We start from the raw sequence: 52,900 nt of genomic DNA, 5'->3' as shown, positions 1-52,900 counted from the left end.
GGCCGTCTGAAAATTTTCAGACGGCCTTTTCATCTAACTCACATTATTTAGCCAGTTCGGCACGCAGTTTGTGGGTTACATTCATCATCACTTGGAGTTGTTCCAGAGTTTCTTTCCAGCCACGTGTTTTCAGGCCGCAGTCTGGGTTAACCCACAGACGTTCAACCGGTACAACCTCGATGGCTTTGCGCAACAGATGCTCAACTTCAGCTTCAGTCGGTACGCGTGGGCTGTGGATGTCGTAAACACCTGGGCCGATGTCGTTCGGGTATTTGAATTCGCCGAATGCAGTCAAGAGCTCCATGTCGGAACGTGAAGTTTCGATGGTGATGACGTCAGCGTCCATAGCGGCGATGGCTGGCAGGATGTCGTTGAACTCAGAGTAGCACATATGAGTGTGGATTTGGGTGCTGTCTTCGCAACCGGTAGAGGACAGGCGGAAAGATTCACCGGCCCAGTTCAGGTAGGCATCCCAATCGGCACGTTTCAAAGGCAGACCTTCGCGGATGGCAGGTTCATCAATTTGGATGACTTTTATGCCGGCTTTTTCCAGATCCAATACTTCGTCATTCAGAGCCAGTGCGATTTGTTTGCACACGGTAGAGCGAGGAATATCGTTGCGGACGAAAGACCATTGCAGAATGGTTACAGGACCGGTCAACATACCTTTCATCGGGCGTTTGGTCAGGCTTTGAGCGTAAGTAGACCAAGCCACGGTCATGGCTTCAGGACGGCTTACGTCACCGAAGATGATAGGTGGTTTCACGCAGCGTGAGCCGTAGCTTTGTACCCAGCCGTATTGGGTGAATGCAAAACCGCTCAACAATTCGCCGAAGTATTCAACCATGTCGTTACGCTCGGCTTCGCCGTGTACCAGTACGTCCAAGTCCAGTTTTTCTTGCTCTTCAACCACCAAGGCGATTTCTTTTTTCATCGCGGCTTCGTAATCAGCGGCAGACAGTTCGCCTTTTTTGAAGGCTGCACGTGCTTGGCGGATTTCGGTAGTTTGAGGGAAAGAACCGATGTTGGTAGTCGGCAGTAGAGGCAGGTTCAACCATGCTTGTTGCGCTTTGATACGGTCGGCAAATGGAGATTTGCGTTGGTCTGCGTTGGCAGGCAAATCGGCCAGGCGTTTGGCAACGTCTGCACGGTGGATTTCGCTGCTGTTGGCACGGGAGTCGGCAGCAGCTTGGCTGGCAGCCAGTTCTTCGGCAACGGAATCACGACCTTCGTTTAATGCGGCTTTCAGAACGCGCAATTCTTGGGTTTTTTGCAGGGTGAATGCCAACCAAGAGTACAGGTCAGGTTTGTTGGCTTTCAGTTTTTCTTCAACTGACAAGTCAAATGGAGTGTGCAGCAGAGAGCAAGAGCTGGAGATCCACAAACGGTCGCCCAGTTTGGCTTGCAGAGGCTCGACAGTTTCCAAAACTTTGTTCAGGTTGGCGCGCCAAATGTTGCGGCCGTCGATAACGCCGGCAGACAGAACTTTGTCGTAGTCAGCAAATGCGTCCAGCTGCTCAGGAGCGCGTACCAGGTCGATGTGCAGGCCGTCAACAGGCAGGGATTTCAGCAAAGCAGCGTGTTCGGCAACAGAACCGAAGTAAGTGCTCAACAGGATTTTGGCGCTTACTTTGCTCAAAGTAGCGTAAACGTCTTTGTATGCTTCTACCCATTCTTTAGGCAGGTCAACAGTCAAAGCAGGCTCGTCGATTTGAATCCACTCGGCACCGGCTTCAACCAAAGCAGTCAGGATTTCAACGTAAACAGGCAACAGTTTAGGCAACAGGCTTAGACGGTCGAATTCAACAGCGCCTTTTTCTTTACCAACCCACAGGAAAGTCAACGGACCCACAACGGTCGGTTTTGCTTTCAGACCCAAAGCTTGAGCTTCTTGCAGTTGTTGAACGTAGTGTTTGGCGTTGGCTTTGAATTCGGTATCGGCGTGGAATTCAGGCACCAAGTAGTGGTAGTTGGTGTCGAACCATTTGGTCATTTCGATAGCGAATTGGTCTTTGTTACCACGGGCCAGTTGGAAGAATTGTTCCAAAGACAGGTTTTGGCTGTCGAAGCCGAAACGGGCAGGGATGGCACCGGTGGCAACTTGCAGGTCGAGGATGTGGTCGTAGAAAGTGAAATCGCCTACGGCAACGTAATCAGCGTTGGCCGCGGCTTGGTGTTTCCAGTTTTTCTCGCGCAAGTCTTTAGCAACAGCCAGCAATTCTTGCTCGCTGATTTCTTTGCGCCAGTATTTTTCTTGTGCGAATTTCAATTCGCGGAAGGCACCGACGCGCGGGAAGCCTGAAAAATGCAATGTTGTCATGTTAACTCTCCTAGTTGGAATTTTGAATCAGGCCGGTATGGCCTGAATGTTCGATATTGTAAATCAGAATGGGGAGGCCGTCTGTTTTATTAACGCGGACGCACGCCCAAAATATGGCAGATGGCGTAAGTCAGTTCGCTGCGGTTGAGGGTGTAGAAGTGGAAGTCTTTGACACCTTCGCGCGAGAGGACTTTGACCATGTCGATGGCGATGCTGGCGGCAACAAGGTTGCGCGTGCCTTGGTCATCATCCAAACCTTCGTACATTTTAGACAGCCAGCTTGGGATTTTGACGTTGGTCACTTGGGCCATTTTGGTCAATTGTTTGAAATTGGTTACGGGCAGGATGCCGGGAACGATTTCAACGTCAATGCCCATCATCACGCAACGGTCGCGGAAGCGCAGATAGCTTTCCACGTCGAAAAAGAATTGGGTAATAACGTGGTTTGCGCCCGCATCGATTTTGCGTTTCAGATTGATTAAGTCGGCTTGTGCGGATTTGGCTTCCGGGTGCACTTCTGGATAGGCTGCTACGGAAATATCAAAGTCGGCAACGGAGCGCAACAGCTTGACCAAATCTTCGGCATAGAAAGGTTTTTTCTCGTAGCCGGGCGGCTCGTCGCCACGCAGGGCGACAATGCGGCGGATACCGCTGTCCCAATAATCTTTGGCGATTTGGCGTAACTCGTCAGGGCTGGCATCGATACCAGTCAAGTGAGGGGCGGCTTCAAGGCCGGTTTCTTGTTTGATGCGTTTAACGATACTGTGTGTGCGGTCGCGTTCGCCGGAGTTTGCACCGTAGGTTACGGAAACGAATTTCGGATGCAAGGTTTGCAGACGATGGATGGAATCCCACAGCATGGTTTCCATTTGTTCGTTTTTCGGCGGGAAAAATTCGAATGAAACATTGATGTCGCCTTTCAAATCGGAAAGGCTGTTGTTTAAGGCGGCGATTTCTCGAGCGTGATTCATGGTTATGCACCTTCTGCATATCTTTTATTTGTTGTCAGGTTGCATAATAAATTTGAGGTTGGTATGAGTCAATTTCGAAATTTTCCGAAATTGTATGAATAGATTTAATAAAGACCTCAGGCCGTCTGAAAAAACAGCCTGAGGTCTTGTTTGATAGGGAAGGGAGAAAGATTATTCTGCTTCATCTATCCATGCTTGTTGCACGGCTTCGAGAATACGCTCGCCGCAACGCGCAGGATCATCGTCAAATTCAGGCAAAGCCATAATTAAATCACGCAGTTGGGTAAAACGTACGGTTTTCGGATCGATGCTGTCGCCGTGTAAGTCGTAGAGTTCTTCGGCGATGCGTTGGGTATCTGTCCATTTCATGATGTGTTCCTTTATTGGGTTTGGGCTATTAGTAATTATTTTAATCAAGAAGAAGTCAGACTGCCAGATTGTTTTACGGAAGATGGGCAGATAAATAATGATGTTGTTTTTTAACAAAATAGCATATTTGCGTTAAAATACGGCACGACACTTAAAAACTACGGCACATTCGCTTTGAATTTGCCGTTTTATATATTTTATTCCGTTTTGAATGATGGTTTGCGGATGAATAATTTACATTATCCCAATGCAACCAAATCATCTGGAACGGCTCTTAATACGAAATCCATCGCTTAAAAATAAAAGGAAAAAAGATGAATAACGCACTCAACGCCAAGCTGTCCAAACTGATTTACGCGCTTGCTTCAGATGATCCGGAGTATCTGTCTAATAAAGCAGGCGCATTTGACCGTTTGCTGTTGTTGGTTCGCGAACTTTATCGGATGCTGGACGAAACAGAAGGTTTGAAGCAGCTGGTGTTCCGTCTGTATTACGGCAAGCACTATGGCTTAATTAAACTGGATGCCGCTTCGCCCAATGACGATGCAGGCGCATTGAGGTTGAAACGTTGGATGGTTTATTCGCGTATCGCCGAGCGTATCGAAAAGTGCGGCAAGCATTTGTCGGTCGTACTTGAGGATGTGGTGTTGGAAAATGGCGCGGACAAATCTCATTATATAGATAAAGCCAATGTCATTATCGAGCGTTTCGGTTTGGTAAGGGATGAGGCTGCACTTTCGGCCATCGAGGCAGAGGAAGTGTTGAAAACAGAGCAAGAGTTGCAGGCGACAAGCGAGCCTCAAAAATCTGCTCCTAAGCATCACGGCAATATGCATCAAATCAGAATGCAAGAAAAAATTGAAAATTATTCCGCTATGCAGAAAGTGGCCTCCATGCAGATTTCGCGTATGCGTTTTATTTTCCCTCATATCAAATAATTTGCTGCATAACCCAAAGGCCGTCTGAAAACCATGAATTTGTGGTTTCAGACGGCCTTTTTCATTAAGCCTTGTTCTAGTGGTCTTCACGCGCATGGTTGATCGTATATTTAGGAATTTCTACGACCAAATCTTCATCGGCAACGACTGCCTGACAGCTCAAGCGTGAATCGGCTTCCAAGCCCCATGCTTGGTCGAGCAGGTCTTCTTCCAATTCGGTTGGTTCTTCCAAGCTGTCAAAACCTTTGCGGATAATCACGTGGCAGGTTGTGCAGGCACAGGATTTTTCACAGGCGTGATCGACTTCGATGTCATGGTCGAGCAGTACGTCAAGGACGGTTTGGCCTTCCGGTGCGTCTTCGATAACCGCGCCTTCGGGGCATAATGTCGCGTGTGGGAGTACGGTAATTTTTGGCATTTTTATTGTCTCAGTTGTTTAAGAGTGGTTGTGGTTAAAGCGGCTTCAGACGGCCTTGGGTATTCAATATTCAGGCCGTCTGAAAAATGGGTTTATAACATGATGCCTTTACTTTTTAAATTTTCCAGGCATTCGTCTAAGTAGGCATCATCATGTTCGGTGTAAATCGGCGAAGTAGCTGTTTCAGCAGTGTGTGCGTGGTATGGGGCAACGGCTTTGCCGCGATACAACGGGTCTTTCCATAAAACGTCAGGCTTGTAGCCGCATTTTTCCATTTCTTCCATAATCAGCGCGTGATACAGATAGAGCTTGTAAGGCGAATGGGTGAAGACGTAATTCACCGTCGCATGCGGCCTGCCCCAGCCTGCTCCACGTAAGGCGGCGCATTCGCGGTGTTGCCCTAAAAGTTGGGCGCGGGGGAGCAGGGGAATGAGGGTTTGGTGCCAGAGTCTCATTTTGATTCGAATAATGTCAGGTACTCGGAATAGGCTTGTTTTAAACCTTTTTTGGAGTAGGTGGTATAAATAATGTGCTGCCTTGGACGGTAATGTTGCCCTCGCGGCTGCGGATATTGATGTCGCCGCCAGCTTTCAGGCTGCTTTCGCGGCTTTGGCGGTAGTTTTGGTTTTGTTCCTTGCCGGCGGTTTTAAAGCCGAAGCCGGCTTCGACGGACAAGAGGACGGCGCCTTGCTGTCCGGTTTGGTTTTTGACGGCATCGGCCACTTTGCCGACGCCATCGGCCAGTTGGTAGGCTTGGGCACCGGCGTCATCTGATTATTTTGAAATTGCCATTTCAATGACTTGCTCAACATAGTTGTTTTCCAAATCAATTACGTCTCCTTTTCTTTGTTTTGATATTTTTAATTCGTCATACGCGTAAAAAATAGCAATTTTTTTCCCTTCACAAAATAAATGTCTGTCGGATTTATTCATCATATACATACTTTCATTCCTTACGATGCCTTCACCATCTATAAAACTAAAACTATTCGGTATGTTTCTTCTTTCCATTCCTGCCTCATATATTGACGATATTACTCCGGAAACGCTTCTGGTGATAATCTGTCCGGAATCAATATTAGCCCACCATTCATCCGACGCAAACAATCCTTTGTCTTTTTTGATGCCAAAGATACTTTCGTCATTCAATGACAGTAATCTTGTATCTTCAATATGCTCCTTCTTTTTTCTATTTTTCATATCTTTTTTAAAATCATAAACCAAATACATATCATCATCTAAATTTAAATAGCTCATTTTATATCTCCAATTTTTTCAAATGGAGTCCGTCTTCGATTTCAGTGGTTAATTTTGTTCCGCTTTTGCCGAAATATTCATCAGACAGACAATGCCGGATTTTTCCATCTTGATTCTTTATTTCGTTTTTACAGACGCTATCTTCAGACGGCCTATTTCGTTGTATAGGCCGTCTGAAACCTTTTACTGTCAAATGTTATCAACATTCTGCCCTGTCAGGGCGCGCTGTATGTTGCGGTTCATGCGCTTGGCGGCGAAGTTGTCGGTGCTGTGGCTGAGTTTGGCGACAGCGGCACGGATATCTTCGGCTTTGCCGTCTTTCAGACGGCCTTGCAAGTTGGCGATGTCTTGTTGAATCTGTTGCAATTCTTCGGCTTCCAACAAATCGCTGTCTAACTCAAGGGCTGCGTTAACGGCGTCGGTTAGGCTTTCGGCTTCGACTACGGCTTCGGCACGTGCGCGTGCGGCCATGTCTTCGGCGGCGTTGCTCATGCTGTCTTTGAGCATTTGGGTGATGGTGCTATCGTCCAAACCGTAGGAAGGTTTGACTTCGATTTGCGCCTGTACGCCGGTGCTTTGTTCTTGTGCGGAAACAGACAGCAAACCGTCAGCGTCAACTTGGAAGGTCACGCGGATACGCGCTGCGCCTGCAGCCATGGGCGGAATGCCGCGCAGGGTAAATTTGGCAAGGCTGCGGCAGTCGGAAACGAGTTCGCGCTCGCCTTGTACAACGTGTATCGTCATGGCGGTTTGACCGTCTTTGAAAGTGGTGAAGTCCTGAGCGCGTGCAGTAGGAATGGTGGAGTTGCGCGGGATGATTTTCTCGGCAAGACCACCGTAGGTTTCCAGGCCGAGTGATAAAGGCGTAACGTCCAGCAGCAGCCATTCGCCGTCGGTTTTGTTGCCGGCAAGGACGTTCGCCTGTATGGCGGCACCGAGTGCAACCACTTCATCAGGATTGAGGTTATTCAGCGGGGTTTGGCCAAAGAATGTGGCAACTGCTTGTTGAACGTGCAACATGCGGGTAGAGCCGCCGACCATAATCACGCCTTTAACATCTGCCTTGGTTACGCCGGCATCTTTCAAAGCCTGTTTGACGGGTTCGATGGTTTTTTGTACCAGATTTTGGGTCAGATTGTGAAACTCTTGGCGGGTAATGACGGTATGAATTTTATGGCCGTCTGAAAGTGTGGTTTCAATGACGGCTTCGGTTTGTGTGGTCAGTTTTTCTTTGGCGGTACGAACAAGGGAAAGCAGAAGCTGGCTGTCTTGTTCGTTGAGTTTGGAGAGGTCGTTTTGTTCGAGCAGGTAGCAGAACAAACGATGATCGAAGTCGTCGCCGCCCAATGCGCTGTTGCCGCCGGTGGCTTTCACTTCAAACAGGCCTTTGGTCAGTTGCAATACGGATACGTCGAATGTGCCGCCGCCTAAGTCGTAAACGACAAACGTGCCTTCTGAGGCGTTGTCCAGTCCGTAGGCGATTGCGGCGGCAGTCGGTTCGTTAAGGAGGCGCAAGACATTCAAGCCTGCCAAGCGCGCGGCATCTTTGGTAGCTTGACGTTGGGCATCGTCAAAATAAGCGGGTACGGTGATGACGGCACCAACCAAATCGCCGCCCAATGTTTCTTCGGCGCGCAATTTGAGGGCTTTGAGGATTTCTGCCGATACTTCAATAGGCGTTTTCGCGCCTTGACGGGTGTTTAATTCGACCACGCGCTCATTGGGTGTAAATCGATAGGGCAGGTATTGCGCCTCTTGTGCGAGGTCGGTAAGGGTGCGGCCGATTAAGCGTTTGGCGGAGCTGATTGTATTTAGCGGATCGGTTTTTTGGGCAGAAAGGGCGTTTTTGCCGACTTCAACTTCGCCATCCAAATAACGGACAACCGAAGGCAGGGTGGCGCGGCCGTCTGAATCAGGTAGGCAGACTGCGCTGCCGCTGCGGACGGTGGCAACCAAGCTGTTGGTTGTGCCTAAATCAATGCCTACGGCGAGGCGGTGTTGATGGGGGGCGGCGGACATGCCGGGTTCTGAAATCTGCAAAAGAGCCATGATTGTGTGCCTTCTGATGCTGTATTTATTAGGATGGGGCAGATTTTAGCAGATTTTTGGCAGATAGTTGAGTGGTTTGCTAGGAAATAACCATAAGGCCTAATGTTGTTTTTTTAATTGAAAAGAAAGTGGATTTTGAATTCAGACTTGTATTTTTTAAGAAATGCGGATAAAATTCAGCCTCTTTGCCTTGCCTTTTACTTCGCATGGTGAAAGGCTGTTTTTAATCATCCATAAGGAGATAACATGCGTCATTACGAGATCGTGTTTATCGTTCATCCTGATCAAAGCGAGCAAGTGCCTGCTATGGTTGAGCGTTACAAAACCATGATTACTGAAGCCAGCGGTAAAATCCACCGTTTGGAAGACTGGGGCCGTCGTCAATTGGCTTACCCAATCAATAAAATCCACAAAGCACACTATGTTTTGATGAATATCGAAACTACTCCTGAAGTGGTTGAAGAGCTGGAAACTGCTTTCCGCTTCAATGATGCCGTACTGCGTCACCTGACCATCAAAACAAAACACGCTGTAACTGAAGCTTCCCCAATGTTGGGCGGCGAAAAAGCAAAAAACTTGCTGAACGGTGCAGCTGAAGAAGTTGCAGCAGCCGAATAAGATTGAATAATCTGATTAAGCTTACCGCCCGTATCTTGCAGGTTCAGCCTTTGAGATATACGCCGGCAGGAATTCCTGTTTTAGATGTTGTGTTACAACATGAGTCTTGGCAGGAAGAAAACGGACAGAAATGTCTGGTCAAATTTGAAATTCCCGCACGGATTTTAGGTAAGCAGGCTGAGGAATGGCAGTATCGGCAAGATGCCGTCATCGAGTCGGAAGGTTTTTTGGCGCAACGCAGCCAACACTTCCCCAAGCCGGTACTACGCATACAGAACATTAAAGAATATAAAGGTTAAACGACAATGGCTCGTCAATCATTCAAACGTAGAAAATTCTGCCGCTTTACGGCTGAAAAAATCCAAGAAGTTGATTACAAACAAGTTGATTTGTTGAAAGACTTCATCTCTGAAAACGGCAAAATCATCCCTGCCCGCATTACTGGTACTAAAGCACACTACCAACGTCAGTTGGCTACTGCTGTGAAACGTGCCCGTTTCCTGGCTCTGTTGCCTTACACCGATCAACACAAATAATTTTGGAGTTTAAATCATGCAAATTATTCTGTTAGAAAAAATCGGCGGTCTGGGTAACTTGGGTGACATCGTTACCGTTAAAAACGGTTACGCACGCAACTTCCTGATCCCTGCCGGTAAAGCAAAACGTGCAACTGAAGCCAACATGAAAGAATTCGAAGCACGCCGCGCTGAATTGGAAGCCAAACAAGCTGAAATCTTGGCTGATGCTAAAGCACGTCAAGAAAAACTGGAAGGCCAAACCATTACTGTTGCTCAAAAAGCCGGTGTTGATGGTCGTCTGTTCGGTTCTGTTACCAATGCTGACATCGCTGAAGCGATTGTTGCTGCCGGTATCCAAGCTGCTAAAGCAAACGTACGTCTGCCTAACGGCCCATTGAAAGCTGTTGGTGAGTACGAAGTTGAAGTAGCTCTGCACACTGACGCTGTTGCTAAAATTACCGTTGCTGTTGTTGCAGCCGCTGAGTAATTGATTCATTCAAGGCCGTCTGAAAATCAAGGGTTTCCTTGGATTTCAGACGGCCTTGTCTATGTGCTTAAGCCGAAGCAAATCAGTGCCGAGTTGTTTATATTTTTGGCTGGTTAAAAAGTATGGCAGTTGGCATAGAGAGATAATGTGTTGGACGAATATTCTTTCGTATTCGGATTTGTCATAGTATTTAATAAAGAGATTATTTATGAATAAAATCAAAATCTTTGGGATGAGTCTGGCTGCTTTGACTCTGGCTTCATGTAGTACTCCGCAAAAGCCTGCTGTTGATACGGCAAAACCGGTTGAGTCTGTTTCCTCTGCAAAACGCCCTGTATTTGATGCTGCGGCTGAATCTGTTGCCAGCAGCGGTTTTAATGAGAACGTCAATGTTCAGCAATTTATCCAATATGAAGTGAAAAACCGCCGTTTCAGTGTGGAAGAGTTGCGCAATTTCTTTAATGGCGTGGTGTATAAAGGCAACATTATTACCATTATGTACCGCCCAAGCACTTCGCGTCCTTGGTATGAATTCCGCACCGGTAACTCTGGTGAGGCCAAATTTAATGGCGGCAGACAATTCTATGCGGCAAACCGTGCCGTAATCGATGATGTGGCACGCAAATACGGCGTACCTGCCGAATTGATTGTGGCGATTCTCGGTATCGAAACCAATTACGGCAAAAATACGGGCAGCTTCCGCGTTGCCGATGCCTTGAGTACATTGGCCTTTGATTATCCTCGCCGTGCCGAGTTTTTCCAAAACGAGTTGAGCGAACTTCTGCAGATGGCAAAAGAAGAAAAAGAAAATATCTTTGACTTCAAAGGCAGCTATGCCGGTGCAATGGGTATGCCGCAATTTATGCCTTCAAGCTACCGTAAATGGGCGGTAGACTATGATGGTGATGGTCATCGCGATATTTGGAATAATGTCGGCGATGTGGCGGCTTCTGTCGCCAATTATATGAAGCAGCATGGCTGGCAGACAGGCGGTAAGATGGTTGTGCCGGTAAGTCTGACGATTACCCCGCACTTGCAGGCGATTATCGATGAGAAGACTGCTTTGACACGCACTGTTGCAGATTTCAAAGCTTTGGGTGTGGTGTCTCAAGCTGCTGTTGCGGATAATGAAAAGGCTGTGTTGTATGCTTTGGAAACCAGTCCGGGCGTATTTGAATACTATTTGGGCCTGAATAACTTCTACACGGTATGGCAATACAACCACAGCCGTATGTATGTAACAGCGGTACGCGATATTGCGAATGCAATCAATAACAATGGCCTGTAAGCCATAAGAAAACCACCCTTTTGGGTGGTTTTTAAGTATTTATGACTTTGCAGAACAATTTAAGCCATCAGTCTGATTTTCATGGCGTAACGTTTTTTGCTGTGCCCTGAAACAAACTGTCCGCCTCGTGCAGGGGATAAAAATGCATTGCCTTCTGCGGTTGGCTCTGCACAAGTATATTGGCCGTTTCGATCGCTCCAGAGGGCATACACAGGCAGATTGTGGGTGCGGATATCCAGTTTCAAGCCGTCAAATGCAACGTGTGCATCTTGATTGGAGGAAACAAATTCGGTATGGGAGATATAGTCGGCATCGTATGGGGCGCCGTTGAAATCAAATTGTGTACCGACGGCGGTAAAGTAGGGGTGGAATCCCGGGGATGTGCGGACGGGCGATTCGCCGTAATTGCAGACAGTTAGGATGGCGATAGCTTCATCTTCGTTAGGCAGGCTGTAATCAAGCAACCATTCGACGTGTTCATAGCCTTTTTCTGTGCTGATTAATTTCAAACCGATATCCGATTCATTTTGATGGCGGATTTCCCAGTCTGAAGTTCTGCCGAAACCATGTTGGGCCAGATGATTTTTGCTGTCCGGTCCGAATTGGGGTAAGCAAACGTGCATACCGCCGCGTAATTTTGTGTCATTGGCGACTTGAACGCTGGTTTTCGGAAATAAGACTTCCCGTCCTTTTAGAGTCAGGGAGTCAATATATCCGCCCATCGTATTGACTCGCATAGTGGCTGATTGATTGCGTAGTATGATTTCAGACATAATGATTTGAGCTTCAAATTGTTTATCATTTGTGTAGCATTCTAACATTGCGATGACATGCTGTCGCCGTCGGCTTGATAGAAAATCCTTAATAAAAATCAAAAAAATGCTAGAATATATACCATTTTCTGAGGCCGTCTGAAGAGCGGATAATTCTTTTCAGACGGCCTTCCGATTTATTTCCCGTAGAGAAACAACATGGCTTATCAAGTTCTTGCACGAAAATGGCGTCCGAAAACCTTTGCCGATTTGGTCGGTCAGGAACACGTCGTCAAAGCCCTGCGCAACGCGCTGGACGAAGGCCGTCTGCACCATGCCTATCTGCTGACAGGGACGCGCGGTGTGGGTAAGACCACGATTGCCAGAATTTTGGCCAAGAGCTTGAACTGCGAAAATGCCGTGCATGGCGAGCCATGCGGTCAGTGTGAAAGCTGTACGCAAATCGACAGCGGCCGTTATGTGGATTTATTGGAAATCGATGCGGCATCGAATACCGGTATCGACAATATCCGCGAAGTGTTGGAAAACGCACAATACGCGCCGACTGCGGGTAAATACAAAGTCTATATCATTGACGAAGTGCATATGCTTTCCAAAAGCGCGTTCAATGCCATGCTGAAGACTTTGGAAGAACCGCCTGAACACGTTAAATTCATTTTGGCGACCACCGATCCGCACAAAGTCCCCATTACCGTATTGAGCCGCTGTTTGCAGTTTGTTTTACGCAACATGACAACCCAACAGGTTGCCGAGCATTTGGCACATGTCCTGGACCGTGAAAACGTTCCTTATCAGCCGCAGGCCTTGCAGCTTTTGGGACGTGCCGCCGCCGGTTCGATGCGTGATGCGTTGAGCCTTTTGGATCAGGCGATTGCCATGGGTTCGGGTAAAGTTGCCGAACAAGATGTCCGCCAGATGATCGGAGCGGTCGATAAACAATACTTGTTTGAGTTGCTTGAAGGAATCATTAATCAAAACGGTGAGGCCTTGCTGGAAAAAGCTCAGGAAATGTCTGCCAGAGCGATTGGTTTTGACAGCGCATTGGCAGAATTGGCCATGCTGTTGCAACGTTTGGCTTTGATTCAAACCATTCCTTCTGCCTTGGCAAATGACGACCCTGAACGTGAAACTTTGCTGCGATTAAGTCAGGCTTTGAGTGGCGAGCAGATTCAGCTTTATTATCAATGTGCTATTCATGGAAAACAGGATTTGCCGCTGGCTCCGGACGAGTATGCCGGTTTTGTCATGACGCTTTTGCGCATGCTTGCATTTGCGCCGTTGGCTGCTTCGGGTTGCGATACGCAAAGCCAAATTGAACACACGGATTTGCATTCCGACCATCAGAAAGCTGAGGCCGAAAAAAAGCCTTTTCAGCTGCCGAAATCTGAGCCGATAGCAGCAACGGCGGTTGAGAAAGAGGCTGCTTCTGCCAAACAGGATGCCGTTGAAAGGCCGTCTGAAGAAACCGTTCAGCCTGTTCTGCAACAACAGGCGGATGTACCGCCTTGGGAGGAAATGCCGAGCCAAGTATCGGCTGAGCCGCCTAAAACACAAACGGTGCAGATGCAAGAAGCGGAGGCGCCATTGCCTGTTGCAAAAGTTCAGACGGCCCCTGAGCCGGAAGAATATCCGCACATGGATGAGGAAATTCCACCTCCGTATTTTGATGAAGCATATGCATTTGAAGATTCACATCGTGCTGATGTGATGGAAGTACCGCAGCCGGTTGTGTCTGCTGAGCCTGAAGAAGAGGAGGGAGATGAAGAAGAGCTTCAGTTCGCTCCTTTGCCTGAGTTTAAAACTGAGAATTGGCACAGCATTATCGAACGTTTCGCCCGTAAATTAGGTGCGGCGCAGATGTTGGCACAAAATGCGGCATGGACGAGTTATGATGCGGAAGCAGGATTAATCATGCTGTCGTTGACGGATGAGGCCAAAGCCACTGCCAATAAAGAGCGCTTGGATAAAATCTGCCAGACGTTGAGCGAGGCATACCATCTTGGCAATTTAAGGCTGCAAACCGAGCCTTGGCAGGATGATAAAGGCTGGGAAACGCCGGTTATGCGCCGCAAACGTATTCAAGAAGAAGGGCGGCAGCAGGCGCAAGATTTGCTGGAAGCGGATACAACGGCGCAGAAAATCTTGCAAACCTTTGAAGCGCAATGGCTGCCGGATTCTTTAGAATTGGCAGGACATTCTTAAAATACTGATATACAAGGCCGTCTGAAAGGCAAGAGCGTTTTTCAGACGGCATGAGTGAACCCATTTATTTCAAACCCATAGGAGTAAAATATGTTCGGAAAAGCCGGATTAGGCGGCCTGATGAAACAGGCTCAACAAATGCAGGAAAACATGAAAAAGGCACAAGCCAAGCTGGCTGAAACCGAAGTTGAAGGTGAAGCAGGCAATGGTTTGGTGAAAGTTGTGATGACGTGTTCGCATGTTGTCCGCAAACTTGAAATCAGCCCTGATTTGATTCAAGAAGCCGCTGACGACAAAGAAATGTTGGAAGATTTGGTATTGGCCGCTATCAATGCCGCTTCTGAAAAAGCCGAAGAAACCACCAACAAAACCATGGGTGCATTCACCCAAGGCCTGCCTGCAGGTATGGGCGATTTCTTCCGTTGATTTAAAAATAAATAAAAGGCCGTCTGAAGCCAGATTTGGGTTTCAGACGGCCTTTTTTATTATGAGGATTCATGGGCTTTCTTTGGGAAAGAACAAGCGTTCCTTATTGATGTAAGGAAGCCTGAACAGCAGTTCAGGCTTTTGAAATTTGGCTCCCCGACCTGGGCTCGAACCAGGGACCTGCGGATTAACAGTCCGTCGCTCTACCGACTGAGCTATCGGGGAATGGGGCGTATTATAATGGCTGGAAAAAATGTGTCAATCAATATTTTTAAGAAAATGGTGCAAAATATTTCAAATGTTTGAATGTTAAAAATATTTTGTAATCAAGTTTCACATGCTCCCCAGCCGTTTCAGACGGCCTTTAGTATTTGGCGTTAACCAATTTGCCGTTTTGGAACACTTGCTGCTGCATCACCGTGCCGTTGTAGGCGTAAGTGGTCAGCGAGCCGTTGCTTGGCGTGGCGCGGAACTGCATCAGTTGGTTGCGGCTGAGGACGTAGGGGTCCGTGCGTTTTTGGCTGTTGTCGCTGTAAAAGTCTTGGACGACATATTCGTTGTTGCGTTTGCTGATCAGTTGGCGATGGAAGCCGCCTTTGACTGCGCTGTTGCTGGGTGTGCCGTGTGCATCGAAATAGGTCACGATTTGTTCTTCTGAGATACGGATGCCGTCTGAATCCGTGCCTTTGGTGGTTTTGTCCAAGCCAACAGGGATGTTGATGGATGTGCCCAAGCCGACGTGGCGGCCGATACTTGTGCCGACGCCTAAGCCGACGGAAACGCCGGGTGTGCCGACTGTACATGCGCTGAGTGAAGCGGCCAAAAGGGCAGGTAAGAGAACTTTTTTCATAATGTGTATCCTTGTAATAAGAAATGTTTGTAATGTGGGAAGTATAGTATTTTTGCGGGGTGGCTGGTGTTAGTATTGGTAAAAGGGCGCAATGCCGTCTGAAAAACAAGATAGAAACGGATATATCATTCTGGTGTAGAATGTGCCGAAATAATGATTTAATAAGAATGTGAATGAATAATGAAAACTTTAAAATTTACGAAGATGCACGGCTTGGGCAATGATTTTATGGTGGTCAATGCCATCGAGCAGGACTTTGATCCGTTGGCTGCGCCGCTTGCTCAATGGGCAGACCGCTATCGCGGCGTGGGTTTTGATCAGTTTTTGGTAGTGGAGAAGCCTTCTTCTGATGCGGTCGATTTTCGGTACCGCATTTTCAATGCCGATGGTCGGGAAGTAGAGCAGTGCGGCAATGGAGCGCGTTGTTTTGCGCGTTTTGTCGCGGATAAGGGTTTGACGGATAAAACGGAAATTTTGGTCGAAACGGCCAAAGGGATTATTGTGCCGAAGCTGTTGGATAACGGTTTGGTTGCCGTCAATATGGGTAAACCGCGTTTCATGCCGTCTGAAATTCCGTTTGTGCCTGCACATGGTGAAAATGAAGATGCGCTGACACATATTGTCTTAGTCGGTTTGGAGTCTGTACCGGTAAGCTGTGTGAATATGGGTAATCCGCATGCGGTGATTTTGGTTGATAATGTTGAAACCGCACCGGTGGAGCATTGGGGCGGCGCTATTGAATCTCACGAGCAGTTTCCTGAACGGGTCAATGTCGGCTTTTTGCAGGTTGAAGATGAGTTGTCAGTCCGCCTGCGTGTGTTTGAACGCGGGGTGGGGGAAACTCAGGCTTGCGGCACCGGAGCGTGTGCGGCGGTGGTGGCAGGCGTGCGCAATGGCTTGCTGAAAGCGGGTGCGCCTGTGCGTGTTACTTTGCCTGGAGGCGAATTGTTTATCAGTTGGGAAGAAGGTGGCGATGTGCAAATGACCGGCCCTGCTGAAACCGTTTTTGAAGGCGAGTTGCAGTATTCATGATGGTTTCTTTGGATTTTTGGTTTGCCATTGCGTATGCTGCGGTATCGTTGGCATTTATTTTTCGCGCACAGCGGTTTCAATGGCTTTGGGCTACGGTGTTGTTGTGGCTGGGGATTTCGGCACTGGGCGCACGCTTGTTGCCCGGAATGTGGGGCTTTACGCATACGGGCCCTTTGTTTATCCCTCATTTTTATCTGACAATCGCCAGTATTTTCTTCTTTATTGATGACTGCAGTAAAACGGAAGACAAAAAGTTTTGGTCGGCAGGCGAATATGCCGGTTTGACCTTATTTGCGGTTTCCAATGTCGTCATGACTTTGGCTTTTGTTTTCTTGGCAGGCGTGGTTTATTTCATCTTGCCGCTGGCAGGCTCGGTTTTTGCATGGGTGGCCTTACTGAAAATTTATGCTTTGAAACCCATTTATTGGTTTGCATTGCAGGGCGTCCTGATGCTGGTGTTTTATCTGCACAGAGTGGTTGTTTGCAAGCAGTCTGCCTCTCTTTTCAGTATGCGGCAGATGTGGGCAGGCTGGATGGTTGCCGTCGTGATGCAGGCTGTGGTTGCCGTTGCATTGATTTTTGAGCGCAGTGGATATTGACCGCGCTTGAACCAAAAGTTATAAAGAAAGAAATTTTCGATATTGGTTTTTCAGACGGCCTGAGTTTAATATGCAGGCTGTATTACATCTAAATCAGGAGCAGGAAATGAAAATTGCAAATAATATTACCGAGCTGATCGGCAACACACCTCTGGTGAAACTGAACCGCCTGACCGAAGGTTTAAAAGCGCAAATCGCCGTTAAACTTGAATTCTTTAATCCAGGCAGCAGCGTGAAAGACCGTATTGCCGAAGCCATGATTGAAGCGGCCGAGCAAGCCGGTAAAATCAATAAAGATACCGTTATCGTCGAGGCAACCAGTGGCAATACCGGTATCGGTTTGGCCATGGTGTGCGCGGCCCGCGGTTATAAATTGGCCATCACCATGCCTGAAAGCATGAGTAAAGAACGCAAAATGCTGCTGCGTGCGTTTGGTGCAGAATTGATTTTGACTCCTGCTGCCGAAGGCATGGCAGGCGCTATTGCCAAAGCCCAATCTTTAGTGGACGAACATCCGGGCACTTATTTCATGCCGCGCCAATTTGATAACGAGGCCAATCCTGAAGTTCACCGCAAAACCACTGCCGAAGAGATTTGGCGTGATACAGACGGTAAAGTAGATATTTTCGTGGCCGGTGTGGGTACTGGCGGCACGATTACCGGCGTGGGCGAAGTGTTGAAAAAATACAAACCCGAAGTTCAAATCGTGGCTGTCGAGCCTGAAGCTTCTCCGGTATTGAGTGGTGGCGAAAAAGGCCCACATCCGATTCAAGGTTTGGGCGCAGGCTTTATCCCCAGCGTTTTGAATACGACTGTTTACGACAGCATTGTCAAAGTACCTAACGAAGCAGCGTTTGAAACTGCACGCGCTATGGCTGAAAAAGAAGGCATTTTGGTAGGTATTTCTTCAGGTGCCGCAGTATGGAGCGCATTGCAACTGGCCAAAAAACCTGAAAACGAAGGTAAGCTGATCGTTGTCTTGTTGCCATCATATGGCGAACGCTATCTTTCTACGCCTCTCTTTGCCGATTTGGCATAATATAGGATTGTTGTTAAAAGGCCGTTTTCAGACGGCCTTTTTTGCGTATGGGCTTGAGATATCGTATGAAATCTGTTGTAATTCAGTTAATGAGCTTTGAATACCGTTATTCAAAAGTTGGTTTCTTCAACGAATCATGCTTATAATGCGCATCATGAAAAAATACATTCTTCCTATCCTTGCTGTGGCGGCACTTGCCGGTTGTGAATCAATTTATGTTCCAACATTGAAAGAAGTGCCAGTTCGACCAACCAACGTCAAGAAACCTAAGGCTGATTCACAAGTTTCAGCTACCGGTTATCATTTGGCTCCTTCGCATTGGGCAGATGTTTCCAAGATTCATGATGAAGCACGTCGCTTGAGTACCCAAGTGAGCCAAGGTAGTCTGACTAAAGTTCAGGCTGCCCAATATTTGAACCGCTTCCGTATCCAACAAGTGGGACGCAACTCTGTCGATGACAGTATGTACGAAGTTTATCTGCGTTCTGCCGTTGACAGCCAACGTGGTGAAATTACTACCGAGCAATCCAAACAGTACATCCAAGGTGCTTTGCGTGGTTGGCAGCAACGTTGGAAAAACATGGATACCAAGCCAAGCAATCCTGCGTTTACCAATTTCCTAATGGAAGTTATGGGTATGCAACCTTTGAAATAAAAAAGTCATAAACTGAGAAGGCCGTCTGAATATTCAGACGGCCTTCTTCTCATATTTATATATGTGTAGTCGAATTGTATCCAATTAAGAACCAAACAGCTTGTCAGCCGCTTGACGGGCTTTTTCTTGAATATCTTCGGTCAGATAGTTTTTCATCTGAGAATAAACCAGCGCAATGACGGCAATGTCATCGCTGAAGCCAAATGGAATCAGAAGGTCGGGAATGCTGTCGATAGGGCTGAGGAAATAAACCAGTGCGCCGACAATAATCATTTTAGCCCGTTTGGGCGTGTGTTCAGATTCCCAAAGGTAATAAAGTGCATAAAGCTGTCGGACGACAGGTTTGCCCAGGCGGCCGGCAAAGCGTCCGAGTTTTTTCATAAAACCGGATGTGTCCAAGTTTCGACGGCGGAAGGAGGGGATGTAGTCTTCCGGATCGGGTGTGTTTTGATGAGGGGAGTGTGTCATGATGCAGCTTCCTTATAAGGTATGGAAACATTGTTGGTGTTGTGCCGTATTTTAGTCCATCTAGAGATGGATGAAATGTCTTTGAATGTATAACTATGTAAGAGTAGTGGTGATAATGCAATGGTAATAAGTTAAGAATGGCTTATGCCTTTGTAAAGATTAGGTATCAAGAGTGAGAATTTATCTCACAATAGATACAATTCTCAAACAATAATGATGTTATCGTAAGTGCTTTGATGGGGAGATGCTTAATTGCAGGAAAGTAACAAAAAAGGCTAGCCACGCAAAAAAAAATCTAAGAATGATTGTTTGATTTTATTAGTCTTTTGGTAAAAATCATTAGAGCATTCATAAATTGCACTGTTCAAAATGAGATAAAACAGGTAAATTATGGTTTATGTAGCTTATTGTAGTGCTGAGCTATAGGTTTTGAGCTGATAATAAATCTAGAGGAACTGACCATGTCCGCCAAATCACGCCCGGTATTTTTGGAAATTCCGAATATCCGATTGCCCATACCGGGGATTGTATCTATTCTTCACCGTATCAGCGGCGTCGGCTTGTTTGTGATGCTGCCTGTTCTCTTGTATTTCTTCTCTGGAACGCTGGATCGCGAAGCGTCGTTTGAAGCATATCGTTCTGCTATTTCCAATCCGTTTGTGAAGCTGATCCTTATCGGTCTGTTGTGGGCATATCTGCACCACTTTTTTGCCGGTATCCGCTTTCTGTTTTTGGATGTGCATAAAGGCCTGGAATTAAATACTGCCCGTACTACTGCTAAAGTTGTATTTGCTTCTGCTTTGATTCTGACCGTCGTTTTGGGAGCTTTGTTATGGTAGAACGTAAATTGACAGGTGCGCATTACGGTTTGCGCGATTGGGCAATGCAACGTGCAACTGCGGTCATCATGCTGGTGTACACCGTGGTTCTTTTGGTTGTTTTGTTTACGTTGCCTAAAGAATATTCGGCATGGCAGGCATTTTTTGATCAAACTTGGGTGAAGGTGTTTACCCAAGTGAGCTTCTTGGCCGTATTCCTGCATGCATGGGTAGGTATCCGTGATTTGTGGATGGACTACATTAAGCCTTTCGGCGTGCGTTTGTTTTTACAAGTTGCCACCATCGTTTGGTTGGTAGGCTGCTTGGTGTATTCAGTTAAAGTAATTTGGGGGTAAATATGGGTTTTCCTGTTCGCAAGTTTGATGCCGTGATTGTTGGCGGTGGTGGTGCAGGTTTACGCGCAGCCCTCCAATTGTCTAAATCCGGCCTGAATTGTGCTGTTTTGTCTAAAGTCTTCCCAACCCGTTCTCATACTGTAGCGGCTCAAGGTGGTATTTCTGCTTCATTGGGTAATGTGCAGGAAGACCGTTGGGATTGGCATATGTACGATACCGTGAAAGGTTCTGACTGGTTGGGCGACCAAGATGCGATTGAGTTTATGTGTCGCGCCGCGCCTGAAGCCGTAATTGAGTTGGAACACATGGGTATGCCTTTTGACCGTGTGGAAAGTGGCAAAATCTACCAACGTCCTTTCGGTGGTCATACTGCAGAACACGGTAAACGCGCGGTAGAACGTGCATGTGCTGTTGCTGACCGTACCGGTCATGCGATGTTGCATACTTTGTACCAACAAAACGTCCGTGCCAATACACAATTCTTTGTGGAATGGACAGCGCAAGATTTGATTCGTGATGAAAACGGCGACGTAGTCGGTGTAACCGCCATGGAAATGGAAACCGGCGAAGTTTATATTTTCCACGCTAAAGCTGTGATGTTTGCTACCGGTGGTGGCGGTCGTATTTATGCTTCTTCTACCAATGCTTATATGAATACCGGTGACGGTTTGGGTATTTGTGCCCGTGCAGGTATTCCGTTGGAAGACATGGAATTCTGGCAATTCCACCCGACCGGTGTAGCCGGTGCCGGTGTATTGATTACCGAGGGTGTGCGCGGTGAGGGCGGTATTCTGTTGAATGCCGACGGCGAACGCTTTATGGAACGTTATGCTCCAACCGTAAAAGACTTGGCTTCCCGTGACGTGGTTTCCCGTGCGATGGCGATGGAAATTTACGAAGGTCGCGGCTGCGGTAAAAACAAAGACCACGTATTGCTGAAAATCGACCATATCGGCGCAGAAAAAATTATGGAAAAACTGCCGGGCATCCGCGAGATTTCCATTCAGTTTGCCGGTATTGACCCGATTAAAGACCCGATTCCTGTTGTGCCGACTACCCACTATATGATGGGCGGTATTCCGACCAACTATCATGGCGAAGTTGTTATTCCGCAAGGTGAAGATTACGAAGTGCCTGTAAAAGGTCTGTATGCGGCAGGTGAGTGCGCATGTGCTTCCGTACACGGTGCGAACCGCTTGGGTACCAACTCCCTGTTGGACTTGGTGGTATTCGGTAAAGCTGCCGGCGACAGTATGATTAAATTCATCAAAGAGCAAAGCGACTGGAAACCTCTGCCTGCTAATGCCGGTGAATTGACCCGTCAACGTATCGAGCGTTTGGACAACCAAACCGATGGTGAAAACGTTGATGCATTGCGTCGCGAACTGCAACGCTCTGTACAACTGCACGCCGGTGTGTTCCGTACTGATGAGATTCTGAGCAAAGGCGTTCGAGAAATCATGGCGATTGCCGAGCGCGTGAAACGTACTGAAATCAAAGACAAGAGCAAAGTGTGGAATACCGCGCGTATCGAAGCTTTGGAACTGGATAATCTGATTGAAGTAGCGAAAGCGACTTTGGTGTCTGCCGAAGCGCGTAAAGAATCGCGCGGCGCACACGCTTCAGACGACCATCCTGAGCGCGATGACGAAAACTGGATGAAACATACCCTGTATCATTCAGATACCAATACTTTGTCTTACAAACCGGTACATACCAAGCCTTTGAGCGTGGAATACATCAAACCGGCTAAACGCGTTTATTGATGAGTTTTCAGACGGCCTTTATCTTAAAGGCCGTCTGAAACCTAACCATACCCACATTGAACTGCTTGAATTCATAATACAAAATCATTGGGCAGTTTATGAGAAAAGGAACACTTCTCATGGAAAAAATGAGTTTTGAAATTTACCGTTACAACCCGGACGTTGATGCCAAGCCTTATATGCAACGTTACGAGTTGGAATTGGAACCAACCGACGTTAAACTTTTGGATGCTTTAGTGCGCCTGAAAGCACAAGACGATACATTGTCTTTCCGCCGTTCTTGCCGCGAAGGTATTTGCGGTTCTGACGGTATGAACATCAACGGCAAAAACGGCTTGGCATGTCTGACCGATCTGCGCGGCCTGAAACAGCCGGTTAAAATCCGTCCTCTGCCAGGCCTGCCTGTTATCCGCGACCTGATTGTGGATATGACCCAATTCTTCAAACAATATCACTCCATCAAACCTTACGTTGTCAACGATAACCCTATCGATGCGGACAAAGAGCGTCTGCAAACTCAGGAAGAGCGTAAAGAGTTGGACGGTTTGTACGAATGTATTTTGTGTGCTTGCTGCTCGACTGCCTGCCCGTCATTCTGGTGGAACCCTGATAAATTCGTTGGTCCGTCTGGTTTGCTGAATGCTTACCGTTTCATTGCGGATAGCCGTGATACCATTACTAACGAGCGTTTGGATAATCTGAACGACCCATACCGTTTGTTCCGTTGCCACACCATTATGAACTGCGTAGACGTATGTCCTAAACACTTGAATCCGACCCGAGCCATCGGTAAGATTAAAGAGATTATGTTGAAACGAGCCGTTTAAGAAATGATGGTTTTTGACGATATTGCCAAACGGAAAATCCGTTTTCAAACCCGCCGGGGATTATTGGAATTAGATTTAATCTTCGGCAGGTTCATGGAAAAAGAATTCGAGCACCTGAGTGATCAGGAGTTGTCCGAATTTTCCGAAATCCTCGAATTTCAAGACCAAGAGTTGCTTGCCTTGATTAACGGACATTCGGCGACGGACAAGAAACACCTGATTCCCATGCTTGAAAAAATCAGACAGGCATGACGTGTTATAGAGCTTGTTTGCGATGCCAATCCGAACAAGCTCTTTCCATACGGAGGCCGTCTGAAAAAAAGGACCGTGCCGCTTGGGCGGCAACGAAAGCCCCAACTTACAAAGGAGTTTAAGAATGTCTAAATCAGTCAAGCTCACCACCCCAAATCAAGAGACCTTGGAACTGCCAGTATTGGAAGCAAGTATCGGCCATGATGTGGTTGATATTCGTGCTTTGACAAAAAATACAGGTCTGTTTTCCTTCGACCCCGGATTCGTGTCAACTGCAAGTTGCGAATCCAAAATCACTTATATTGATGGCGATGAAGGTCTGTTGTATTACCGTGGTTATCCTATCGAGCAGTTGGCCGAAAAATCCGATTACTTGGAAGTTTGCTACCTGTTGATTTACGGCGAACTGCCTACCCCTGAACAGAAAAAAGAATTTGATGCCACAGTCGGTCGCCATACTATGCTGCATGAGCAGCTGACTTGGTTCTTCCGCGGTTTCCGTCGCGATGCGCATCCGATGGCGATGATGGTTGGCGTGGTTGGCGCTTTGTCTGCTTTCTATCAAGACAGCTTGGATATTGCCAATCCTGAACACCGCAAAATTGCGATTTACCGCTTAATCTCCAAAATCCCGACAATTGCAGCAATGTGTTACCGTTATTCCAACGGTCTGCCGTTCAATTATCCAAAAAATAACCTTTCCTATGCTGAAAACTTCTTGCACATGATGTTTGCAACACCATGTGAAGAATACAAACCTAATCCAGTATTGGCTCGCGCGCTCGACCGCATCTTTATTTTGCATGCCGACCACGAGCAAAACGCTTCTACTTCGACCGTACGTTTGGCCGGCTCTTCTGGTGCAAATCCATTTGCCTGTATCGCTGCCGGTATTGCCTGTCTGTGGGGTGCTTCACACGGCGGTGCAAACGAAGCTGTGTTGAAGATGCTGGACGAAATCGGCGATGTATCTAATGTTGCCGCATACATGGAAGGTGTGAAACAACGTAAATACCGTCTGATGGGCTTCGGTCACCGCGTATACCGCAATATGGACCCACGAGCCAGCATCATGCGCGAAACCTGTTATGAAGTCTTGAAAGAATTAGGCTTGGAAGACAGTCCTAAATTCAAGCTGGCGATGGAATTGGAACAAATTGCACTGAAAGATCCATTCTTTGTTGAACGCAAGCTGTATCCAAATGTCGATTTCTACTCCGGCATCGTCTTGTCTGCATTGGGCATTCCAACTGAAATGTTTACCGTTATCTTCGCATTGTCGCGCAGTGTAGGTTGGATTTCTCATTGGCATGAAATGATTAGCGATCCGGCACTGAAAATCGGTCGCCCACGTCAACTGTATACCGGTGCAGAGCGTCGCGATTACGTTCCGGTAGATAAACGCTAATAAACAATACATTAATATATTGTTGAAAAGTCGTTTGAAAAAATCGAATTGCCGTTTTCAATGAGGTTGGTCGTAATTAATTAAGTTGATAGCAGGTAATTTGATTTGAAATAGGGTAGAATAAAGTGTCATTTCAGACGGCCTGAATTCCGTTCGGAGAACACGGGATTCTACCCTTTGTTTATATTTTAAAGAAAAGAGCTCACGCCATGATGGACGAAAAACTCAATTTCTCTTATCTGTTTGGTTCTAATGCGCCATACATCGAGGAGTTGTATGAAAAGTTTCTGGATAATCCGGAATCTGTCGATGAAAAATGGAAACAGTACTTTACCGATTTGAGTAAACAGCCGGGCGCAGTCGCTGTCGATGTTGCCCATACACCGATTCGTGAATCATTTGCCACTTTGGCTAAAAAGAAAATTGCCGCAGCCGTCGCAGGCGGTGTGGATGAGGCAATGATGAAAAAGCAAGTCAGTGTTTTGCGACTGATTTCTGCCTATCGTATCCAAGGCGTGGGTGCAGCCCAACTTGATCCGCTCAAACGTATTCCTCCTCAAAATATTGAAGCTCTCGATCCTAAATTCCACGGTCTGTCAGATGCCGATATGGCGCTTCAGTTCAATATGGGCGAGGGCGATTTTTCCGGTCAGAGCAAACTGCCTCTGTCCCAAATCATCAGCAACCTCAAACAAACCTACTGCGGCCATATCGCGGTAGAGTACATCTACATTCCAAATACCGAAGAGCGCCGCTGGGTTCGCAATTATTTTGAAAGCGTACTGTCTACGCCAAGCTACAACGTTGAACAAAAACGCCGTATCTTGAAAGAAATGACTGCTGCCGAAACTCTGGAACGTTACCTGCATACCAAATATGTTGGTCAAAAACGCTTTGGTGTAGAAGGCGGCGAAAGCGCTATTGCCGGTTTGAATTACTTGATTCAAAACGCTGGTAAAGACGGCGTGGAAGAAGTCATCATCGGTATGGCACACCGTGGCCGTCTGAATGTTTTGGTTAACATTTTGGGCAAAAAACCGGCTGATTTGTTTGCTGAATTTGAAGGCCGTGCCGAAATCAAATTGCCTAGTGGCGACGTGAAATACCATATGGGCTTCAGCTCCGACATCGCTACGCCACACGGCCCAATGCACGTTTCTTTGGCATTCAACCCGTCACACTTGGAAATTGTTAACCCAGTAGTGGAAGGTTCTGCGCGCGCTAAACAAAAACGTTTGGGCGAAAACGGCCGCGATAAAGTCTTGCCAGTATTGATTCACGGTGACTCCGCATTTATCGGTTTGGGTGTTAACCAAGCAACATTCAACCTGTCTAAAACACGCGGTTATACCACCGGCGGTACTGTTCACATCGTGATCAACAACCAAATTGGCTTTACAACTTCCGATACCCGCGATACCCGTTCTACCGTACATTGTACCGATATTGCGAAAATGGTTTCCGCTCCGGTTATCCATGTGAATGGCGATGATCCTGAACGCGTTTGCTTTGCCATCCAAGCCGCTTTGGATTACCGCAAAAAATTCCATAAAGACATCGTGGTCGACGTTGTCTGCTACCGTAAATGGGGCCACAACGAGGGTGATGATCCGACCCTGACCCAACCGATGATGTACAAAAAAGTATCGCAACACCCAGGTGCGCGTGCTTTGTACACCGAGCAACTGATTGCCGAAGGTGTGGTAACTCAAGCTGAGGCTGATGGTTACATCCAAGCCTACCGTGATGCTTTGGACAAAGGCGAACATGTTGAGCAAACAACTTTGAGCAATTTCCAACGCACACAAATCGATTGGAGCAAATACCAAGGCAAAGATTGGCGCGAACAAATCGAAACCGGTTTGCCTGCCGCAGATATTGAGCGCCTTACCGAGAAATTTACCGCTGTACCGGAAGATTTTGCCCTGCATCCGACTGCAAAACGTGTGATCGAAGCGCGTAAAGCCATGGCATCCGGCAATCAAGCCATCGACTGGGGTATGGCCGAAACCTTGGCATACGCAAGCCTGCTGACTAAAGGTCATGGCGTGCGTATCTCCGGTGAGGACTCCGGCCGCGGTACATTCTCACACCGTCATGCAGTGTTGCACGATCAAAAACGCGAAAAATGGGACGACGGTACTTATGTTCCTTTGCGCCATATGGGCGAAGGCATGGGCGAGTTCCTGGTTATCGACTCCATTTTGAACGAAGAAGCCGTGATGGCGTTCGAGTACGGCTTTGCCTGCTCCGCACCTGACAAGCTGACCATTTGGGAAGCTCAATTCGGTGACTTCGCCAACGGCGCGCAAGTGACTATCGACCAATTCCTGTCTTCAGGCGAAACCAAGTGGGGTCGTTTGTGCGGTCTGACCACCATCCTGCCGCACGGCTACGACGGTCAAGGCCCTGAGCACTCTTCTGCACGCGTAGAACGTTGGCTGCAACTGTGTTCTGAGAACAATATGCAAGTCATCATGCCGTCTGAAGCGTCGCAAATGTTCCACCTCTTGCAACGTCAAGTCTTGGGTTCATACCGCAAACCGCTGGTGATTTTCATGTCCAAACGCCTGTTGCGCTTTAAAGGTGCAATGAGCCCGCTGGAAAACTTCACCGAAGGTTCGACTTTCCGTCCGGTTATCGGCGATACCGCCGAACGTGCAAGCAATGACAGCGTGAAACGCGTAGTATTGTGTGCCGGTCAGGTTTACTATGACTTGGAAGCTGGTCGTGCCGAGCGTAAACTGGAAGATGATGTTGCTATCGTCCGCGTTGAGCAGCTGTATCCGTTCCCATACGATGAGGTTAAAGCTGAACTGGCGAAATATCCGAACGCAAAATCTGTGGTTTGGGCGCAAGAAGAGCCGAAAAACCAAGGTGCGTTCTACCAAATCCGCCACCGTATCGAAGACGTTATCAGCGAAGAGCAAAAACTGTCTTATGCCGGTCGTCCAAGCAGTGCATCGCCTGCAGTGGGCTACTCAAGCAAACACATTGCTCAATTGAAACAATTGGTTGAAGACGCTTTAGCGTTGTAAGCCAAGCAGCATTCCGTCTGAGGCTGCTCAGGCGGAATGCCCATATGCAGAATTAAAAACACACAACAGGCCGTCTGAAAGGGCCATTGGAGACACAAAATGATTATTGATGTAAAAGTACCTATGCTGTCTGAAAGCGTATCTGAAGGCACGCTCTTGGAATGGAAGAAAAAAGTTGGCGAAGCAGTTGCCCGTGACGAAATCCTGATCGATATCGAAACTGACAAAGTGGTTTTGGAAGTACCTTCTCCACAAGCCGGCGTATTGGTTGAAATCGTAGCGCAAGACGGTGAAACCGTTGTTGCCGACCAAGTTTTGGCGCGCATCGATACAGCTGCTACTGCCGCTGCTGAAGCCCCAGCCGCCGCGCCTGCCGAAGCAGCCCCAGCTGCCGCTCCTGCTGCTGCACAAAACAACGCCGCTATGCCTGCTGCCGCCAAACTGGCTGCCGAGACCGGTGTTGACGTGAACGCATTGCAAGGTTCTGGCCGTGACGGTCGCGTATTGAAAGAAGACGTACAAAATGCCGCTGCCAAACCTGCCGCAGCCGCTGCTCCTGCTGTTGCACTTCCTGCCGGCGCACGTCCTGAAGAACGCGTACCAATGAGCCGCCTGCGTGCCCGTGTTGCAGAACGCCTCTTGGCTTCTCAACAAGAAAACGCCATTTTGACTACATTCAACGAAGTCAACATGAAACCGATCATGGACTTGCGTGCGAAGTACAAAGATAAATTCGAGAAAGAACACGGCGTAAAACTGGGCTTTATGTCCTTCTTCGTTAAAGCCGCTGTTGCCGCCCTGAAAAAATACCCGGTTGTGAATGCTTCTGTTGACGGCAAAGACATCGTGTACCACGGCTACTTCGACATCGGTATCGCAATTGGCAGCCCACGCGGTTTGGTTGTGCCAATCCTGCGCGATGCCGACCAAATGAGCATTGCCGACATTGAACAAGCAATTGTTGATTATGCGAAAAAAGCAAAAGACGGCAAAATCGCTATCGAAGATCTGACCGGCGGTACATTCAGTATTACCAACGGTGGTACTTTCGGTTCTATGATGTCTACCCCGATCATCAACCCGCCTCAATCTGCGATTTTGGGTATGCACGCCACTAAAGAGCGCGCCGTGGTTGAAAACGGCCAAGTTGTTGTCCGTCCAATGATGTATCTGGCTCTGTCTTACGACCACCGTATCATTGACGGCCGCGAAGCTGTATTGACCTTGGTAGCCATTAAAGACGCGTTGGAAGATCCAGCTCGCCTGTTGTTGGATCTGTAATCGTTTCAGACGGCCTTTTATTTGTTAATGAAAAGGCCGTCTGAATTTTTATTTAGATGTAGCGTAATGTAGTATCGTGCTACAATAGGCTCAACGAACGATTGAGGCCGTCTGAAACATTTGATTCGAATGAATCGACAGATATGGACTTTCAGACGGCCTTTTCTTAAAACCATCAAAACGCAGTCATTCAAAATAAAAAAGAAACAAAAAGTATCGTTTTTATTTTGAGATACTGCAAAAAGCAAAGGATGACACGATGTCTCAATATGATGTAGTAGTGATTGGTGCTGGCCCGGGCGGATACGTTGCCGCCATCCGTGCCGCGCAACTGGGTTTCAAAACCGCTTGCGTCGACGCAGGCGTTAACAAAGCAGGCAATGCCCCTGCATTGGGCGGTACTTGCTTGAACGTAGGCTGTATCCCTTCTAAAGCCCTGTTGCAATCCAGCGAACATTTTCACGCTGCGCAACACGATTTTGCCGAGCACGGTATCACTGTCGGCGACGTAAAATTCGACGCAGCCAAAATGATTGAGCGCAAAGATGCCATCGTGACCAAGCTGACCGGCGGCGTGAAATTCCTGTTCCAAAAAAACAAAGTAACCAGCCTGTTCGGTACTGCTTCCTTTGCCGGTAAAAATGGCGATGCCTACCAAATCGAAGTCGATAACAAAGGCGAGAAAACCGTTATCGAAGCCAAACACGTCATCGTAGCGACCGGTTCCGTACCGCGTCCGCTGCCACAAGTCGCTATCGACAATGTGAACGTGTTGGACAACGAAGGCGCATTGAACCTGACCGAAGTGCCTGGCAAACTCGGCGTAATCGGTTCCGGCGTGATTGGTTTGGAAATGGGTTCCGTATGGAACCGCGTGGGTGCAGAAGTTACCATTCTTGAAGCTGCGCCGACCTTCTTGGCTGCCGCCGACCAACAAATCGCAAAAGAAGCCTTCAAATACTTCACCAAAGAGCAAGGCTTGAGCATTGAATTGGGCGTGAAAATCGGCGACATTAAATCTGAAGGCAAAGGCGTTTCCGTTGCTTACGAAACTGCTGCCGGCGAAGCCAAAACCGAAGTATTCGACAAACTGATCGTTGCCATCGGTCGTATTCCAAACACCAAAGGCCTGAACGCCGAAGCAGTAGGCTTGGAAAAAGACGAGCGCGGCTTTATCAAAGTAGATGGCGAATGCCGTACCAACCTGCCTAACGTATGGGCAATCGGCGACGTGGTTCGCGGCCCGATGTTGGCACACAAAGCCAGCGACGAAGGCGTTGCCGTTGCCGAGCGCATTGCCGGTCAAAAACCGCATATCGACTTCAACAACGTGCCGTTCGTGATTTACACCGACCCTGAAATCGCTTGGGTGGGTAAAACCGAAGAGCAGCTCAAAGCCGAAGGCGTGGAGTACAAAAAAGGTACTTCAGGTTTCGGTGCAAACGGTCGCGCATTGGCAATGGGCAAAGCTAAAGGTACGGTTAAAGTATTGGCAGATGCCAAAACCGACCGCATCTTAGGCGTACACATGATTGGTCCGGTTGTCAGCGAATTGGTTACCGAAGGCGTGACTGCGCTCGAATTCTTCGCCAGCAGCGAAGACATCGCCCGCATTATCCATGCCCACCCAACTTTGTCCGAAGTGGTTCACGAAGCTGCATTGGCGGCCGACAAACGCGCTTTACACGGTTGATAGACATTAAGGCCGTCTGAAATTTTTCAGACGGCCTTAAGGCCTTCGACAAATTGAATGTTCCGAGCGCTTCGTTTTCTGATTTATAATTCAGTCAGACAAACACACAGCATTTACATTCATTATGAACAAAGAAATAGTCGGTATTTTCTTTATACCGGCGGGCATCATCAGCATGTGTATGGCCGCATTGTGGCAGATGTATGTGATGATGACCGAAACTTATACGCTCAACCGTTTCAAAGATAAAGAATTGGTTTGGCGCGTGGCATTGTTGTTTATCAGTTTCAGCCTTGCCGTTTATCTGCTCTGCCCGAATTCGCGTAAAAAAGGCATTGTCTTTTTTATTCTCGGAGGAGGCGGCGCAACCATGTATCTGCTGGCGCGGATGTGGTTGCCCTTCAGTAAATAGTAGGGCCGTCTGAAAATATGGGATTGGCCGCAGGGCGATTCCTAAAACCCACTCACCTTAAGGAGAAATCCATGAATTTACACGAGTATCAGGCTAAAGAACTGCTGGCTAGCTACGGTTTGCCCGTACAAGGCGGTATTTTGGCACACAACGGCGAAGAAGCCGCTGCAGCTTACGACAAATTGGGCGGCAAATTCGCTGTTGTCAAAGCACAAGTACACGCCGGCGGCCGCGGTAAAGCGGGCGGCGTAAAAGTCGTTAAAAGCCGCGAAGAAGCTAAAGAAGTGGCTGAAAGCCTGATTGGCACCAACTTGGTAACTTACCAAACCGATGCCAACGGCCAACCTGTCAACAGCGTTTTGGTTTGCGAAGACATGTATCCGGTTCAAACCGAGCTGTACTTGGGCGCAGTGGTTGACCGTTCTACCCGCCGCGTTACATTCATGGCTTCTACCGAAGGCGGCGTGGAAATTGAAAAAGTTGCTGCCGAAACTCCAGAAAAAATCTTCAAAGTAACCGTTGATCCGCTGGTCGGCCTGCAACCTTGCCAAGCTCGCGAAGTTGCTTTCCAACTGGGCTTGAAAGATAAACAAATCAACGAGTTCGTCAAACTGATGACCGGCGCGTACAAAGCGTTTATCGAAAACGACTTCGCACTGTTTGAAGTAAACCCATTGGCAGTCCGTGAAAACGGCGACTTGGCTTGCGTGGACGGCAAAATCGGTATCGACAGCAACGCGCTCTACCGCCTGCCAAAAATCGCTGAATTGCGCGACAAATCTCAAGAAAACGAACGTGAGCTGAAAGCTTCCGAATTCGACCTGAACTATGTTGCCCTGGAAGGTAACATCGGCTGTATGGTGAACGGTGCCGGTTTGGCGATGGCCACTATGGACATCATCAAACTCAAAGGCGGCCAACCTGCCAACTTCTTGGACGTTGGCGGCGGCGCAACCAAAGACCGCGTGGTTGAAGCGTTCAAACTGATTCTGGAAGACAAATCCGTTAAAGGCGTATTGATCAACATCTTCGGCGGTATCGTACGTTGCGACATGATTGCGGAAGCCATCGTGGCAGCCGTTAAAGAAATCAACGTCAACGTTCCTGTCGTTGTTCGTTTGGAAGGTAACAACGCCGAACTCGGCGCGAAAATCCTGAACGAATCAGGTCTGAAACTAACTTCTGCAGACGGCCTGAATGACGCAGCCGAAAAAATTGTTGCAGCCGTAAACGCCTAAGGAGAAAAGAATGAGCGTATTGATTAATAAAGACACCAAAGTATTGGTTCAAGGTTTCACCGGTAAAAACGGTACTTTCCACTCCGAACAAGCTCTGGCTTACGGCACTAAAGTTGTCGGCGGCGTTACCCCGGGTAAAGGCGGTCAAACCCACCTGAACCTGCCTGTGTTCAACACCATGAAAGAAGCCGTTAAAGAAACCGGCGCGGACGCATCTGTAATTTACGTTCCCGCTCCGTTTGTTTTGGATTCTATCGTTGAAGCCGTTGATTCCGGCGTAGGCTTGGTCGTTGTGATTACCGAAGGCGTACCGACTCTGGACATGCTCAAAGCCAAACGCTACTTGGAAACCAACGGTAACGGTACCCGTTTGGTCGGCCCTAACTGCCCGGGCGTGATTACTCCGGGTGAGTGCAAAATCGGCATTATGCCGGGCCACATTCACACTCCGGGCCGCATCGGCATCATTTCCCGTTCCGGTACATTGACTTACGAAGCCGTGGCACAAACCACCAAACTGGGCTTGGGTCAATCAACCTGTATAGGTATCGGCGGCGACCCGATTCCTGGTATGAACCAAATCGACGCACTGAAACTCTTCCAAGAAGACCCAGATACCGACGCCATCATCATGATCGGTGAAATCGGCGGTACTGCGGAAGAAGAAGCAGCAGAATACATCCAATCCAACGTAACCAAACCTGTTGTAGGTTACATCGCCGGTGTTACCGCTCCTAAAGGCAAACGTATGGGCCACGCCGGTGCGATTATTTCCGGCGGTAAAGGTACTGCTGAAGAAAAATTCGCCGCTTTCGAAAAAGCCGGTATCGCTTACACCCGCAGCCCTGCCGAGTTGGGCACTACCATGCTGGAAGTGTTGAAAGCAAAAGGTTTGGCATAAGACTTAAGTCTTTAAGCTGAATTGAAAAGGCCGTCTGAAGTTTTCAGACGGCCTTTTTTAATTTCATTGGGTTGTTTTCGTTATAGGAACTTAATTTAAATTAACGTTTATTTGGAAATAAATGGTTATAATACTATTAACAGATAAACAATCTGTAATCATATCAATCTATAGGAGAGTAGTATGAAAAAACATAATTTTGAAAAACGTCGTGATGCTTTGTTGGAAGATATCCGAGAAGTAATGGATGATGTGGACGAACTGTACCGCAATGGTGTTGAAGCCGGTTCGGAAGAGGGTAGTAAAATTCGCGCTAAATTGGAAGCAAAATTGGCAGAAGCCAAAGAGCGTTTTAGCAGCTTCGAAGAAGAAATTAGTGAACGATTTAAAGATGGTAAAGAGCTTTTTTCCGAATTAGAGTCAGATGCTGGTGCACGCTTGAAACGCGGTGCCAAACAAGCTGATGAAGTGGTGCATGAAAAACCATATTATGCAATGGGTTTTGCCGCATTGGCCGGTTTGGTTGTCGGTGTGTTGTTGAACCGCCGTTAATGCGAATATGTTAAGGCCGTCTGAACAGGTGTGTATATGAAATCATGGATTTCATTGCGCCGTGCAGACGGCCTCTGCCTTATGTTTTCCTGAAAAAAAGGATAGTTAAGATGGGAATTCGCCAGCGTTTTGAACATGGCAAGGCTTTGTTGAATCAGGGCGCGGATTTGCTGTTGCTGCGTTTGCAGGTATTGAGCTTGGATTTGACGCGTCAGGCGGAGAATGTGTTCCGGTTGGCGATTTGGCTGGTGTTGTCCGGCGCGCTGTTGATGGTGGGCTTGGTCGGTTTGCTGTTCGGCTTGAACCGCGTGCTGTCGGATGTGGCCGCTTTGTGGGTGTTTTTCGGCATTTTCTTTGTAAGCCTGCTGATTATTGCCGTATTGTTCCGCAAAGTATCGGCAGATTATCGGGAGCAGGGCAGTCGTGTGGCTGAAACCTTGCAGGATATTCGATCGGATATTGCGTATTTGCGCGGTGAGATAGACAAGGATACGGACGATGAAGCGACAGGAGTATGAAGAAGAGCGTGAGCTGCTGCTTTTAGAGGCTAAGCTGGTGCGGCTGCGGATTGAAGCGGAAAATTTGAAACTGCGTAAAGCGGAAGAAAGCAAAACACGACAGGGCAATCAGTTGATTAAGCTCGCAGATGTGGCGTATCAGTTGAGCCAAACGCGTTTGCTGTCTCAACGCTCTTTGTTCTCTACATCACGCCGTCGGCATTGGATTTGGCTAGTGTTGGCGGTCATACTGGGTTTGTCGAGATAATCGAGGGCAGTGGTTTGGTCTAAATGATATTTGTGGCGAGTTGTTGGCTCGTGTGAGCCGCTGGTTGAGGACGCTGCGTCATTGTGTTGCCGAAACTGAAACTTTATCTATGTTGAGTATTTTTTACAAAAGACACCGGCCGTCTGAACATTTCAGACGGCCTCAATGTTTGGAGTTTCAGATATAATGGCGGCAATTTTAAAATTATTAAATGAAGGATAAGTGATGAACCGTTTGTATCCCCACCCGATTATCGCCCGTGAGGGCTGGCCGATTATCGGCGGCGGTTTGGCTTTGAGCCTGCTGGTGTCGATGTGCTGCGGCTGGTGGTCTTTGCCGTTTTGGGTGTTTACCGTATTTGCCCTGCAGTTTTTCCGCGACCCTGCGCGTGAAATTCCGCTAAATCCTGAGGCGGTGTTGAGTCCGGTTGACGGCCGTATCGTGGTGGTTGAGCGCGCACGCGATCCGTATCGTGATGTCGATGCTTTGAAAATCAGTATTTTTATGAACGTGTTCAACGTGCATTCGCAAAAATCGCCTGCCGATTGTACGGTAACGAAAGTGGTCTATAACAAAGGCAAATTCGTGAATGCGGATTTGGACAAAGCCAGCACGGAAAACGAACGTAATGCGGTTTTGGCGACTACGGCTTCAGGTCGTGAAATTACTTTTGTTCAAGTGGCCGGTTTGGTGGCGCGCCGTATTTTATGCTACACCCAAGCAGGTGCGAAACTGTCTCGCGGCGAACGCTATGGCTTTATCCGCTTTGGTTCGCGCGTGGATATGTATCTGCCTGTCGATGCGCAGGCGCAAGTGGCGATTGGCGATAAAGTTACCGGCGTCAGCACTGTATTGGCGCGTTTGCCGCTGACTGCGCCGCAAGCTGAATCTGAGCCTAAAGCCGCAGCTCCACAAGCCACGCCAGTTTCACAAGCGACTCCGGCTTCTCAAGCTGCTCCGGTTGAAACAGTGGCAAGCCAATCTACCGAACAACAGCAAATCGAAGCAGCGGCGGCTAAAATTCAAGCGGCTGTGCAAGATGTATTGAAAGATTAATAGTCAGTTTTAAATGATTGGTTAAAACAAGAAAAAGGTTTTCAGACGGCCGTCTGAAAACCTTTTTTGTTTGCCTGTCCGATTTTAAAACTTCACGTTCACGCCGCCGGTAAAGCTGCGACCCATTTGAGGCGTATCAGAGAGGAAGCTGCTGTGGGCGTAAACGGATTGGTTGAGCAGGTTGTCGGCTTTGACGTACCAATTCCACTCACCATAGCGCGTATTGCGGCGGTAGTTTGCACCAAGGTTGAGCATATGGTGTCCGGGCGTGCGCGTTTCGTAGCGGGCGAGTTTGTTTTGGGCGAACACACGGTAGTAGTCCAAATTGGCATCGATGCGGTCGGTCAGTGCGGCTTTCAGATGGACGCCGAGGCGCGCAGCCGGAACGCGAGGGGCGTTTTGGTTATCCTGTGCGATGAAAGGACGGTTGCCGTAGGCATCTTCCCTGCCGGGTAGGGAAGGCAGGTTTTTCAGACGGCCTCGTACATAGTCGCCGGAAACGCCGATGCGGTAGCGCGGTGTCGGTTTGAAGTAGATTTCGCCTTCCGCGCCGTAGAAGTCGGCGCCGGATTGGTTGTAGCGCACGAGCTTCATTTCGCTGTCGTCTTCGATGGATTTGGGACCGCGTCCGTCGTTTAAGGTTTGGGCGTAAATGTAGTTGCCGAAGCGGTTGCGGTAGAGTGCCAGATTGTATTGCCAGCGGTCGCCTTCGTAGCCCAGTGCGAGTTCGATATTGTTGGAACGCTCTTTGTTGAGGTGTTTGTTGCCGACTTCAAAGGTGTTGGTAGCGACGTGCTTGCCGTGTGCGTACAGCTCTTGCGTTGACGGCAGGCGTTCCTGATGGGATGCGGTCAGGCTGAGTTTGTGTTGGGGCGTGAAATACCAGTTGCCCGAAAGTGCGAACGAACGGGCGGTTTGGCGGTGCGCACCGAGGTCGGGCAGGGGCTGGTTATAGTAGTTTTCCCGATCAATCAATGCTTTGTCGTACTGGATGGAGGCTTTTTGTTTTTCCACGCGTACGCCGCCTTCGAGCGTGAAGTTGTCCCAGTTTGCCTGTTCTACACCGAAAAAGCTGTAATGGCGCACATTGTTGTCAATCAACATCGGTTGTTGGACGGTTTCGGGAATGGCGGAAAGCGCGCTGGATTTTTGTCCCAAATATTGCACGCCCCAGCTGCCTTTCAGACGGCCTATAGGTTGGTGGCGCAACTCGATACGGGCGTTGTGTGTTTTGTTGTTGAAGAAGTTTTCTACTGCATCGCCTGCTTTTTCGTCGTGGTGGTAGTCGTTGCGGTTCAGATGTACGCGCAGGGCTTCAAAACCGGGGAGAGGCAGCTTCCATTCGGCGCGGAGTTCGTAGCGTTTGTTGCGCAGGTCTATCCACGGTTTGCCGTTGTGGGCATGGGCGTGTGCATCATCGTCGTCGTGAAAGCCGCAGCTCAAGCCCGGATTGTCGTAATCGACGTCTTCTTCGGTCAATAGGTGCGGATAAAGCTGCAAATAGCGTTTGTTAATCAAACTTTTCTGCCAGATGATGTCGGCGTGGCAGTCGTCATAGAGATGGCTGTGGGCAGGCAGGCCGTAGCGGTCGCGACGGTCGCTGTACGCTACGCCGAGAAAACCTTTATCCCCAACCCAAGACAGGCCGATGCTGCCTGTTTTTGAATCGGCATGGCTGTCGGTCAGTCGTTTCAGACGGCCTTCTTCTTTTTGATAGCGCGGTACGGCATAATCGCCCGATTTGCGGTACAAGCCTTCGGTATGCAGCACGAAGTTGTTGCCCAGTCCGATATTGATGCCTGCGGATGTTAGTTTTTCCAAATTGCCGCTGCTCAAACGCAATCCAGCTTCGCCCGATACGCCGTTTTCAGGCATTTTTTCGGGGATTTTGCCATCGGCAACATCGACCAAACCGGCTACATTGCCCGAGCTGTACAAGAGCGTAACCGGGCCGCGCAGGATTTCGACCTGTTGCGACAAGGCGCTGTCCACCATCAGGGCATGGTCTGGCGAGAAGTCCGCCATGTCGCCCGTTTCGCCGTGATGGTTCAACACTTTAATCCGTCTGCCCGTCTGCCCGCGAATGACAGGAGCGGATGCGCCGCCGCCGTATTGCGAAGCATGAATGCCCGGTACGCCGTCCAAAGCATCACCCAAGTTGACGGCTTTTTGGCGCAAGGTATCGCCGGAGATGATTTTGTCGGAGGCGGTCGAAGCGTGCAGCAGCCCCGACGTTGCGCGCGGACGGCTTTTGCCGACGACGGTAACCTCGTCCAAGTCAACCGACTGCTCGGTTTCATGCGCTTGGGAGAGGATGGGGGTGCTGATTAAAAGAATAGATAAAACAATGGGCTTGAGTGTGGTTTGTGTCATTTTAGTTTCTCATCATATTTCGAAAGGCTGTTATTATATAACATTGCGTCATTTATATGATAAGATTTTTGAGAAAAAAGGCCGTCTGAAAACGAAGCGTGGTTTTCAGACGGCCTTTGTCTTGTATGCAGGTTTAAATGAAAATGGAACAATCTTTCTGCTGCCTGGTTTTATTAAGACAGAAAATCACGGCAGATTATTTGCTTTCATTGAAAGCATTACTTGGTTTCGGCGGCTTTAGCACCTGCGGTTTCTGCAATCAAATCCAAGAATACCAACGGTTTTTTGCCGATATTTTTCAACGCATGGGACTGGCCGGGGCGGGCGATGGTAATGTCGCCGGCGCCGACTTCGGTTTGTTTGCCTTCGCTGTCGGTAAACAGACCTTTGCCGGATACGATGATGTAAACATCTTCATTGCCGGTGTGTTTGTGCTGACCGATGGAAGCGCCCGGCGGTAATGTGAGCCAGCCGATTTCTTTGAATGCGTCTTGGTCGGCGGTTTGATGGCGCGTGAAGGCAAAGCTGCCGAGCAACGGGCCTTGGCCTCCGGCTGCGTTTTCGCGGTTCCATTCTGCCAAGTCGGCTTTTTTGTACACTTGGATGCTGCGGTCGGTGGAGGTGGTTTGTTCGGCGGCTTGAGCGTTTAGAGATGTGCCGAGCAGAAGGGCGACAGATAATGCGGCAAATAGTGGTTTCATGGCGGTTCTCCGTTTGTCAGGTTGAGTCAGATAATGCGGATTCCGTTTTCAGACGGCCTGCGGGGTTGAAACGATTAACCCCGCAGGCTTCCCCCAAGATTTATTTCACGTTGCGCAGATAGTTCAACAATAATGGAACAGGGCGGCCGGTCGCGCCTTTTTCACCGCCGGATTTCCATGCGGTACCTGCGATGTCGAGGTGTGCCCACGGGTAGTCTTCGGTGAAATAAGACAGGAAGGTGGCGGCGGTAATCGTGCCTGCGCCGGGCGTGCCGATGTTGGGAATGTCGGCGAAGTTGGACTTGAGTTGGTCTTTGTAGGTCTCAAAGAGCGGCAGTTGCCATGCTTTGTCGTCCACGTTGCGGGAAGCGGCCAGCAGGCTGTCGACCAAATCTTGATTGTTGCCCATCACGCCGCTGACGTCATGACCCAAGGCGATGATGCACGCGCCGGTCAGAGTGGCAACGTCGATGACGGCTTTAGGTTTGAATTGCTCGGCGTAAGTGAGTGCGTCGCACAAAATCAGACGGCCTTCGGCATCGGTGTTCAACACTTCGATGGTCAAGCCTTTCATGCTTTTCACGACGTCGCCCGGTTTGTTGGCTGCGCCGGAAGGCATGTTTTCACAAGTGGCGACGATGGCAATCAGGTTGATCGGCAGTTGCAGTTTGACGGCGGCGCAGAAGGTACTGATGACGGTTGCCGCGCCACACATGTCGAACTTCATTTCGTCCATGTTCAGGCCGGGTTTGAGGGAGATGCCGCCGGTGTCGAAGGTAATGCCTTTGCCGACCAATACCACAGGCGCGGCTTCTTTGTCGGCCGCACCGAAATAGCTCAGTTCGACCAAATATGGATCCTCAACGCTGCCTTTGGCGACAGACCAGAACGAACCCATATTTTCTTTGATGTAGTCTTTTTCAATGATTTTGGCGTGTGCGCCCAGTTTTTCAGCTTCGGCTTTGGCGGTACGCGCGAGGAATTCAGGCGTGCATTCGTTCGGTGCCGCATTGCCCAAGTCACGGCAGAGGCTTTGTCCGTAAACTTGCGCTTCGGCGACGCGCAGGGCTTCTTTGACGGCGGCTTCGTGTGCAGTGTAAAACACGGCTTCTGCAAATTTGGCCGGTTTGGCTTCTTTTTTATAGCGGTCGAAACGGTAGGCGGCGTTGCCGAACGCGATGGCGAAGGCTTCGGCAACAGCTGCTGCTTGCGCTTCTTCAAAGGCATGAACGTCCACATTGACCGTTTCTTGGTTTTGCGCCCATTTGGCGGCTTCGGCGGCGGCTTTGTTCAGCGCGGCGCGGTCGGTTTTTTGGAGGCGGGCGACGGCAATGGCTTGCAAACCGTTGTCCGTCGGGATTTTGGCGTCGGCGAAATTTTGACCTTCTTCAAGGGAAGCGAAGAGGGCGAGGGCAGTCGGGTTGCTCAGTTGCGATGCTTCGGCGCAGACAAATAATTGCGCACCTGCCTGTTGAGCCTGCAAAGTTTCGGCTTTTGTGCTAAATTTCACGTTTATTCTCCTGATTGGAACGGTTGTCGGTTATTCAGACGGCCTGTTGACCAACCGTCCGAACAGATGAAAATCATTGTACTCCATTTGTGTCATGCCGTCTGAAGCCTTATGAATAAATATGGGTTTCCCATAAACCGTAGACCACGCTCAATCTTATGATTTACCAAAGAAACTTTATTAAAGAACTTTCCTTTACCGCCGTCGGCATCTTTGTCGTCCTCTTGGCGGTATTGGTGTCCACGCAGGCGATCAACCTGCTTGGCCGCGCAGCCGACGGGCGTGTCGCCATCGATGCCGTGCTGGCCTTGGTCGGCTTCTGGGTCATCGGCATGACGCCGCTTTTGCTGGTGTTGACCGCATTTATCAGCACGCTGACCGTATTGACCCGCTACTGGCGCGACAGCGAGATGTCGGTTTGGCTTTCCTGCGGATTGGCATTGAAACAATGGATACGCCCGGTCATGCAGTTTGCCGTGCCGTTTGCTATTTTGATTGCCGTCATGCAGCTTTGGGTGATGCCGTGGGCAGAGTTGCGCAGCCGCGAATATGCCGAAATTTTGAAGCAGAAACAGGAATTATCTTTGGTGGAAGCCGGCGAGTTCAATAACTTGGGCAAGCGCAACGGCAGGGTTTATTTTGTCGAAACCTTCGATACCGAATCCGGCATCATGAAAAACCTCTTCCTGCGTGAGCAGGACAAAAACGGCAACGACAACATCGTTTTTGCCAAAGAGGGCAATTTTTCGCTGACCGACAACAAACGCACGCTTGAATTGCGCGACGGCTACCGTTACAGCGGTACGCCCGGCAAAGCCGATTACAACCGCGTTTCTTTCCAACACCTCAGCCTGATTGTCAGCACCACGCCCAAACTCATCGACCCTGTTTCACACCGCCGTACCATTCCGACCGCACAACTGATTGGCAGCAGCAATCCCCAACACCAAGCGGAATTGATGTGGCGCATTTCGCTGACCGTCAGCGTTTTGTTGCTCTGCCTGCTTGCCGTGCCGCTTTCCTATTTCAATCCGCGCAGCGGCCATACCTACAATATCCTGATTGCCATCGGTTTGTTTTTGGTTTACCAAAACGGGCTGACCTTCCTGCGCAATGCTGTGGAAGACGGCAAAATCCATTTCTGGCTCGGACTGCTGCCTATGCACATCATCATGTTCGTGATTGCCGTCGTCCTGCTGCGCGTGCGCAGTATGCCTAGCCAACCCTTCTGGCAGGCGGTTGGCAAAAGTCTGACATTGAAAGGCGGAAAATGAACCTGATTTCACGTTACATCATCCGTCAAATGGCGGTTATGGCAGTTTACGCCCTCCTTGCCTTCCTCGCTTTGTACAGCTTTTTTGAAATCATCAACGAAGTCGGCGATCTTGGAAAAGGCAGCTATAACGGCGCAAAATTGGGGCAGTATGTTTTAATGCAGATGCCTGCGCGCGCATATGAACTGATGCCGCTTGCCGTTTTGATCGGCGGCCTGATTTCCCTCAGCCAGCTGGCTTCCGGCAGCGAACTGACCGTCATCAAAGCCAGCGGCATGAGCACCAAAAAGCTGCTGTTGATTCTGTCGCAGTTCGGTTTGATTTTCGCCATTGCCACCGTCGCGCTCGGCGAATGGGTTGCCCCCACGCTGAGCCAAAAAGCCGAAAACATTAAGGCCGCCGCCATCAACGGCAAAATCAGTACCGGCAATACCGGCCTTTGGCTGAAAGAAAAAAACAGCATTATCAACGTGCGCGAAATGTTGCCCGACCATACCCTGCTGGGCATTAAAATTTGGCAGCGCAACGATAAAAACGAACTGACCCAAGCGGCAGAAGCAGAATCCGCCGTTTTGAATCCTGACGGTAGCTGGCAGCTGAAAAACATCCGCCGCAGCATATTGGGCGAAGATAAAGTCGAGGTTTCCACTGCCGCCGAAGAAAACTGGCCGATTTCCGTCAAGCGCAACCTGATGGACGTATTGCTCGTCAAGCCCGACCAAATGTCTGTCGGCGAATTGACCACCTACATCGACCATCTGGAAAAAAACAACCAAAATACCCAAGTCTATGCCATCGCATGGTGGCGCAAGCTGGTGTATCCCGTTGCCGCATGGGTGATGGCGCTTGTTGCCTTCGCCTTTACGCCGCAAACCACGCGCCACGGCAATATGGGCTTGAAACTCTTCGGCGGTATCTGCCTCGGTTTGCTGTTCCACTTTGCCGGACGGCTCTTCGGCTTTACCAGCCAGTTGTACGGCGTGCCGCCGTTTTTGGCAGGCGCATTGCCGACGGTTTTGTTTGCACTGTTGGCGGTGTATCTGATACGCCGTCAGGAAAAAAGATAAGGCAAAATAAACTTCAGGCCGTCTGAAAGGCAATCTTCAGACGGCCTGAGTATTTTGTGTGCAAAAAACAAAATGCTAAAGTAAAATAATACCTTTCCAAACCAATGCGGCTATTGAAAATGTCCCAAACCATCTGCTTGAATATGATTGTCAAAAATGAAGCGGCAATTATCGAAGAAACACTGGCCAACATCACCGACCACATCAAACTTGACTACTACGTCATCAGCGACACCGGCTCGACCGATGATACTGCCGGCGTGATCCGCCGCTTTTTCAATGCAAAGGGCATCGCGGGCGAGATTCATCATGATGGTTGGCAAAATTTTGCATACAACCGTAATCAGGCTTTGAAACACGCAAAAGACAAAACCGATTACGTGTTGATTTTTGATGCGGACGACCGCTTTGAAGGTAAATTGGAATTGCCCGAGCTGACCGCCGACCGCTACCGCCTTCGCATGAGAAATGCCATGGGCAGCGTGGTTTATTACCGTCCGCTGTTGTTGCGCAATGACGGAACATTCTACTGGCGCGGCGTGTTGCACGAATTTATCGAAACCGACAAACAAGATGCCAGCGAAGCCACGCTTCATGGCGACTATACGGTTCTCAGCGGCCGTTTCGGCGCACGCAGCAATATGGCGAACAAATACCTGCTTGACGCCGTTTCTTTGGAAAAAGCGTTTTACAGTCCTGAAGATGAAGACCTGAAACCGCGTTACGCCTTTTATGCGGCGCGTTCTTATTGGGATTCTGATATGCCCGAGCGTGCGAGCGAATGGTTTAAAAAACGTATCGAGTTGGGCGGTTGGATCGAGGAAGTAACGGTTTCTTACCAACAGCTGGGCGAGTGCTACAAATTAATGGGCAAACGCGATGAAGCCTTGGCGACTTGGTTGGCAGGCTACGATTACAACCCGCACCGTGCCGAGTGTCTCTACCTCGCGCAAACCATGCTGCGTCAGGAAGGAAAATACCGCATTTCCCATGCGATTGGCCTGATGGCGAAACGCATTCCTTTCCCGAACGACGATATTCTTTTTGTCCAAAGCAATGTTTATCAGTTGGACATCGACTATGAATTGTCGGTTACCGCCTATGCGGCCGGCGATTTGCGCCAAGGCTATGAGTCTTGCCGCCACTTGCTCTTGCTTAATGTACGCGAGGCATTGACCACGGTGACCATGCAAAATATGTGGCTCTACCGCGAATACGCGCAAACCGAAACGCGCGAAGTATTGGAGCAGCTGGTGGCCGTAATGCAGCCTTATGCCGCGCAAGGCGGACGTTTGGCAGAAGTGACCGAATATTTTGCCGATATTTTGAAAAACCGTTAATCAGCACTTTGACCCAGCCGTCAGGCCGTCTGAAAGGAAATTTTTTGAGCAAGCGCAATCTGTTTTCCGTCGATAAATCTTTGGAGCAGCCCGAACGAGTCCTCTTGGTCGGCGTGATGTTGACGGCGGACTATTCCGGCGCGAACGAAACGCGCGAACGCGGCTTTCAGACGGCCTTGACCGAAGCGGCAGAATTGGTGAGCGCGGCCGGCGGTGATTTGGTTTCTATCGAAACTTCACGCCGCGACAAACCGCATCCGGCTTTGTTTGTCGGTACGGGCAAGGCGGAAGAGTTGGCGGCAGTGGTCAAGCAGCATGATGTCGGGCTGGTCGTGTTTAACCACGAACTCACGCCGACACAAGAGCGTAATCTGGAAAAAGAGCTTCAATGCCGCGTACTCGACAGAGTGGGTTTGATTTTGGCGATTTTTGCCAAACGCGCCCAATCGCAGGAAGGTAAGTTGCAGGTGGAGTTGGCTCAGTTGAACCATTTGAGCGGACGGCTGATACGCGGTTATGGACACCTGCAAAGTCAGAAGGGCGGTATCGGCTTGAAAGGGCCGGGTGAAACCCAGTTGGAAACCGACCGCCGCTTAATCGGACAAAAAATCACGGCATTGAAAAAACAGCTTGCCGATGTCCGCAAACAACGCGCCACGCGCCGCAAATCGCGCATGAGCGGCCGTCTGAAAACCTTTGCCATTGTCGGCTATACCAATGCCGGAAAATCCAGCCTGTTCAACCGCTTGACCAAAGCGGACGTATTGGCGAAAGACCAGTTGTTCGCTACTTTGGATACTACTGCGCGCCGGCTTTTCCTGTCGCATGAGGCAAGCGTGATTTTGACCGATACCGTCGGCTTCGTCCGCGATTTGCCGCACAAACTGGTGTCGGCGTTTTCCGCCACCTTGGAAGAGACGGCGATGGCGGATGTGCTATTGCACGTCGTTGATGCGTCCAATCCCGATTTTGAACGGCAGATGGACGATGTCAACGAAGTTTTGGAAGAAATCGGCGCGCATGAAATTCCGCAATTGGTGGTGTACAACAAAATTGATTTGCTGCCGTCGGGTATGCGTGAAGCAGGCATTTTGCGCGACAATTCCGGGCATGCCGTCGGCGTGAATGTTTCCGTTGTCGAAAGTTTGGGCTTGGACGGTTTGCGCGAAGCGATGATTGAATTGGCTATACAACCAAATGCTTGATAGTATGGAATGAAACAAGGCCGTCTGAATGTTCAGACGGCCTTACCGTAAAATTTTAAATCCGAGGATTATGCCGACAGAGGGCTTTTCTTTTTGAACACGCTTTCGTAAAGCATCCAAGCGGCGAGGCTCAGGTATACGGTGCTGGACAAAATGCCGATAACGGCAAAAATAGGCATAAGGCGATCAATCATGGTGAGGTTTCCCAATAAGTTAGTTTTATAAGTAAATGTGTGTTTTTTATTTCCGTCTTCGCGGAATGGCTAAAGTATGCTGCTTAAATGGACTGAGGTCAATAAAAAACATATTTGAATTTTTAAAAAAGTTCCATTTTTACATTAAAATAATTGGAAGTTTTTAAAGATAAACGGTATTTATATGTTACCGTTCATCATCTGATAAACGGTCAATACTTTGTTTTCCATATTTTTTACAAAGTCCGACAGTCTGTTAATTCAAAATTGAATGAAAAGAGGCGGAAAAACGCTTTTTGCTAAAATGTAACACCCTGGGACGGTTGTTTCAGGCCGTCTGAAAAATAAATCGAACACGTTATGACATCTTCCACACATCCCCAAAAAAACTGTTTCCATTGCGGGCTTGAAGTCCCGGATCATCTGCATCTGACGGTTCGTTTTGAAGACGAAGAACACGAAACCTGCTGCGCCGGCTGCCAAGCAGTGGCGCAGAGTATTATTGATGCCGGTTTGGGCAATTATTACAAACAGCGTACTGCAGATGCAGAAAAATCTGAATTACCGCCACCGGAAGTGTTGTCGCAATTAAAGCTGTACGATTTGCCCGAAGTACAGGCGGACTTTGTCGAGGTCGGCGCAGGGGATGAACGCGAGGCGGTGTTGATGCTGGGCGGCATTACCTGCGCCGCGTGTGTGTGGCTGATTGAGCAGCAGTTGTTGCGCATGAAGGGCGTAGTGCGCGTGGATTTGAATTACAGCACACACCGCTGCCGCGTGTTGTGGGACAGCGCCCACATCGAATTGTCGGACATTTTGCTGAAAATCCGCCAAACCGGTTATACCGCCGCGCCTTATGATGCGCAAAAAATCGAAGCGCAGGCTCAGAAGGAACGCAAACAGTTTATCGTCAGATTGGCCGTAGCCGGTCTGGGTATGATGCAGACGATGATGTTTGCCCTGCCGACTTATTTTTACGGCGGCGACATCGAGCCGCTTTATTTGGAAATCTTGCATTGGGGCGGCTTTTTGATGGTGTTGCCCGTTGTATTTTACAGCGCGTTGCCGTTTTACCGCGGCGCATGGCGCGACTGGAAAAACCGCCGTGTCGGCATGGATACGCCGATTGCCATTGCCATTGTGATGACCTTTATCGCCGGTATTTACAGCTTGGCCACCAACGCAGGGCAGGGCATGTATTTTGAATCCATCGCCATGCTGTTGTTTTTCCTGTTGGGCGGGCGTTTTATGGAACAGATTGCCCGACGCAAAGCAGGCGATGCGGCGGAGCGGTTGGTCAAACTGGTTCCGGCATTCTGCCACCGTTTGCCGTCTTATCCGGAAAGTGATGACATCGAGGAAGCCGCAGTCGTCCGCCTCAATATCGGCGATACGATTGTTGTGAAGCCCGGCGAAGTCATTCCGGTGGACGGTACGGTTTTATCCGGCGAGAGTGAAGTTAACGAAGCCATGTTGACCGGCGAAAGTCTGCCCATCGTGAAAAGGCCGTCTGAAAAAGTAACCGCCGGCACGCTCAACACCAGTAGCCCTTTAATCATCCGCACCGACCATACCGGCGGCAACACGCGCCTGTCCCATATCGTCAAACTGCTCGACCGTGCGCTGGCGCAAAAACCGCGTGCCGCCGAGTTGGCCGAAAAATACGCGTCCAGTTTTGTGTTTGGCGAACTCTTGCTTGCTATTCCCGTTTTTATCGGCTGGGCTTGGTATGCCGACGCGCACACAGCCTTATGGATTACCGTTGCCCTGCTGGTCATCACCTGCCCCTGTGCCTTGTCGCTTGCCACACCGACCGCGCTGGCTGCTTCTACCGGTGCGCTGGCCAAAGACGGCATTCTCATCAGCGGCAAACAAAGCCTGGAAACGCTTGCCCAAATTGACGATGTCGTGTTCGACAAAACCGGTACGCTGACCAAAGGGCAGCTTTCCGTCAGCCGTATGTTGTCAGCAGGCCGTCTGAACGAAGTCCAAGCCCTTGCCGTTGCCCAAGCATTGGAACAGCAATCCGAACACCCCATCGCCCGTGCCATTTTGAACCATACGCTTTCAGACGGCCCTGTATCCGCGCTTGATGTGAAAGTACAGCAACGGGTCAGCCGTATCGGACATGGCGTCAGCGCGCAAATCGAATTTGATGGCGAAACCCAAGTTTGGGCTTTGGGCAAAGCGGCGTTTGTTTCGGAAATCTCCGGTCATCTGCCCGAAGCCTTTGCCCATATCGACCACACAGGCGGCATTATTTTCTTGGGCAATCAAAGAGGTTTTCAGACGGCCTTTTTATTGGAAGACCAAATCAAAGACAGCGCCGCTGAAATGTTGCAAAACCTGAAACAACACGGCATCCGTCTGCACCTTTTAAGCGGCGACCGTCAAGCCGCCGTAGACCAAGTCGCGAAAGAGCTGGGATTGGATGCCTATCGTGCCGAAGCCACGCCTGAAGACAAGCTGGCTTATGTGGAAAATCTGCAAAAACAAGGGCGTAAAGTCATGATGATCGGCGACGGGATTAACGATGCCCCCGTCCTTGCCCAAGCAGACGTATCGGCAGCCGTGGCAACGAGTGCCGATGTGGCGCGAGATGGTGCGGATGTGGTTTTGCTCAATGATGATTTGAACGTTTTGCCCGTGATGATGGAACAGGCACGCCGCACCCATCAAATTATCCGCCAAAACCTGACTTGGGCTAGCGCATACAATCTGGTTGCCGTTCCGCTGGCCGTGTTTGGTTACGTTACCCCGTGGATCGCCGCGCTCGGCATGAGTTTCAGCTCGCTGCTGGTGTTGGGCAATGCCTTGAGATTGTTGAAAACCAAAAAGGCCATCTGAAAACGGCAAATCCATTGCCTAAACGAAAGAATACGCTATGCCTAAAGCCACTTTTTATACACACGTCGCCCAGCCGGCTGCCTTTGCCTGCCGCCTGATTGCGCGCGTCATACGCGATGGTGGGCAGATTTTGGTGTGGTCGGATTCTGCTGCGGCAGTGCAGCAACTCGACATTGATTTGTGGCAGCAGATTCCCGAAAGCTTTATTCCGCATGAAGTCTGGCTGCCTACCGACCCCATGCCGTCTGAAACGCCGGTATTGCTTGCGTTTGGAAATGCATTGCCGAATATTCCGCAGGATTGCACGGTTTTGAACCTGTCGGCCGATTTCTGGAGCCAAGCCCCGGCCATTCCAAACCGTATCCTTGAAATTGTCGGCAACAGCTTAGAAGATTTGGCCGAAGCCCGAGACCGTTTTCGAGCTTATCGTCAGAGCGGATTTGAGATTGAGCATTTTTCGAGAGAAGGGAAGGATTGAGTGTTGGAGATATTCAAGGCCGTCTGAATATAAACAAAGGGACATTTTGATGATGTCCCTTTCTGCTATTTATTGGAAACAATAGGCTTATTGGGAGTATTTTTTGCCTAAAGCTTCGGCAGCTTTTTGTACTTCTTGATTGGCTGCACGCAGGGTTTCTTGCAATTTTTGAGATTTTTCTTGGAAATCATTGGCAAATTTGAGTGAATCTTTATCTTTGCCGTTGATAGTCAGCTCAGAAGCATGCTTACCTGCATAAATCATCAGGTTGTTGGCAGCACTGCTGACTTGTATAGTTCGGTCTAAAACTGCTTTGATTTCAGGATCTTTGATATCGAGGGCAGCTGCGCTCTGATGGAATTGCTCCAGTGCATCAGTCAATTTTTTCATCTGCTCTAAAGTCTCGGCTTCTTTACCTTGGCTGGCCAGTTGTTGCAATTCTTGTCCCATTTTGCCGATGTTTTGTGCTTCTTCACCGGTGGTGAAATGAATGAATTTTTGTAATTCGGCAAGACCTTCTGGAGATTTTTTATCGGAAATGACGATAGGTTCGGCCAGTTTAGGATCTGCTTCCGGGAATTCGCTCAGGGCTTTTTCGTATTTGTTGGCCGGGCTAGATTCGCTTTGGGCAACTTGTTCTGCCGGTTTGTCGCTGCTGCCTTTATTGCCGGAGTCACCGCAGGCTGTCAGCAGGGAAGCGGTCAAGATCAGCATACCGAATTTGTTTAATACGTTCATATTAGGATTCCTTCTTAAGTTAGGGGAAAATTGGGGGAAATTTGTTTTTATTGATGAGCGTAGATAATTATTTGTGCTTTTGTCCTATTTTATTACAAATTTGTTTATTTTCCTTAAATTAGGTTAAGTGGTATGTTTTTGGAATTAAACGGCGAAGATGGATGGTTGTAAAATATTGAACATATAATGAAATTAACAAGGGTAATAATAAGGCAAGCTGTGCTGTTTTGAATTAAAGTAGATTTTTTTATTAAGATGTTGTTGATTTATGTAATGGAAATAAAAAAGGCCGTCTGAAACAATAAAGTTTCAGACGGCCTTTTGATTGGCTGGAATTAGTTGCCTAAGTCGAATGCTTTATGCAGAACGCGGGTGGCCAGTTCCATGTATTTTTCGTCAATCAGGACGGATACTTTGATTTCGGAAGTTGAAATCATTTGGATGTTGATGCCTTCTTCTGCGAGGGTGCGGAAGATTTTGGCAGCTACGCCGACGTGTGAACGCATGCCCAAGCCGACTGCGGAGACTTTGCATACGGTGTCGTCGCCGTCGATGTAAGCGGCGCCGATGCTGTCTTGGCGTTGTTGCAGCAGTTCGATGGTTTGTTTGTAGTCACCGCGTGGGACGGTGAAGGAGAAGTCGGTTGTGCCTTCGCTGCCGACATTTTGGATGATCATGTCGACTTCGATGTTGGCATCGGCAACAGCGCCGAGGATTTGGTAGGCAACGCCGGGTTTGTCAGGTACGCCGCGTACGTTGATGCGTGCTTGGTTTTTGTCGAATGCGATACCGGTTACGGCTGCTCTTTCCATGTTGTCGTCCTCTTCAAAGGTAATCAGGGTGCCGTTGCCGCCATCTTGCAGGCTGCTGAGTACGCGCAGGCGCACTTTGTATTTTCCGGCGAATTCTACGGAGCGGATTTGTAAAACTTTTGAGCCAAGGCTGGCCAATTCGATCATTTCTTCGAATGTGATCGTGTCCATGCGGCGTGCTTCGGGTACGACGCGCGGGTCGGTGGTGTAAACGCCGTCCACGTCGGTGTAAATTTGGCATTCGTCGGCTTTGAGGGCTGCGGCGATGGCAACGGCAGAGGTGTCCGAACCGCCACGGCCGAGGGTTGAGATATTGCCTTCGCTGCTGATGCCTTGGAAACCGGCTACGATAACGACTTTACCGGCGGCCAAATCGGCACGCATTCTTTCGTCGTCGATGTTTTCGATGCGGGCTTTGGTGTGGGAAGTGTCGGTTTGGAGGGCGACTTGCCAGCCGGTGTAGCTTTTGGCGTCAACGCCGATGTCTTTCAGCGCCATGGCCAGTAGGCCGATGGTCACTTGTTCGCCGGTAGCGAGAACGACGTCGAGTTCGCGCGGATCGGGATGCTCTTGCATTTCGTGCGCCAGTGCGACCAGTCGGTTGGTTTCGCCGCTCATGGCGGATACGACGACTACGATGTCGTGTCCTTCGGCGCGGGCTTTGGCGACACGTTTGGCTACGTTTTTGATGCGTTCTGGCGAGCCTACTGATGTGCCGCCGTATTTATGTACGATTAACGCCATGTTTCGTGCTTTCTTGTGGGGGTTATCGGGCAGCTTGGTTTGCTGGAAAAAGGGTTATTATTACTATTTTTTACATGGAATTCAAGGATGGAACGCGCTTTTTTGAGTAAATACGCATAAAGGGGTTTGGTTAAAAAAGGCCGTCTGAAAGTTTTCAGACGGCCTTGCTGATTATCGGGCTAAAAGGGCGGCCTGCTGGTGTTGGACTAATTCGGCAATGCCTTTATGCGCGAGGGCAATGAGTTTGCCCAATTCTTCGATGCTGAACGGTGCGCCTTCGGCCGTACCTTGGATTTCGATGATTTTGCCGGATGCGGTCATGATGATGTTGACGTCGCTGTCGCAGCCTGAGTCTTCGGGATAGTCCAAGTCCAAAAGCGGTACACCACCCACCACGCCGGCGGAAACGGCGGCAACGGCTTCACGGATGGGGTTTTCGCTGATAAGGCCGTCTGAAAGGAGTTTGTCCACGGCGATTTGCAGGGCAACGTAGGCGCCGGTAATGGAGGCGGTACGCGTGCCGCCGTCGGCTTGGATGACGTCGCAGTCAATCAGGATTTGGCGTTCGCCGAGTTTTTCCATATCGACGACGGCGCGTAGAGAGCGGCCGATCAAGCGTTGGATTTCTTGTGTGCGTCCGGATTGTTTGCCCGCGGCGGCCTCGCGGCGCATACGGGAGGCGGTGGAAGCCGGCAACATACCGTATTCGGCCGTTACCCAGCCTTGTTCTTTACCGCGCAGGAAGGGTGGGACATTTTCGTCGATGGAGGCAGTGCAAATCACTTTGGTATTGCCGCACTCGATAAGGCAGGAGCCGTCGGCGTGGGGGAGAAAATTGGGCGTAATTTTGATGTTGCGCAGGCTGTCGGCGGCGCGGCCGGTGCGGGTGTAGTTACTCATGATGAACCTTTGGGGGGAATAAAAAATAGGTTGCCTTGAATTATAGAGGAATTTGGCACCAAAGGCCGTCTGAAAATCGTCGGTCGGGTGTGTTATAGTGTCCATACTTTCACTCGTATTTGGAAACGGAGTAAAACCATGGCTACAAGACGAACTATTCAAATCCACAGCATGACCGGCTTTGCCAATGCCGCAGGCGAATGCGGCGGCAAGCGGATTAATTTGGAAATCCGCGCGGTCAACCATCGTTATTTGGATGTCCAATTCCGTATGCCGGAAGAGTTGCGCTATTTGGAAGGTGCGTTGCGCGAACAGATTGCCGCGGCTGTGGCTCGCGGTAAACTGGAATGCCGTGTTCAGCTGCAAGATGCGGCTTCTGGCGGTCAGACTTTGGAGGTCAATCAGGACTTGGTCGCACAGCTGGCGAAGTTGAACAAAGAATGGCGCAAGGAACACAATTTCGGCAAGCTGAGCGTGGCCGATGTTTTGCGTTTCCCCGGCGTTTTGGCAGGGCAGGGCGAAGACGCCGAGGCCTTGGCGAAAGGTGTCAAAGATTTATTGACCGGCGCGTTGAAAGAGTTCACGGCTGCCCGCAAACGTGAAGGCAAAAAACTGGGCGAGCACCTGCTGCAACGTCTGGACGGCATGGAAGAGATTGTGGATGCTTTGAACGAACTGTTCCCAAGCCTGCTGCAGGCGCATATGGACAAAGTCAAAGCCCGTTTGGCAGAAGCCGTCGGCAATATCGACAACGACCGCTTGCAACAGGAATTTGCTTTATTCATCCAAAAATCCGATGTGGATGAGGAATTCAGCCGTTTGCGCACCCATATCGCCGAAGTACGCCGCATCGTTACCGAAGGCAAGGGCAGCGTAGGGAAACGTTTGGATTTCCTGATGCAGGAGCTCAACCGCGAGGCCAACACTTTGGGCAGCAAAGCCATCGCTGCCGAATGCACGCAAGCTTCGGTAGAACTGAAAGTCTTAATCGAACAAATGCGCGAACAGGTTCAAAATATCGAATAAATCGATAACGAACAGATAAAACAAGGCCGTCTGAAAACTTTCAGACGGCCT

53 protein-coding genes and 1 tRNA gene are annotated in these 52,900 nt (G+C 49.2%); 35 read left to right on the top strand and 19 right to left on the bottom strand.

Annotated features, from left to right (window positions below; all coding sequences use genetic code 11):
* Positions 1–43: 43 nt before the first annotated feature.
* The 3 genes from metE to iscX form a co-directional block, all read right to left on the bottom strand.
* The gene (gene metE / locus HMPREF3047_RS08710; RefSeq protein WP_070583672.1) at positions 44–2,320 is read right to left on the bottom strand and encodes a 5-methyltetrahydropteroyltriglutamate--homocysteine S-methyltransferase; all 2,277 of its coding nucleotides are present in this window, start codon (positions 2,318–2,320) and stop codon (positions 44–46) included.
* Between the two features lie 89 nt (positions 2,321–2,409).
* Entirely contained in the window at positions 2,410–3,291 is an 882-nt protein-coding gene (gene metF, locus HMPREF3047_RS08705) for a methylenetetrahydrofolate reductase (protein ID WP_070583669.1), read from the bottom strand.
* A 171-nt stretch (positions 3,292–3,462) separates the two neighbouring features.
* A complete protein-coding gene (iscX, locus tag HMPREF3047_RS08700; RefSeq protein ID WP_003682097.1) occupies positions 3,463–3,660 on the bottom strand; it encodes a Fe-S cluster assembly protein IscX in 198 nt (65 codons plus the stop codon).
* A 314-nt stretch (positions 3,661–3,974) separates the two neighbouring features.
* Here iscX and HMPREF3047_RS08695 point away from each other — a divergent pair, with 314 nt between their 5' ends.
* Entirely contained in the window at positions 3,975–4,598 is a 624-nt protein-coding gene (locus HMPREF3047_RS08695; protein WP_070713391.1) for a hypothetical protein, read from the top strand.
* 76 nt (positions 4,599–4,674) lie between these two features.
* Here the strand turns inward: HMPREF3047_RS08695 and fdx are convergent, their stop codons facing one another.
* The 5 genes from fdx to hscA form a co-directional block, all read right to left on the bottom strand.
* Positions 4,675–5,016 (bottom strand): ISC system 2Fe-2S type ferredoxin, encoded by a 342-nt coding sequence (gene fdx / locus HMPREF3047_RS08690; protein ID WP_003686005.1) that lies wholly within the window; start codon positions 5,014–5,016, stop codon positions 4,675–4,677.
* Between the two features lie 92 nt (positions 5,017–5,108).
* Complete coding sequence (locus tag HMPREF3047_RS08685; protein ID WP_070713389.1) at positions 5,109–5,471, bottom strand: TIGR02328 family protein; 363 nt, start codon at positions 5,469–5,471, stop codon at positions 5,109–5,111.
* 40 nt (positions 5,472–5,511) lie between these two features.
* Positions 5,512–5,739: a hemagglutinin repeat-containing protein gene (locus tag HMPREF3047_RS11100; protein ID WP_283122343.1), complete on the bottom strand. Its 228-nt coding sequence runs from the start codon at positions 5,737–5,739 to the stop codon at positions 5,512–5,514.
* Positions 5,740–5,790: 51 nt separating this feature from the next.
* Complete coding sequence (locus HMPREF3047_RS08675; protein ID WP_013449309.1) at positions 5,791–6,273, bottom strand: hypothetical protein; 483 nt, start codon at positions 6,271–6,273, stop codon at positions 5,791–5,793.
* Between the two features lie 189 nt (positions 6,274–6,462).
* The gene (gene hscA / locus HMPREF3047_RS08670; RefSeq protein WP_070713385.1) at positions 6,463–8,322 is read right to left on the bottom strand and encodes a Fe-S protein assembly chaperone HscA; all 1,860 of its coding nucleotides are present in this window, start codon (positions 8,320–8,322) and stop codon (positions 6,463–6,465) included.
* Between the two features lie 246 nt (positions 8,323–8,568).
* Between hscA and rpsF the strand changes: the two genes are divergently transcribed.
* The 5 genes from rpsF to mltB all read left to right on the top strand — a co-directional run bounded on the left by rpsF (position 8,569) and on the right by mltB (position 11,233).
* Positions 8,569–8,940: a 30S ribosomal protein S6 gene (rpsF, locus tag HMPREF3047_RS08665; protein WP_003686150.1), complete on the top strand. Its 372-nt coding sequence runs from the start codon at positions 8,569–8,571 to the stop codon at positions 8,938–8,940.
* Positions 8,937–9,239 carry a primosomal replication protein N gene (gene priB / locus HMPREF3047_RS08660; protein ID WP_210399761.1) on the top strand — a complete coding sequence of 101 codons (303 nt, stop codon included), beginning with the start codon at positions 8,937–8,939 and terminating at the stop codon, positions 9,237–9,239. Before rpsF ends, priB begins: the two co-directional genes overlap by 4 nt.
* 6 nt (positions 9,240–9,245) lie before the next feature.
* Positions 9,246–9,476, top strand: coding sequence for a 30S ribosomal protein S18 (gene rpsR / locus HMPREF3047_RS08655; RefSeq protein ID WP_003678863.1), 231 nt, complete (start codon positions 9,246–9,248; stop codon positions 9,474–9,476).
* A 16-nt stretch (positions 9,477–9,492) separates the two neighbouring features.
* Positions 9,493–9,945 (top strand): 50S ribosomal protein L9, encoded by a 453-nt coding sequence (rplI, locus tag HMPREF3047_RS08650; protein ID WP_003678862.1) that lies wholly within the window; start codon positions 9,493–9,495, stop codon positions 9,943–9,945.
* Between the two features lie 208 nt (positions 9,946–10,153).
* Complete coding sequence (gene mltB, locus HMPREF3047_RS08645; RefSeq protein WP_070713379.1) at positions 10,154–11,233, top strand: lytic murein transglycosylase B; 1,080 nt, start codon at positions 10,154–10,156, stop codon at positions 11,231–11,233.
* A 59-nt stretch (positions 11,234–11,292) separates the two neighbouring features.
* Here the strand turns inward: mltB and HMPREF3047_RS08640 are convergent, their stop codons facing one another.
* Complete coding sequence (locus HMPREF3047_RS08640) at positions 11,293–12,006, bottom strand: aldose epimerase family protein (RefSeq protein ID WP_070713442.1); 714 nt, start codon at positions 12,004–12,006, stop codon at positions 11,293–11,295.
* A gap of 198 nt (positions 12,007–12,204) precedes the next feature.
* On the opposite strand from HMPREF3047_RS08640, the gene dnaX reads away from it, so the two are divergent.
* Both dnaX and HMPREF3047_RS08630 read left to right on the top strand, forming a co-directional pair.
* On the top strand, positions 12,205–14,208 hold the full coding sequence (dnaX, locus tag HMPREF3047_RS08635) for a DNA polymerase III subunit gamma/tau (RefSeq protein WP_070583656.1): 2,004 nt from the start codon (positions 12,205–12,207) through the stop codon (positions 14,206–14,208).
* Positions 14,209–14,298: 90 nt separating this feature from the next.
* A complete protein-coding gene (locus tag HMPREF3047_RS08630) occupies positions 14,299–14,634 on the top strand; it encodes a YbaB/EbfC family nucleoid-associated protein (RefSeq protein WP_003678854.1) in 336 nt (111 codons plus the stop codon).
* Between the two features lie 149 nt (positions 14,635–14,783).
* Here the strand turns inward: HMPREF3047_RS08630 and HMPREF3047_RS08625 are convergent.
* Positions 14,784–14,859, bottom strand: a tRNA-Asn gene (locus tag HMPREF3047_RS08625).
* Between the two features lie 139 nt (positions 14,860–14,998).
* On the bottom strand, positions 14,999–15,484 hold the full coding sequence (locus HMPREF3047_RS08620; RefSeq protein ID WP_070583654.1) for a NemA protein: 486 nt from the start codon (positions 15,482–15,484) through the stop codon (positions 14,999–15,001).
* Between the two features lie 180 nt (positions 15,485–15,664).
* Here HMPREF3047_RS08620 and dapF point away from each other — a divergent pair, with 180 nt between their 5' ends.
* The 4 genes from dapF (at position 15,665) to HMPREF3047_RS08600 (ending at position 18,809) form a co-directional block, all read left to right on the top strand.
* Complete coding sequence (dapF, locus tag HMPREF3047_RS08615) at positions 15,665–16,516, top strand: diaminopimelate epimerase (RefSeq protein ID WP_070583651.1); 852 nt, start codon at positions 15,665–15,667, stop codon at positions 16,514–16,516.
* Positions 16,513–17,115 (top strand): hypothetical protein, encoded by a 603-nt coding sequence (locus HMPREF3047_RS08610; protein ID WP_070713376.1) that lies wholly within the window; start codon positions 16,513–16,515, stop codon positions 17,113–17,115. The genes dapF and HMPREF3047_RS08610 overlap by 4 nt, the downstream gene beginning before the upstream one ends.
* 106 nt (positions 17,116–17,221) lie before the next feature.
* Positions 17,222–18,154, top strand: coding sequence for a cysteine synthase A (gene cysK / locus HMPREF3047_RS08605; RefSeq protein ID WP_100066632.1), 933 nt, complete (start codon positions 17,222–17,224; stop codon positions 18,152–18,154).
* A 145-nt stretch (positions 18,155–18,299) separates the two neighbouring features.
* Complete coding sequence (locus tag HMPREF3047_RS08600; RefSeq protein ID WP_049344413.1) at positions 18,300–18,809, top strand: membrane lipoprotein lipid attachment site-containing protein; 510 nt, start codon at positions 18,300–18,302, stop codon at positions 18,807–18,809.
* 84 nt (positions 18,810–18,893) lie between these two features.
* Here the strand turns inward: HMPREF3047_RS08600 and HMPREF3047_RS08595 are convergent, their stop codons facing one another.
* Entirely contained in the window at positions 18,894–19,277 is a 384-nt protein-coding gene (locus HMPREF3047_RS08595; protein ID WP_049329785.1) for a YkvA family protein, read from the bottom strand.
* Positions 19,278–19,738: 461 nt separating this feature from the next.
* Here HMPREF3047_RS08595 and sdhC point away from each other — a divergent pair, with 461 nt between their 5' ends.
* The 16 genes from sdhC to HMPREF3047_RS08515 all read left to right on the top strand — a co-directional run bounded on the left by sdhC (position 19,739) and on the right by HMPREF3047_RS08515 (position 35,640).
* A complete protein-coding gene (gene sdhC / locus HMPREF3047_RS08590) occupies positions 19,739–20,116 on the top strand; it encodes a succinate dehydrogenase, cytochrome b556 subunit (RefSeq protein ID WP_004519263.1) in 378 nt (125 codons plus the stop codon).
* On the top strand, positions 20,110–20,451 hold the full coding sequence (gene sdhD / locus HMPREF3047_RS08585) for a succinate dehydrogenase, hydrophobic membrane anchor protein (RefSeq protein WP_004519264.1): 342 nt from the start codon (positions 20,110–20,112) through the stop codon (positions 20,449–20,451). The genes sdhC and sdhD overlap by 7 nt, the downstream gene beginning before the upstream one ends.
* A 2-nt stretch (positions 20,452–20,453) precedes the next feature.
* On the top strand, positions 20,454–22,217 hold the full coding sequence (gene sdhA, locus HMPREF3047_RS08580) for a succinate dehydrogenase flavoprotein subunit (RefSeq protein ID WP_070583647.1): 1,764 nt from the start codon (positions 20,454–20,456) through the stop codon (positions 22,215–22,217).
* Positions 22,218–22,336: 119 nt separating this feature from the next.
* Positions 22,337–23,044, top strand: coding sequence for a succinate dehydrogenase iron-sulfur subunit (locus HMPREF3047_RS08575; protein ID WP_002241462.1), 708 nt, complete (start codon positions 22,337–22,339; stop codon positions 23,042–23,044).
* 3 nt (positions 23,045–23,047) lie between these two features.
* Positions 23,048–23,296, top strand: a complete 249-nt coding sequence (locus HMPREF3047_RS08570; protein ID WP_003678830.1) for an FAD assembly factor SdhE — start codon at positions 23,048–23,050, stop codon at positions 23,294–23,296.
* A gap of 124 nt (positions 23,297–23,420) precedes the next feature.
* Positions 23,421–24,704 (top strand): citrate synthase, encoded by a 1,284-nt coding sequence (gene gltA, locus HMPREF3047_RS08565; protein ID WP_070583645.1) that lies wholly within the window; start codon positions 23,421–23,423, stop codon positions 24,702–24,704.
* Between the two features lie 209 nt (positions 24,705–24,913).
* Positions 24,914–27,742: a 2-oxoglutarate dehydrogenase E1 component gene (locus HMPREF3047_RS08560; protein ID WP_070583643.1), complete on the top strand. Its 2,829-nt coding sequence runs from the start codon at positions 24,914–24,916 to the stop codon at positions 27,740–27,742.
* A 99-nt stretch (positions 27,743–27,841) separates the two neighbouring features.
* A complete protein-coding gene (odhB, locus tag HMPREF3047_RS08555; protein WP_063075931.1) occupies positions 27,842–29,023 on the top strand; it encodes a 2-oxoglutarate dehydrogenase complex dihydrolipoyllysine-residue succinyltransferase in 1,182 nt (393 codons plus the stop codon).
* Positions 29,024–29,282: 259 nt separating this feature from the next.
* Positions 29,283–30,716, top strand: a complete 1,434-nt coding sequence (gene lpdA / locus HMPREF3047_RS08550; RefSeq protein ID WP_070583641.1) for a dihydrolipoyl dehydrogenase — start codon at positions 29,283–29,285, stop codon at positions 30,714–30,716.
* Between the two features lie 124 nt (positions 30,717–30,840).
* Complete coding sequence (locus HMPREF3047_RS08545; RefSeq protein WP_002242554.1) at positions 30,841–31,128, top strand: hypothetical protein; 288 nt, start codon at positions 30,841–30,843, stop codon at positions 31,126–31,128.
* A 17-nt stretch (positions 31,129–31,145) separates the two neighbouring features.
* Positions 31,146–32,366, top strand: a complete 1,221-nt coding sequence (gene sucC / locus HMPREF3047_RS08540) for an ADP-forming succinate--CoA ligase subunit beta (protein WP_307777547.1) — start codon at positions 31,146–31,148, stop codon at positions 32,364–32,366.
* A gap of 10 nt (positions 32,367–32,376) precedes the next feature.
* A complete protein-coding gene (sucD, locus tag HMPREF3047_RS08535; protein ID WP_002221113.1) occupies positions 32,377–33,267 on the top strand; it encodes a succinate--CoA ligase subunit alpha in 891 nt (296 codons plus the stop codon).
* A gap of 183 nt (positions 33,268–33,450) precedes the next feature.
* Positions 33,451–33,819, top strand: coding sequence for an ElaB/YgaM/YqjD family protein (locus HMPREF3047_RS08530; RefSeq protein ID WP_070608049.1), 369 nt, complete (start codon positions 33,451–33,453; stop codon positions 33,817–33,819).
* A gap of 110 nt (positions 33,820–33,929) precedes the next feature.
* A complete protein-coding gene (locus HMPREF3047_RS08525) occupies positions 33,930–34,337 on the top strand; it encodes a phage holin family protein (RefSeq protein ID WP_049330957.1) in 408 nt (135 codons plus the stop codon).
* Positions 34,318–34,584: a hypothetical protein gene (locus HMPREF3047_RS08520; RefSeq protein WP_070608048.1), complete on the top strand. Its 267-nt coding sequence runs from the start codon at positions 34,318–34,320 to the stop codon at positions 34,582–34,584. The genes HMPREF3047_RS08525 and HMPREF3047_RS08520 overlap by 20 nt, the downstream gene beginning before the upstream one ends.
* A 225-nt stretch (positions 34,585–34,809) precedes the next feature.
* Entirely contained in the window at positions 34,810–35,640 is an 831-nt protein-coding gene (locus HMPREF3047_RS08515) for a phosphatidylserine decarboxylase (protein WP_070713373.1), read from the top strand.
* A gap of 84 nt (positions 35,641–35,724) precedes the next feature.
* Here HMPREF3047_RS08515 and znuD read toward each other — a convergent pair whose 3' ends face one another.
* The 3 genes from znuD to HMPREF3047_RS08500 form a co-directional block, all read right to left on the bottom strand.
* A complete protein-coding gene (znuD, locus tag HMPREF3047_RS08510; protein WP_070713369.1) occupies positions 35,725–38,013 on the bottom strand; it encodes a TonB-dependent zinc receptor ZnuD in 2,289 nt (762 codons plus the stop codon).
* 218 nt (positions 38,014–38,231) lie between these two features.
* Complete coding sequence (locus HMPREF3047_RS08505) at positions 38,232–38,714, bottom strand: cupin domain-containing protein (protein WP_070713367.1); 483 nt, start codon at positions 38,712–38,714, stop codon at positions 38,232–38,234.
* A gap of 100 nt (positions 38,715–38,814) precedes the next feature.
* Positions 38,815–40,224, bottom strand: coding sequence for a leucyl aminopeptidase (locus tag HMPREF3047_RS08500; protein ID WP_070713365.1), 1,410 nt, complete (start codon positions 40,222–40,224; stop codon positions 38,815–38,817).
* 158 nt (positions 40,225–40,382) lie between these two features.
* Here HMPREF3047_RS08500 and lptF point away from each other — a divergent pair, with 158 nt between their 5' ends.
* From lptF to hflX, 4 genes are all read left to right on the top strand, one after another.
* Complete coding sequence (gene lptF, locus HMPREF3047_RS08495; RefSeq protein WP_070713362.1) at positions 40,383–41,498, top strand: LPS export ABC transporter permease LptF; 1,116 nt, start codon at positions 40,383–40,385, stop codon at positions 41,496–41,498.
* Positions 41,495–42,565: an LPS export ABC transporter permease LptG gene (lptG, locus tag HMPREF3047_RS08490; protein ID WP_003745632.1), complete on the top strand. Its 1,071-nt coding sequence runs from the start codon at positions 41,495–41,497 to the stop codon at positions 42,563–42,565. The genes lptF and lptG overlap by 4 nt, the downstream gene beginning before the upstream one ends.
* A gap of 119 nt (positions 42,566–42,684) precedes the next feature.
* Positions 42,685–43,905 (top strand): glycosyltransferase, encoded by a 1,221-nt coding sequence (locus tag HMPREF3047_RS08485; protein ID WP_283122344.1) that lies wholly within the window; start codon positions 42,685–42,687, stop codon positions 43,903–43,905.
* Between the two features lie 44 nt (positions 43,906–43,949).
* Positions 43,950–45,110 (top strand): GTPase HflX, encoded by a 1,161-nt coding sequence (hflX, locus tag HMPREF3047_RS08480; protein WP_070713359.1) that lies wholly within the window; start codon positions 43,950–43,952, stop codon positions 45,108–45,110.
* Between the two features lie 68 nt (positions 45,111–45,178).
* Here the strand turns inward: hflX and HMPREF3047_RS11605 are convergent, their stop codons facing one another.
* Positions 45,179–45,304 (bottom strand): hypothetical protein, encoded by a 126-nt coding sequence (locus tag HMPREF3047_RS11605; RefSeq protein WP_003678791.1) that lies wholly within the window; start codon positions 45,302–45,304, stop codon positions 45,179–45,181.
* Positions 45,305–45,664: 360 nt separating this feature from the next.
* Between HMPREF3047_RS11605 and HMPREF3047_RS08475 the strand changes: the two genes are divergently transcribed.
* Entirely contained in the window at positions 45,665–48,151 is a 2,487-nt protein-coding gene (locus HMPREF3047_RS08475) for a heavy metal translocating P-type ATPase (protein ID WP_070713358.1), read from the top strand.
* A 37-nt stretch (positions 48,152–48,188) separates the two neighbouring features.
* Positions 48,189–48,629 (top strand): DNA polymerase III subunit chi, encoded by a 441-nt coding sequence (locus HMPREF3047_RS08470; RefSeq protein WP_070713355.1) that lies wholly within the window; start codon positions 48,189–48,191, stop codon positions 48,627–48,629.
* 87 nt (positions 48,630–48,716) lie between these two features.
* Here HMPREF3047_RS08470 and HMPREF3047_RS08465 read toward each other — a convergent pair whose 3' ends face one another.
* The 3 genes from HMPREF3047_RS08465 to rph all read right to left on the bottom strand — a co-directional run bounded on the left by HMPREF3047_RS08465 (position 48,717) and on the right by rph (position 51,823).
* Entirely contained in the window at positions 48,717–49,367 is a 651-nt protein-coding gene (locus HMPREF3047_RS08465) for a hypothetical protein (RefSeq protein ID WP_070713353.1), read from the bottom strand.
* Positions 49,368–49,702: 335 nt separating this feature from the next.
* A complete protein-coding gene (locus HMPREF3047_RS08460) occupies positions 49,703–50,923 on the bottom strand; it encodes an aspartate kinase (RefSeq protein WP_004519299.1) in 1,221 nt (406 codons plus the stop codon).
* Between the two features lie 171 nt (positions 50,924–51,094).
* Positions 51,095–51,823 carry a ribonuclease PH gene (gene rph / locus HMPREF3047_RS08455; RefSeq protein WP_070713348.1) on the bottom strand — a complete coding sequence of 243 codons (729 nt, stop codon included), beginning with the start codon at positions 51,821–51,823 and terminating at the stop codon, positions 51,095–51,097.
* 138 nt (positions 51,824–51,961) lie between these two features.
* Here rph and HMPREF3047_RS08450 point away from each other — a divergent pair, with 138 nt between their 5' ends.
* Positions 51,962–52,849, top strand: coding sequence for a YicC/YloC family endoribonuclease (locus HMPREF3047_RS08450; protein WP_283122345.1), 888 nt, complete (start codon positions 51,962–51,964; stop codon positions 52,847–52,849).
* Positions 52,850–52,900: the final 51 nt, after the last annotated feature.

Origin of the sequence: Neisseria sp. HMSC075C10, assembly GCF_001815615.1 — a bacterium.
Taxonomy (GTDB): domain Bacteria; phylum Pseudomonadota; class Gammaproteobacteria; order Burkholderiales; family Neisseriaceae; genus Neisseria; species Neisseria subflava_A.
This window is presented reverse-complemented; position numbering and strand designations above follow the sequence as displayed.

Excerpts from the sequence above, each read along its gene's own strand:
- HMPREF3047_RS08695 (WP_070713391.1), top strand. The coding sequence starts at position 3,975 with ATGAATAACGCACTCAACGCCAAGCTGTCCAAACTGATTTACGCGCTT.
- rph (WP_070713348.1), bottom strand. The coding sequence starts at position 51,823 with ATGAGTAACTACACCCGCACCGGCCGCGCCGCCGACAGCCTGCGCAAC.
- HMPREF3047_RS11605 (WP_003678791.1), bottom strand. The coding sequence starts at position 45,304 with ATGATTGATCGCCTTATGCCTATTTTTGCCGTTATCGGCATTTTGTCC.
- HMPREF3047_RS08515 (WP_070713373.1), top strand. The coding sequence starts at position 34,810 with ATGAACCGTTTGTATCCCCACCCGATTATCGCCCGTGAGGGCTGGCCG.
- rpsR (WP_003678863.1), top strand. The coding sequence starts at position 9,246 with ATGGCTCGTCAATCATTCAAACGTAGAAAATTCTGCCGCTTTACGGCT.
- metF (WP_070583669.1), bottom strand. The coding sequence starts at position 3,291 with ATGAATCACGCTCGAGAAATCGCCGCCTTAAACAACAGCCTTTCCGAT.
- HMPREF3047_RS08610 (WP_070713376.1), top strand. The coding sequence starts at position 16,513 with ATGATGGTTTCTTTGGATTTTTGGTTTGCCATTGCGTATGCTGCGGTA.
- hscA (WP_070713385.1), bottom strand. The coding sequence starts at position 8,322 with ATGGCTCTTTTGCAGATTTCAGAACCCGGCATGTCCGCCGCCCCCCAT.
- HMPREF3047_RS08570 (WP_003678830.1), top strand. The coding sequence starts at position 23,048 with ATGATGGTTTTTGACGATATTGCCAAACGGAAAATCCGTTTTCAAACC.
- sdhC (WP_004519263.1), top strand. The coding sequence starts at position 19,739 with ATGTCCGCCAAATCACGCCCGGTATTTTTGGAAATTCCGAATATCCGA.
- rpsF (WP_003686150.1), top strand. The coding sequence starts at position 8,569 with ATGCGTCATTACGAGATCGTGTTTATCGTTCATCCTGATCAAAGCGAG.
- HMPREF3047_RS08525 (WP_049330957.1), top strand. The coding sequence starts at position 33,930 with ATGGGAATTCGCCAGCGTTTTGAACATGGCAAGGCTTTGTTGAATCAG.
- HMPREF3047_RS08520 (WP_070608048.1), top strand. The coding sequence starts at position 34,318 with ATGAAGCGACAGGAGTATGAAGAAGAGCGTGAGCTGCTGCTTTTAGAG.
- lpdA (WP_070583641.1), top strand. The coding sequence starts at position 29,283 with ATGTCTCAATATGATGTAGTAGTGATTGGTGCTGGCCCGGGCGGATAC.
- znuD (WP_070713369.1), bottom strand. The coding sequence starts at position 38,013 with ATGACACAAACCACACTCAAGCCCATTGTTTTATCTATTCTTTTAATC.
- HMPREF3047_RS08485 (WP_283122344.1), top strand. The coding sequence starts at position 42,685 with ATGTCCCAAACCATCTGCTTGAATATGATTGTCAAAAATGAAGCGGCA.
- HMPREF3047_RS08505 (WP_070713367.1), bottom strand. The coding sequence starts at position 38,714 with ATGAAACCACTATTTGCCGCATTATCTGTCGCCCTTCTGCTCGGCACA.
- lptF (WP_070713362.1), top strand. The coding sequence starts at position 40,383 with ATGATTTACCAAAGAAACTTTATTAAAGAACTTTCCTTTACCGCCGTC.
- HMPREF3047_RS08600 (WP_049344413.1), top strand. The coding sequence starts at position 18,300 with ATGCGCATCATGAAAAAATACATTCTTCCTATCCTTGCTGTGGCGGCA.
- HMPREF3047_RS08530 (WP_070608049.1), top strand. The coding sequence starts at position 33,451 with ATGAAAAAACATAATTTTGAAAAACGTCGTGATGCTTTGTTGGAAGAT.
- HMPREF3047_RS08640 (WP_070713442.1), bottom strand. The coding sequence starts at position 12,006 with ATGTCTGAAATCATACTACGCAATCAATCAGCCACTATGCGAGTCAAT.
- sdhA (WP_070583647.1), top strand. The coding sequence starts at position 20,454 with ATGGGTTTTCCTGTTCGCAAGTTTGATGCCGTGATTGTTGGCGGTGGT.
- sucC (WP_307777547.1), top strand. The coding sequence starts at position 31,146 with ATGGGATTGGCCGCAGGGCGATTCCTAAAACCCACTCACCTTAAGGAG.
- HMPREF3047_RS08595 (WP_049329785.1), bottom strand. The coding sequence starts at position 19,277 with ATGACACACTCCCCTCATCAAAACACACCCGATCCGGAAGACTACATC.
- HMPREF3047_RS08460 (WP_004519299.1), bottom strand. The coding sequence starts at position 50,923 with ATGGCGTTAATCGTACATAAATACGGCGGCACATCAGTAGGCTCGCCA.
- HMPREF3047_RS08475 (WP_070713358.1), top strand. The coding sequence starts at position 45,665 with ATGACATCTTCCACACATCCCCAAAAAAACTGTTTCCATTGCGGGCTT.
- sdhD (WP_004519264.1), top strand. The coding sequence starts at position 20,110 with ATGGTAGAACGTAAATTGACAGGTGCGCATTACGGTTTGCGCGATTGG.
- fdx (WP_003686005.1), bottom strand. The coding sequence starts at position 5,016 with ATGCCAAAAATTACCGTACTCCCACACGCGACATTATGCCCCGAAGGC.
- HMPREF3047_RS08560 (WP_070583643.1), top strand. The coding sequence starts at position 24,914 with ATGATGGACGAAAAACTCAATTTCTCTTATCTGTTTGGTTCTAATGCG.
- dapF (WP_070583651.1), top strand. The coding sequence starts at position 15,665 with ATGAAAACTTTAAAATTTACGAAGATGCACGGCTTGGGCAATGATTTT.
- gltA (WP_070583645.1), top strand. The coding sequence starts at position 23,421 with ATGTCTAAATCAGTCAAGCTCACCACCCCAAATCAAGAGACCTTGGAA.
- HMPREF3047_RS08575 (WP_002241462.1), top strand. The coding sequence starts at position 22,337 with ATGGAAAAAATGAGTTTTGAAATTTACCGTTACAACCCGGACGTTGAT.
- cysK (WP_100066632.1), top strand. The coding sequence starts at position 17,222 with ATGAAAATTGCAAATAATATTACCGAGCTGATCGGCAACACACCTCTG.
- odhB (WP_063075931.1), top strand. The coding sequence starts at position 27,842 with ATGATTATTGATGTAAAAGTACCTATGCTGTCTGAAAGCGTATCTGAA.
- rplI (WP_003678862.1), top strand. The coding sequence starts at position 9,493 with ATGCAAATTATTCTGTTAGAAAAAATCGGCGGTCTGGGTAACTTGGGT.
- dnaX (WP_070583656.1), top strand. The coding sequence starts at position 12,205 with ATGGCTTATCAAGTTCTTGCACGAAAATGGCGTCCGAAAACCTTTGCC.
- sucD (WP_002221113.1), top strand. The coding sequence starts at position 32,377 with ATGAGCGTATTGATTAATAAAGACACCAAAGTATTGGTTCAAGGTTTC.
- lptG (WP_003745632.1), top strand. The coding sequence starts at position 41,495 with ATGAACCTGATTTCACGTTACATCATCCGTCAAATGGCGGTTATGGCA.
- HMPREF3047_RS08545 (WP_002242554.1), top strand. The coding sequence starts at position 30,841 with ATGAACAAAGAAATAGTCGGTATTTTCTTTATACCGGCGGGCATCATC.
- metE (WP_070583672.1), bottom strand. The coding sequence starts at position 2,320 with ATGACAACATTGCATTTTTCAGGCTTCCCGCGCGTCGGTGCCTTCCGC.
- HMPREF3047_RS08675 (WP_013449309.1), bottom strand. The coding sequence starts at position 6,273 with ATGAGCTATTTAAATTTAGATGATGATATGTATTTGGTTTATGATTTT.
- mltB (WP_070713379.1), top strand. The coding sequence starts at position 10,154 with ATGAATAAAATCAAAATCTTTGGGATGAGTCTGGCTGCTTTGACTCTG.
- HMPREF3047_RS08450 (WP_283122345.1), top strand. The coding sequence starts at position 51,962 with ATGGCTACAAGACGAACTATTCAAATCCACAGCATGACCGGCTTTGCC.
- HMPREF3047_RS08470 (WP_070713355.1), top strand. The coding sequence starts at position 48,189 with ATGCCTAAAGCCACTTTTTATACACACGTCGCCCAGCCGGCTGCCTTT.
- HMPREF3047_RS08685 (WP_070713389.1), bottom strand. The coding sequence starts at position 5,471 with ATGAGACTCTGGCACCAAACCCTCATTCCCCTGCTCCCCCGCGCCCAA.
- iscX (WP_003682097.1), bottom strand. The coding sequence starts at position 3,660 with ATGAAATGGACAGATACCCAACGCATCGCCGAAGAACTCTACGACTTA.
- HMPREF3047_RS08630 (WP_003678854.1), top strand. The coding sequence starts at position 14,299 with ATGTTCGGAAAAGCCGGATTAGGCGGCCTGATGAAACAGGCTCAACAA.
- HMPREF3047_RS08620 (WP_070583654.1), bottom strand. The coding sequence starts at position 15,484 with ATGAAAAAAGTTCTCTTACCTGCCCTTTTGGCCGCTTCACTCAGCGCA.
- HMPREF3047_RS08465 (WP_070713353.1), bottom strand. The coding sequence starts at position 49,367 with ATGAACGTATTAAACAAATTCGGTATGCTGATCTTGACCGCTTCCCTG.